General features: G+C 64.4%; 50 protein-coding genes, 1 tRNA gene and 1 other RNA gene (2 of these 52 cut by a window edge). 27 read left to right on the top strand and 25 right to left on the bottom strand.

The features are described from left to right. On the top strand, positions 1–166 hold the end of the coding sequence (locus AC6H0N_RS13020) for a hypothetical protein (protein ID WP_497574540.1). It extends 320 nt beyond the left edge of the window; the window shows 166 of its 486 coding nt (coding positions 321–486); the start codon falls outside the window, past its left edge; it ends in the stop codon at positions 164–166. A 13-nt stretch (positions 167–179) separates the two neighbouring features. On the opposite strand, the gene AC6H0N_RS13015 is transcribed toward AC6H0N_RS13020, so the two are convergent. The 4 genes from AC6H0N_RS13015 to AC6H0N_RS13000 form a co-directional block, all read right to left on the bottom strand. Further along, positions 180–1,118, bottom strand: a complete 939-nt coding sequence (locus AC6H0N_RS13015; RefSeq protein WP_497574539.1) for an aldo/keto reductase — start codon at positions 1,116–1,118, stop codon at positions 180–182. A gap of 115 nt (positions 1,119–1,233) precedes the next feature. Then, a complete protein-coding gene (locus AC6H0N_RS13010) occupies positions 1,234–2,988 on the bottom strand; it encodes an ABC transporter ATP-binding protein (RefSeq protein ID WP_497574538.1) in 1,755 nt (584 codons plus the stop codon). 13 nt (positions 2,989–3,001) lie between these two features. Then, the gene (locus AC6H0N_RS13005; RefSeq protein WP_497574537.1) at positions 3,002–4,018 is read right to left on the bottom strand and encodes an ABC transporter permease; all 1,017 of its coding nucleotides are present in this window, start codon (positions 4,016–4,018) and stop codon (positions 3,002–3,004) included. A 55-nt stretch (positions 4,019–4,073) separates the two neighbouring features. Then, positions 4,074–5,474 (bottom strand): CmpA/NrtA family ABC transporter substrate-binding protein, encoded by a 1,401-nt coding sequence (locus tag AC6H0N_RS13000; RefSeq protein ID WP_497574536.1) that lies wholly within the window; start codon positions 5,472–5,474, stop codon positions 4,074–4,076. 515 nt (positions 5,475–5,989) lie between these two features. On the opposite strand from AC6H0N_RS13000, the gene AC6H0N_RS12995 reads away from it, so the two are divergent. Next, complete coding sequence (locus AC6H0N_RS12995) at positions 5,990–6,484, top strand: hypothetical protein (RefSeq protein WP_497574535.1); 495 nt, start codon at positions 5,990–5,992, stop codon at positions 6,482–6,484. A gap of 10 nt (positions 6,485–6,494) precedes the next feature. Here the strand turns inward: AC6H0N_RS12995 and AC6H0N_RS12990 are convergent, their stop codons facing one another. From AC6H0N_RS12990 to AC6H0N_RS12955, 8 genes are all read right to left on the bottom strand, one after another. After that, complete coding sequence (locus AC6H0N_RS12990; protein ID WP_497574534.1) at positions 6,495–8,201, bottom strand: bifunctional protein-serine/threonine kinase/phosphatase; 1,707 nt, start codon at positions 8,199–8,201, stop codon at positions 6,495–6,497. Then, positions 8,201–9,415, bottom strand: coding sequence for a nitrate/nitrite transporter (locus AC6H0N_RS12985; protein WP_497574533.1), 1,215 nt, complete (start codon positions 9,413–9,415; stop codon positions 8,201–8,203). Before AC6H0N_RS12985 ends, AC6H0N_RS12990 begins: the two co-directional genes overlap by 1 nt. Positions 9,416–9,490: 75 nt before the next feature. Further along, a complete protein-coding gene (gene nirD, locus AC6H0N_RS12980; RefSeq protein WP_497574532.1) occupies positions 9,491–9,826 on the bottom strand; it encodes a nitrite reductase small subunit NirD in 336 nt (111 codons plus the stop codon). Positions 9,827–9,880: 54 nt separating this feature from the next. Continuing rightward, complete coding sequence (nirB, locus tag AC6H0N_RS12975; protein WP_497574531.1) at positions 9,881–12,337, bottom strand: nitrite reductase large subunit NirB; 2,457 nt, start codon at positions 12,335–12,337, stop codon at positions 9,881–9,883. A gap of 324 nt (positions 12,338–12,661) precedes the next feature. Further along, entirely contained in the window at positions 12,662–13,285 is a 624-nt protein-coding gene (locus AC6H0N_RS12970; protein ID WP_497574530.1) for an ABC-type transport auxiliary lipoprotein family protein, read from the bottom strand. Next, entirely contained in the window at positions 13,282–14,181 is a 900-nt protein-coding gene (locus AC6H0N_RS12965) for an MlaD family protein (protein WP_497574529.1), read from the bottom strand. Before AC6H0N_RS12965 ends, AC6H0N_RS12970 begins: the two co-directional genes overlap by 4 nt. Continuing rightward, positions 14,182–14,964, bottom strand: coding sequence for an ABC transporter ATP-binding protein (locus tag AC6H0N_RS12960; RefSeq protein WP_497574528.1), 783 nt, complete (start codon positions 14,962–14,964; stop codon positions 14,182–14,184). Further along, on the bottom strand, positions 14,961–16,103 hold the full coding sequence (locus AC6H0N_RS12955) for an ABC transporter permease (protein ID WP_497574527.1): 1,143 nt from the start codon (positions 16,101–16,103) through the stop codon (positions 14,961–14,963). Before AC6H0N_RS12955 ends, AC6H0N_RS12960 begins: the two co-directional genes overlap by 4 nt. Before the next feature lie 261 nt (positions 16,104–16,364). Here AC6H0N_RS12955 and AC6H0N_RS12950 point away from each other — a divergent pair, with 261 nt between their 5' ends. Then, the gene (locus tag AC6H0N_RS12950; RefSeq protein WP_497574526.1) at positions 16,365–17,930 is read left to right on the top strand and encodes a phospholipase D family protein; all 1,566 of its coding nucleotides are present in this window, start codon (positions 16,365–16,367) and stop codon (positions 17,928–17,930) included. 35 nt (positions 17,931–17,965) lie between these two features. After that, an RNA gene (gene ffs, locus AC6H0N_RS12945) (signal recognition particle sRNA small type) lies at positions 17,966–18,064 on the top strand. A gap of 52 nt (positions 18,065–18,116) precedes the next feature. On the opposite strand, the gene AC6H0N_RS12940 is transcribed toward ffs, so the two are convergent. From AC6H0N_RS12940 to katG, 3 genes are all read right to left on the bottom strand, one after another. Beyond that, complete coding sequence (locus tag AC6H0N_RS12940; protein ID WP_497574525.1) at positions 18,117–19,004, bottom strand: ZIP family metal transporter; 888 nt, start codon at positions 19,002–19,004, stop codon at positions 18,117–18,119. Positions 19,005–19,104: 100 nt separating this feature from the next. Continuing rightward, entirely contained in the window at positions 19,105–20,196 is a 1,092-nt protein-coding gene (gene cfa / locus AC6H0N_RS12935) for a cyclopropane fatty acyl phospholipid synthase (RefSeq protein ID WP_497574524.1), read from the bottom strand. A 391-nt stretch (positions 20,197–20,587) separates the two neighbouring features. Beyond that, positions 20,588–22,741: a catalase/peroxidase HPI gene (gene katG / locus AC6H0N_RS12930; RefSeq protein ID WP_497574523.1), complete on the bottom strand. Its 2,154-nt coding sequence runs from the start codon at positions 22,739–22,741 to the stop codon at positions 20,588–20,590. Positions 22,742–23,030: 289 nt separating this feature from the next. On the opposite strand from katG, the gene dnaX reads away from it, so the two are divergent. The 8 genes from dnaX (at position 23,031) to AC6H0N_RS12890 (ending at position 29,898) form a co-directional block, all read left to right on the top strand. Continuing rightward, a complete protein-coding gene (gene dnaX / locus AC6H0N_RS12925) occupies positions 23,031–24,842 on the top strand; it encodes a DNA polymerase III subunit gamma/tau (protein WP_497574522.1) in 1,812 nt (603 codons plus the stop codon). Positions 24,843–24,862: 20 nt separating this feature from the next. Beyond that, complete coding sequence (locus AC6H0N_RS12920; RefSeq protein WP_497574521.1) at positions 24,863–25,186, top strand: YbaB/EbfC family nucleoid-associated protein; 324 nt, start codon at positions 24,863–24,865, stop codon at positions 25,184–25,186. Between the two features lie 107 nt (positions 25,187–25,293). Further along, on the top strand, positions 25,294–25,887 hold the full coding sequence (recR, locus tag AC6H0N_RS12915; RefSeq protein WP_497574520.1) for a recombination mediator RecR: 594 nt from the start codon (positions 25,294–25,296) through the stop codon (positions 25,885–25,887). Between the two features lie 102 nt (positions 25,888–25,989). Further along, the gene (gene petA, locus AC6H0N_RS12910) at positions 25,990–26,580 is read left to right on the top strand and encodes a ubiquinol-cytochrome c reductase iron-sulfur subunit (RefSeq protein ID WP_497574519.1); all 591 of its coding nucleotides are present in this window, start codon (positions 25,990–25,992) and stop codon (positions 26,578–26,580) included. Between the two features lie 3 nt (positions 26,581–26,583). Then, positions 26,584–27,852 (top strand): cytochrome b, encoded by a 1,269-nt coding sequence (locus tag AC6H0N_RS12905; RefSeq protein WP_497574518.1) that lies wholly within the window; start codon positions 26,584–26,586, stop codon positions 27,850–27,852. Beyond that, positions 27,849–28,601, top strand: coding sequence for a cytochrome c1 (locus AC6H0N_RS12900; protein ID WP_497574517.1), 753 nt, complete (start codon positions 27,849–27,851; stop codon positions 28,599–28,601). The genes AC6H0N_RS12905 and AC6H0N_RS12900 overlap by 4 nt, the downstream gene beginning before the upstream one ends. Positions 28,602–28,786: 185 nt before the next feature. Beyond that, the gene (locus tag AC6H0N_RS12895; protein WP_497574516.1) at positions 28,787–29,383 is read left to right on the top strand and encodes a glutathione S-transferase N-terminal domain-containing protein; all 597 of its coding nucleotides are present in this window, start codon (positions 28,787–28,789) and stop codon (positions 29,381–29,383) included. A 50-nt stretch (positions 29,384–29,433) separates the two neighbouring features. Then, the gene (locus AC6H0N_RS12890; protein ID WP_497574515.1) at positions 29,434–29,898 is read left to right on the top strand and encodes a ClpXP protease specificity-enhancing factor; all 465 of its coding nucleotides are present in this window, start codon (positions 29,434–29,436) and stop codon (positions 29,896–29,898) included. 70 nt (positions 29,899–29,968) lie between these two features. Here the strand turns inward: AC6H0N_RS12890 and AC6H0N_RS12885 are convergent, their stop codons facing one another. Next, positions 29,969–30,544 carry a glycine zipper 2TM domain-containing protein gene (locus tag AC6H0N_RS12885; protein ID WP_497574514.1) on the bottom strand — a complete coding sequence of 192 codons (576 nt, stop codon included), beginning with the start codon at positions 30,542–30,544 and terminating at the stop codon, positions 29,969–29,971. A gap of 78 nt (positions 30,545–30,622) precedes the next feature. Then, on the bottom strand, positions 30,623–31,879 hold the full coding sequence (locus AC6H0N_RS12880) for a D-amino acid dehydrogenase (protein ID WP_497574513.1): 1,257 nt from the start codon (positions 31,877–31,879) through the stop codon (positions 30,623–30,625). Positions 31,880–32,013: 134 nt separating this feature from the next. On the opposite strand from AC6H0N_RS12880, the gene AC6H0N_RS12875 reads away from it, so the two are divergent. Both AC6H0N_RS12875 and AC6H0N_RS12870 read left to right on the top strand, forming a co-directional pair. Next, positions 32,014–33,015: a class 1 fructose-bisphosphatase gene (locus AC6H0N_RS12875; RefSeq protein WP_497574512.1), complete on the top strand. Its 1,002-nt coding sequence runs from the start codon at positions 32,014–32,016 to the stop codon at positions 33,013–33,015. Further along, positions 33,015–34,745 (top strand): autotransporter assembly complex protein TamA, encoded by a 1,731-nt coding sequence (locus tag AC6H0N_RS12870; protein WP_497574511.1) that lies wholly within the window; start codon positions 33,015–33,017, stop codon positions 34,743–34,745. The genes AC6H0N_RS12875 and AC6H0N_RS12870 overlap by 1 nt, the downstream gene beginning before the upstream one ends. A gap of 77 nt (positions 34,746–34,822) precedes the next feature. Here AC6H0N_RS12870 and garD read toward each other — a convergent pair whose 3' ends face one another. The 8 genes from garD to AC6H0N_RS12830 all read right to left on the bottom strand — a co-directional run bounded on the left by garD (position 34,823) and on the right by AC6H0N_RS12830 (position 44,041). Next, on the bottom strand, positions 34,823–36,418 hold the full coding sequence (garD, locus tag AC6H0N_RS12865; RefSeq protein WP_497574510.1) for a galactarate dehydratase: 1,596 nt from the start codon (positions 36,416–36,418) through the stop codon (positions 34,823–34,825). Positions 36,419–36,446: 28 nt separating this feature from the next. After that, a complete protein-coding gene (locus AC6H0N_RS12860) occupies positions 36,447–37,958 on the bottom strand; it encodes a tripartite tricarboxylate transporter permease (protein WP_497574509.1) in 1,512 nt (503 codons plus the stop codon). A gap of 17 nt (positions 37,959–37,975) precedes the next feature. Continuing rightward, positions 37,976–38,416 carry a tripartite tricarboxylate transporter TctB family protein gene (locus AC6H0N_RS12855; protein WP_497574508.1) on the bottom strand — a complete coding sequence of 147 codons (441 nt, stop codon included), beginning with the start codon at positions 38,414–38,416 and terminating at the stop codon, positions 37,976–37,978. Positions 38,417–38,483: 67 nt separating this feature from the next. Continuing rightward, a complete protein-coding gene (locus AC6H0N_RS12850) occupies positions 38,484–39,530 on the bottom strand; it encodes a type 2 periplasmic-binding domain-containing protein (RefSeq protein ID WP_497574507.1) in 1,047 nt (348 codons plus the stop codon). Positions 39,531–39,663: 133 nt separating this feature from the next. Further along, positions 39,664–40,458: an HpcH/HpaI aldolase family protein gene (locus AC6H0N_RS12845; protein WP_497574506.1), complete on the bottom strand. Its 795-nt coding sequence runs from the start codon at positions 40,456–40,458 to the stop codon at positions 39,664–39,666. Positions 40,459–40,496: 38 nt separating this feature from the next. Further along, positions 40,497–41,837, bottom strand: a complete 1,341-nt coding sequence (gene gudD / locus AC6H0N_RS12840; RefSeq protein ID WP_497574505.1) for a glucarate dehydratase — start codon at positions 41,835–41,837, stop codon at positions 40,497–40,499. Positions 41,838–42,140: 303 nt separating this feature from the next. Then, complete coding sequence (locus AC6H0N_RS12835; protein WP_497574504.1) at positions 42,141–43,034, bottom strand: LysR family transcriptional regulator; 894 nt, start codon at positions 43,032–43,034, stop codon at positions 42,141–42,143. 68 nt (positions 43,035–43,102) lie between these two features. Beyond that, on the bottom strand, positions 43,103–44,041 hold the full coding sequence (locus AC6H0N_RS12830; protein ID WP_497574503.1) for a 2-hydroxyacid dehydrogenase: 939 nt from the start codon (positions 44,039–44,041) through the stop codon (positions 43,103–43,105). Between the two features lie 276 nt (positions 44,042–44,317). On the opposite strand from AC6H0N_RS12830, the gene groES reads away from it, so the two are divergent. The 13 genes from groES to AC6H0N_RS12765 form a co-directional block, all read left to right on the top strand. Continuing rightward, positions 44,318–44,608, top strand: coding sequence for a co-chaperone GroES (groES, locus tag AC6H0N_RS12825; protein WP_497574502.1), 291 nt, complete (start codon positions 44,318–44,320; stop codon positions 44,606–44,608). A gap of 48 nt (positions 44,609–44,656) precedes the next feature. Next, entirely contained in the window at positions 44,657–46,300 is a 1,644-nt protein-coding gene (groL, locus tag AC6H0N_RS12820; protein ID WP_497574501.1) for a chaperonin GroEL, read from the top strand. Positions 46,301–46,446: 146 nt separating this feature from the next. Next, positions 46,447–47,133 (top strand): response regulator transcription factor, encoded by a 687-nt coding sequence (locus AC6H0N_RS12815; RefSeq protein WP_497574500.1) that lies wholly within the window; start codon positions 46,447–46,449, stop codon positions 47,131–47,133. Beyond that, a complete protein-coding gene (locus AC6H0N_RS12810; RefSeq protein WP_497574499.1) occupies positions 47,108–48,589 on the top strand; it encodes a sensor histidine kinase in 1,482 nt (493 codons plus the stop codon). The genes AC6H0N_RS12815 and AC6H0N_RS12810 overlap by 26 nt, the downstream gene beginning before the upstream one ends. A 46-nt stretch (positions 48,590–48,635) precedes the next feature. Further along, positions 48,636–48,711, top strand: a tRNA-Phe gene (locus AC6H0N_RS12805). A gap of 253 nt (positions 48,712–48,964) precedes the next feature. Continuing rightward, the gene (locus AC6H0N_RS12800) at positions 48,965–49,753 is read left to right on the top strand and encodes an ABC transporter permease (protein ID WP_497574498.1); all 789 of its coding nucleotides are present in this window, start codon (positions 48,965–48,967) and stop codon (positions 49,751–49,753) included. After that, positions 49,753–50,460, top strand: a complete 708-nt coding sequence (locus tag AC6H0N_RS12795; protein ID WP_497574497.1) for an ABC transporter ATP-binding protein — start codon at positions 49,753–49,755, stop codon at positions 50,458–50,460. Before AC6H0N_RS12800 ends, AC6H0N_RS12795 begins: the two co-directional genes overlap by 1 nt. Before the next feature lie 57 nt (positions 50,461–50,517). Next, positions 50,518–51,444 (top strand): glycosyltransferase family protein, encoded by a 927-nt coding sequence (locus tag AC6H0N_RS12790; RefSeq protein WP_497574496.1) that lies wholly within the window; start codon positions 50,518–50,520, stop codon positions 51,442–51,444. A gap of 13 nt (positions 51,445–51,457) precedes the next feature. Then, on the top strand, positions 51,458–52,666 hold the full coding sequence (locus AC6H0N_RS12785) for a hypothetical protein (protein ID WP_497574495.1): 1,209 nt from the start codon (positions 51,458–51,460) through the stop codon (positions 52,664–52,666). Between the two features lie 5 nt (positions 52,667–52,671). Then, positions 52,672–53,589 carry a hypothetical protein gene (locus tag AC6H0N_RS12780; protein ID WP_497574494.1) on the top strand — a complete coding sequence of 306 codons (918 nt, stop codon included), beginning with the start codon at positions 52,672–52,674 and terminating at the stop codon, positions 53,587–53,589. 577 nt (positions 53,590–54,166) lie between these two features. Beyond that, entirely contained in the window at positions 54,167–55,120 is a 954-nt protein-coding gene (locus AC6H0N_RS12775) for a glycosyltransferase family 2 protein (protein ID WP_497574493.1), read from the top strand. A gap of 4 nt (positions 55,121–55,124) precedes the next feature. Further along, positions 55,125–55,943, top strand: coding sequence for an ABC transporter permease (locus AC6H0N_RS12770; protein WP_497574492.1), 819 nt, complete (start codon positions 55,125–55,127; stop codon positions 55,941–55,943). After that, positions 55,933–56,603, top strand: partial view of an ABC transporter ATP-binding protein gene (locus tag AC6H0N_RS12765; RefSeq protein ID WP_497574491.1) — the 5' portion only. It continues 580 nt past the right edge of the window; 671 of the gene's 1,251 nt are visible here — the first part of the coding sequence; it begins with the start codon at positions 55,933–55,935; its stop codon lies off the right edge, out of view. The genes AC6H0N_RS12770 and AC6H0N_RS12765 overlap by 11 nt, the downstream gene beginning before the upstream one ends.

The raw sequence follows: 56,603 nt of genomic DNA, 5'->3' as shown, positions 1-56,603 counted from the left end.
AGCGGGAAAGCGTTACCGCATCAACGGCCAAGTGAGGGAGAACATGTTTCATGTGTGGGTCGAGAACGTCGAGAGTAAGGAGCGGGCGGGGCCGGAGGTGTTCGCTCAATATTCGGCTCGCCAGATGCCGACGACCTACATGCCAATCATCATACCCGCGCGCTGAAGCCTTTTCTGGGTCACCCCGCGAACCCCAGCTCCTGAACCATGCGTCGGCGCATTGCCGCGTCGGGTAGCGGCCCGGTCAGTGCGCCCATGTTCTCGCGCATGTGTTCGGGCTTGGATGTGGCGGGAATTGCGCAGGTTACGGCCGGGTGCGAGATGACGAATTTCAGGAAGACCTGAGCCCAGTTCTCGCAGCCGATCTCGCTCGCCCAGCCCGGCAGCACCTTGCCGCGCACGCGGCTGAACAGCCCGCCGCCGTCGAAGGGGCGGTTGATGATTACTGCGCAGCCGCGTTCGGCGGCAGCCGGTAACAGGCGCGATTCGGCTTCGCGGTGGGCGAGGTTGTAGGTGAATTGCACGAAATCCAGTCGCTCGCGCCGCATCAGGGTCTCGAACTCGTCGTGGCGTCGCCCGTGCGAGGTGGTGATGCCGATGTGGCGCACCGCGCCTTCCTCCTTCATGCGCTTGAGCGTGGGCAGGTGCGCTTCCCGGTCGAGCAGGTTGTGCACCTGCATCAGGTCGAAGCGTTTGAGCCCCCATAGCTCGAGTGAGCGCGCCATCTGGCGCTCGCCCATGCTTTGGCCGGGCGTCCATACCTTGGTGGCGGAGTAGAGCGCTTCCGCGCCGGGCGTCTGCGGCAGCAGTTCGCCCAGCACGGCCTCGGCGCGGCCATACATCGGTGATGAATCGATCAGCCGTCCGCCGGCGGCAAAGAATTCGCGCAGCACCTGCCAGCGCTCGGTGAGTGCGTTGCCGGCACGAAAGCTCGGTTCGACATCGAAGGTGATCCAGGTGCCCATGCCGATGGCTGGCAGGCGTTCGCCGGAGGACGGCACGGCGCGCAGGATCGGGTCGGCTGCGCGGGCTGGCGGTAGCGTCAGCCCCAGAGCGCCGAGCGCGGCGAGGCTCAGGAAACGGCGGCGGTCGAGGGGGCGTGCGCTGCGTTCGGTCATCGGCTGGCCTGTCGGGATGTGTCGTTGTGACCGGCTCCCGGCGTCTGCGTTCCGGTAAACGGATCAGGGCCGTGCGCATGGGCACGGCCCTGATCCTGGTCGCGATGCGGCCGACTCAGTGCGTGTGGTCGCACTCCTCCAGGAAGCCCAGCAGCTGCTCGCGCAGCCGGTAGTAGTCCGGGTGTTCGAGCAGTTGCTTGCGGGTGCGCGGGCGCGGCAGGTCGACTTCGAGGATCTTGCCGACCGTGGCGTTGGGGCCGTTGGTCATCATCACCACGCGGTCGGCGAGCAGGATGGCTTCGTCGACGTCGTGGGTCACGACGATGGCGGTGAGCTGGGTGCGGGCCCATACGTCCATCAGCACTTCCTGCAGATCCCAGCGGGTCAGCGAGTCGAGCATGCCGAAGGGCTCGTCGAGCAGCAGCAGCTTGGGGCTGAGCGCAAAGGCGCGGGCGATGCCGACGCGTTGCTTCATGCCGTTGGAGAGCTCGGCAGCCTTCTTGTGCATGGAGTCGGTGAGGCCGACACGGTCGAGGAAGTGCGCAATGATGTCGTTGCGCTCCTGCTTGCTGGCGTGCGGATAGACCTGCTCGACGCCCAGCGCCACGTTCTCGTAGGCGGAGAGCCAGGGCACCAGGCTGGGCGCCTGGAAGACGATGCCGCGGTCGGGGCCGGCGGCAGCCACTTCGCGGCCGTCGAGCACGATCACGCCTTCGCTGATGTCGTTCAGGCCCGCCACCATCGACAGCACGGTTGATTTGCCGCAGCCGGAATGGCCGATGATGGAGATGAACTCGCCACGGCGGATCTTCAGGTCGAAGTCCTCGACGACCTTCACCGGGCCCTTCTTGGTCGGATACACCTTCGAGATCTTGGAGAAATCGACGTAGCGGCTCAGGTCCGCCGCGGGGCGTTCCGGCGCGGCGGCCGCATAGGCCTTGAGGCCGGCTTCGTACTCGCGGCTGGTGTTGGGCAGCACCGAGGGCAGGGCGATGACCTGGGCGCTGCCGGCCGCGGCGCGGGCTTCTCCGGCACGCATCAGGTACTGCGTGACGTCCTTGCGGATGCGCTTGAAGCCTTCGTCGTGGTTCATCGCGCGGCGGTCGCGCGGGCGCGGCAGGTCGACGATGAATTCGGGGCCGAAGGTGGCGCCGGGGCCGGGGTTCAGCGGGATGATGCGGTCGGCCATGATGATGCCTTCGTCCACATCGTTGGTGATCAGCACGACGGTCTTCTTGTCCTTGTTCCAGATCTCGATGATCTCGTCCTGCAGGTTGGCGCGCGTCAGCGCGTCCAGCGCGGAGAGCGGCTCGTCGAGCAGCATCACCTCGGGGCTGCCGGCCAGCGCACGCGCTACCGACACGCGCTGGCGCATGCCGCCGGACAGTTCGGCCGGGCGTTTTTCCAGCGCACTGGTGAGGTTGACCATGTCGACGTACTTCTCGACGCGCGCCTTGCGCTCAGACGCGGGCTGACTGCTGAAAATCTGGTCGACGGCCAGCGCGACGTTCTGGCGCACGGTCATCCACGGCATCAGCGAGTAGCTCTGGAACACCACGCCGCGTTCGGGGCCGGGGCCTTTCACCGGCTGGCCGCGGAACAGCACCTCGCCGCCGTCCGGCGCGATGAGACCGGCGATGAGCGAAATGAGCGTGGTCTTGCCGCTGCCCGAGAAGCCCACGATAGCGACGAATTCGCCTTCCGTGATGTGGAGGTTGATGTCCTTGAGCACCGAGGTCGCGGACGCGCCGCTGCCGTAGGACTTGGACACGCCGCGCAGTTCGAGCAGGGCCTGGGCCGGCGTCGGAGCGGCGACCGGTGCTTCGTCGGCCGGCGTTTCGACAGCGGGTTTGAGGGCGGTTTGAGCCATGACGGTTTCCTCCTCAGGCGTTGTCGTTGCCGAAGCTGACGAGCTGCTGCAGCGTGGCCATGACGCGGTCGAGCAGGAAGCCGACGATGCCGATGGTGAACACCGCCACCATGATGCGGCTCAGCGAACTCGACGAACCGTTCTGGAACTCGTCCCATACGAACTTCCCGAGGCCGGGGTTCTGCGCCAGCATCTCGGCCGCGATCAGCACCATCCAGCCCACCCCGAGCGACAGGCGCAGGCCGGTGAAGATGAGCTTGAGCGACGACGGCAGCACGATCTTCACGACCTTGGTGTACCAGTGCAGGCGCAGCACCTTGGACACGTTGATCAGGTCCTTGTCGATCGAGGCCACGCCCACCGCGGTGTTGATCAGCGTCGGCCACAGCGAGCACAGCGTCACGGTGATGGCCGAGATGATGAAGCTGCGCTGGAACATCGGGTCGGACGACACATACACCGCGCTGACGACCAGCGTGACGATGGGCAGCCAGGCCAGCGGCGAGACCGGGCGGAAGATCTGGATCAGCGGGTTGATGGCGGTCTGGAAGGTGCGCGACAGGCCGCACAGGATGCCCAGCGGCACGGCGATGAAGGTCGCCAGCGCGAAACCGGTGAACACCGTGTACAGGCTGGTCATGATCTGGTCGAAGTAGGTCGGCTTGCCGGTCCACGGGCGCACCGAGACTTCGGCCTGGGGGTTCTCGGCCAGGATCGTCGCATTGCGTGCTTCCTGGCGGTCGATGAAGGCCGCTTCGCGGGCGCGCTCGTTGTTGTGTTCGACGACCAGGTTTTGCGCTTCGACAAAAACCTCGGCCGGGCCGGGAATGGCGCCCAGGCTGGTCTGCACGCCCGAGGCGAGCACGCCCCACAGCGCCAGGAACAGCGAGAAGGCGATGATCGGCACGCCGATCTGCATCAGGATTTCGCGCAGTTGCGTGCGCGGGTCCTCGCCGGCGGCGAGGCGGAAAAAGGGGACGAACCAGGTCAGGCCCAGCTTGCCGAAGATGTTTGCCGTTTGAGTCAGCATGTTGATGCTCCTGCGGATGCATTGACCGGGGCGCGGAGGCGCCCCGGCCTCACGATTACTTGGCTTTCTCTTTGCCTTTCAGGCCGATCTTGAACTGGTCGATATAGGCGTTCGGTTTCTGCCCGTCGAAGGCCGATCCGTCGATGAAGGTGGTGTGGGTCACCGGCCGGAATCCGGTTTCCTTGGCGAAGTCCGGGAAGTCCGTGGCGGCCATCTTGCCGTCGGTGATCAGGGCCTTGGCGGCGGCCTGATAGACGTCCGGACGGAACACCTTCTTGGCCATGTCGAGGTACCAGCTGTCCGGCTTCTGCTCGGAGATCTGGCCCCAGCGGCGCATCTGCGTCAGATACCAGACGGCATCCGAGTAGTAGGGGTAGGTGGCGTTGTAGCGGAAGAACACGTTGTAGTCCGGTGCCGGGCGCTTGTCGCCTTTCTCGAACTCGAAGATGCCGGTCATGCTGTTGGCGATGACTTCGTAGTCCGCACCGACGTAGTGCGAGGCCGAGATCATCTTGGCGGCCTCCTTGCGGTTCTTGTTGTTCTCGTCATCCAGCCACTTGCCGGCGCGGATCAGCGCCTTCACCACCGCGACGTGGGTCTTGGGGTTGTCTTCAGCCCACTTGCCCGTCACGCCGAAGACCTTCTCGACGATGTTGTTGCGGATCTCGTAGTCGGTGATCACCGGCACGCCGATGCCACGGAACACGGCCTGCTGGTTCCACGGTTCGCCGACCATGTAGCCGTTGATGGTGCCGGCATCGAGCGTGGCCGGCATCTGCGGCGGCGGAGTGACGGAGAGCAGCACCTCGGCACTGATCTGGCCGGTCGTGTCGCCGCGATCGGGTGCATAGAAGCCGGGGTGGATGCCGCCGGCGGCGAGCCAGTAGCGCAGCTCGTAGTTGTGCGTGGACACCGGGAAGACCATGCCCATCTTGAACGGCGTGCCCTTGTCGCGGAAAGCCTTGACCACCGGCTTGAGCGCGTCGGCCTTGATGGGGTGCACCGGCTTGCCGTCTTTCATCGGCACGTTCGGCTTCATCTGCTTCCAGACGTCGTTGGAGACCGTCATGGCGTTGCCGTTGAGGTCCATCGAAAAGGCCGTGACGATGTGCGCCTCGGTGCCGAAGCCGATGGTTGCGCCCAGCGGCTGGCCAGCCAGCATGTGCGCGCCGTCCAGCTCGCCCGAGATCACGCGGTCGAGCAGCACCTTCCAGTTGGCCTGGGCTTCGAGCGTGACGAACAGGCCTTCATCCTCGAAGTAGCCTTTCTCGTAGGCCACCGCCAGCGGCACCATGTCGGTGAGCTTGATGAAGCCGAACTTCAGGTCGGGCTTCTCGACGTCGGCAGCCACGGCGGTGCTGCCCAGCGTGTGCAGGGCCAGACCGACTGCCGCGACCGAGGCCAGCGCGAAACGCGTCAGCCGGGTGGGCAGGGACTTCGTTCTTGCGTGCTTCATCGTCGTACTCCTTATTGAAAGAATCCTGTGTCCGGAAACGGCAACGGCGCCCATGGCGAATCCACTGGATCCGTCATGGGCGCCGTTGCCCGGTTGCCGCCCGTCGTCGGGCTGCGTCAGATTTTCCGCGGGAGAGAGGGCTCTCCCGGGTCATCGTCCCGCGCCCTTCGTCGGGTCTGGGTGGTGATGGCCTCGATTCCTTTAGTGCAAGCTCCGTGCCAGTTGTAAAAATTCTTCTAACCGAAGGATTTCAAATAGAAAATTTCACTGCGTGGTGTGTTCTGGATGCGCATGGCAAGCGCCCTGCACCATGCCGGAACGCCGCGGGCACCAAAGGCACGCACTTGGTGCGCCGCAGCATCCAGCACCGGATCGCCGTCCGCGGCCGACGCCGTCACGCTCTGCAAAGTGGGTGTATGGCCGCCTGCCGGGTTACTGCGTATTGTTCGAGCACGCAGTCAGGCGCAACATATGCAAAAAACAAGAACACATGACGGCGCGGAGGGGGACATCTAATGGATTCGACAACCGTTTATGCCAAGACCGATCTCGGCCACGAAGAGATCGATACACGTGTGCGACGTATCCCGTCGCGCATGCGAACCATGCTGATCATGGTTGATGGGCGCAGGTCGGTGGGCGAGCTGCTGCTCAATCACCCGACCCCTGACGAAGCCGGCGGCTATCTGGAAAGCCTGCTCGAGGGTGGCTTCATCTCGGCGCGCGAGGTTGCCGTACCAGCCGCCGCACCTGCCACGACTCCCGCCGCTGCCGCTGCCGCTGCCACCCCGGGTGCCCCCAATCTGGGCGAAGCCAAACAAGTCATCACGCGCATGCTCATCGACTTCCTCGGCCCGGAGGCCGACTACATCGCCATGCGCATCGACAAGATCTCCAGCCGCGACGCACTGGTGGCCGAAGTCGACAAGCTGTCCACCATGCTGGTGCAGTCGGTTGGGAGCACGGCCGCCAGCCGCTTCCGCGAGAAGGTGTTGCCGCTGCTGGGCTGACCCGTCGAGCTCAGCGCGCGAACAGCAAATACAGCAGCAGTACGTTGGCCACAGCCGAGAGCACCGCAAACAGCCGGATGCCCAGCGTCGGGTCGCGCTTCATCAGCGGGCTGCTGCGCGGCACGGCGAGTGGCCGATGGGCGCCCATTTCCAGTGTGTGGAGAAATTCCTCAGCGGTTTCGAAGCGGTCGCTGCGATCGCGGGCGACCGCCTTGAGGATGACCGATTCGAGCCACTGCGGAATGTCCGGGCGATAGCGCGTCGGCGGCACGGGGTCGCCGAAGCGCGGTTTCTGGAAGGGCTCGATCTCGCCGTAGGGATAGTGGCGGGTAAGCAGTTCGTACAGCGAGACACCGGCGGCGTAGAGGTCGCTCTGCACACCGGCACTTTCTCCGGCATACAGCTCCGGCGCCATGTAGCTCGGCGTGCCGGGGTTGTTGATTTCTCCGAAGGCCTGGGTTTCGGTCTGGCCGTCGGACGCAGCCACCCCCAGATCGACGATGCGCAGCTTGCCGTCGCTGGCCAGATGCAGGTTGTCGGGCTTGATGTCGCGATGGACGATGGCCAGCCGGTGCAGCGTGGCCAACCCTTTGGCAATCTCGATGCCCAGATCGGCCACCTCGGCGGCGGTGAAATGTCGCCCGGCGCGCAGATGGGCTTTCAGGCTGGCGCCTTCGTGCCAGCTCATCAGGTAATACAGGTGGGCGGCCTCGGGGTGCGGCACGACCTGCGGGAAGCGGCCGTCGAGCACGCGACTGGCGAGCCATTCCTCGTGCGCCAACGCAGCAGTGAATTCAGCGGCATCGGCTTCCGGGCGCAGGGTTTTGAGCACGCGCTCCTGACCCAGTGCATCGCGCACGCGGTAGAGCAGCGTGGCTCGCGACTCGTGCATCACTTCCTCTACCGTCAGACCGTCGAGCGTCTGGCCGGGTTTGAGCACCGGCGGCAGCGGGCGCGCCTGCAATCGGGCGATGACGTCGAGCAGGCCGTCGGCCGGCAGTTGTGCGACGCGCAGCACCAGTGCGGTGGCGTTGTCGTGGCCGCCGTCGCCAATGGCGGCATCGGTGAGCAGACGGGCCATCTTCTCGGGTGACTCGCCGCGCGCCAGCATGTCGCGGATGCGCGCCTCGCCCAGCGGTTCCCACACGCCATCGCTGAGCAGCGCGAAGACATCACCTTCTTCCAGCTCGCCGTCGGACAGGTCGACCGCCACGTGCTGGTCGAGCCCGATGGCGCGCGACAGCACGTTGTTGAGTTCGGGGTGTTCCCACACGTGGTCACTGGTGAGGCGTTCGAGCTGGCCGGCGCGCAGGCGCAGGATGCGCGAGTCGCCGACGTGGGCGATGGTGTAGCGCCGCCCGCGCAGCACGATGGCCGACAGCGTGGTGGCCATGCCGGCGGTTTCGCGCGCTTTCTGGGTATGCGAATACAGCCAGCGGTTGAGCGCGCCGATGACCGTGTTCAGGCCTTTGGCGGCGCTCCAGGTATCCGGTGTGGCGTAGTAGTCGGTGAGCAGGCCGCGCACCGTGTATTCGGAGGCTTCGCGGCCGTTGGCGTGGCCGCCGACGCCGTCAGCCACCGCGGCCAGCACACCCTTGGCGTCGAGTTCGGCGCCTTCGGGCGTGGCCGCACCGCAGAAGTCCTCGTTGCGCTCGCGCGGACCACGCAGTGAGGCGTGACCGACTTCGACGACGAGGACCGCTGCGGAAGTCGGCATCAGATCTTGGCGGAAGTGAGCTTCGGCGAACCCCAGGTGGTGCGCCAGCGATTCTTCACGCCGGTCAGACCGATCAGGGCCAGCACCGCCAGCGCCGCGAAGATCATGAAGCCGGTCTGGTAGCTGCCGGTGATTTCGCGCGAGTAACCCAGGCTGGAGGCGAGGTAGAAGCCGCCGATGCCGCCGGCCATGCCGACGAGCCCCGTCATTACGCCGATTTCGCGGCGGAAGCGCTGCGGCACGAGCTGGAACACCGCGCCGTTGCCCATGCCGAGTGCCAGCATGGCGACGACGAAGGCAGCCAGTGCCAGCCACGCCGAGGGCAGGCCGATGCTGACCAGCGCGAGGAAGAGGGCGGCGATGACGTACATCATGGAGAGCGATTTTACGCCGCCGACGCGGTCGGCCACATTGCCGCCGATCGGCCGCACCAGCGAGCCGGCGAACACGCAGGCGGCGGTGAAGTAGCCGGCGGTGCGGGCGTCCAGCCCGTACTGGGTGTTGAAGTAGATCACCAGCGACGAGGCCAGCCCGACGAAGCCGCCGAAGGTCACCGAGTAGAAGAACATGAACCACCAGGCGTCGCGATCCTTGAGCACCTTGAGGTATTCGGCGATCGATTTGGGCGGCGGCGCGTCGGGCGCGTCCTTGGCCACGAAGACGAAGAACACCAGCACCAGCACCAGCGGAATCAGCGCCAGCCCGAACACGTTCTGCCAGCCATAGGCAATGGCCAGCCCCGGCGCGAGCAGTGCGGCAAAGGCGGTGCCGGAGTTGCCGGCGCCGGCAATGCCCATGGCCGTGCCCTGATGCTCCGGCGGGTACCAGCGCGAGGCCAGCGGCAGCGCCGAGGCGAAGGCCGCGCCGGCCACGCCGAGGAAAATGCCGAGGATCAGCGTCTGCTCGTAGCTGTGGATGCCGAAGAACCACGCGCAGGCCAGCGCAGCGATGACGATGACCTGGCCGATGATGGCGGCCTTCTTCGGCGACAGGCGGTCCACCAGCAGGCCCATGACGAAGCGCAGCAGCGCGCCGGCCAGCACCGGGGTGGCGACCATCAGGCCCTTCTGCGAGTGGGTCAGGCCCAGGTCGGTGGAGATGCTGACGGCCAGCGGGCCGAGCAGCACCCACACCATGAAGGCGAGGTCGAAGTACAGGAATGCGGCGATCAGGGTGGGCGTGTGGCCAGCCTGCAGGAATGATTTGCGGTCCATCGTGGTTTCCAGCGTGCGTACAGGGCCGGCCATGCCCGCGGGCGGGCCGGCTCTGTCAGGGTAAGCGGAGGGCGCTCAGAGGCGGATCATGACCTGGCCGTCTTCGACGCGCACGTCGAAGCGGGCGGTGCAGCCGACGTCGGGTTCAAGGGCCTGGCCGTTGTCGAAGCCGATCTTCCAGTTGTGCAAGGGGCAGGTGACGCTGCGCCCGTGCACGATGCCGGCCGACAGCGGGCCGCCCTTGTGCGGGCACTTGTCGTGCAGCGCGAAGACTTCGTCCTCGGCGTTGCGGAAAATCGCGATGGTGCCGTGCGCGGCGTTTTCCAGCGTGCGTGCGCCGAGCGCCGGGATGTCGGTGAGCGCACAGACGCGGCGCCAGGTGAGGTCGGTTTCCGGGAGAGGCATGTTCATCATCTTTCCAGTGGCGGTGTTTGCTGCGGGCGGGGCCAGGCCCCGCCCCGAGGGTCAGGCTTCGAGCGGCTCGAACTGTTCGCGCAGTTTCGGCTGCGACGATTGTTCGGCCCACGGGTCCGGCGCGTCGCGCAGGGTGTAGAGCAGCTGCGCATACAGCGCCTTGCGGTTCTCGGCGTCATCGAGCACGAACTTCTTGACGTGCTCCATGCCGACGCGCTCGACGTAGTGGCAGGTGCGCTCGAGGTAGTAGCCCTCTTCGCGATAGAGCTGCAGGAAGGCACCGCCGTACTCCATGACTTCCTCGTCGGTCGAGACCTTGCACAGGAACTGCGCGACCTCGGTCTTGATGCCGCCGTTGCCGGCCACGTACAGCTCGTAGCCCGAATCCACGCCGATCACGCCGACGTCCTTGATGCCCGATTCGGCGCAGTTGCGCGGGCAACCCGACACCGCCAGCTTGACCTTGTGCGGCGACCACATGCCGAACAGCATCTTCTCGAGCTTGATGCCCATGTCCATCGAACGCTGCGTGCCGAAGCGGCAGTGTTCGGCGCCGACGCAGGTCTTCACGGTGCGCAGGCTCTTGCCGTAGGCGTGGCCGGAGACCATGCCGGCTTCGCCCAGGTCGTGCCAGATCAGCGGCAGGTCGGCCTTCTTGGCACCGAGCAGGTCGATACGCGCACCGCCGGTGACCTTGACGGTGGGAATCTCGTATTTTTCGGCGACGTTGGCGATGGCGCGCAGCTCGTCCGGCGTGGTGACACCGCCCCACATGCGCGGCACCACCGAATAGGTGCCGTCCTTCTGGATGTTGGCGTGGGCGCGCTCGTTGACGAAGCGGCTCTGCGGATCGTCCTGCGCCTCGTGCGGCCAGCTCGAGATCAGGTAGTAGTTCAGCGCCGGGCGGCAGGTCGCGCAGCCGTTCGGCGTCTTCCATTCGAGGGCCTTCATGACCTCGGGAATGGACAGGAACTTGTGCTCGCGGATGGCCTGACGCACTTCGCCGTGGTTGTGGTCGGTGCAGGCACAGATCGGCTTGGAGTGCTTGTCGGTGGCCTGGAAGGCGCCGCCCACGGTCGAGGCCAGCAACTGCTCGACCAGACCCGTGCAGGAGCCGCAGGAGCTCGAAGCCTTGGTGTGCTTGCGCACCTCGTCGAGGGTGAACAAGCCCTTTTCCTTGATGGCCTTGACGATGGTGCCCTTGCACACGCCGTTGCAGCCGCAGACCTCGGCGGTGTCGGCCATGCTGGCGGCCAGGTTCTGGCCCTGGTGGCCGGCGTCGCCCAGGTGCGACTGCGAGAAACTCTGGCCGAACATCAGGTGATCGCGCATTTCGGCAATGTTCTTGCCCTCGCGCAGCAGCTGGAAATACCAGGCGCCGTCGGCGGTGTCGCCAACCATCACGGCGCCGGCGAGCTTGTCGTCCTTGAGCACGATCTTCTTGTACACGCCGCCTGCACGGTCGTGCAGCACGATCTCGTCGAAGCCCTCGCCGCCGGTGAAATCGCCGGCCGAGAACACATCGACGCCGGTGACCTTGAGCTTGGTGGAGGTCACCGAGCCTTCGTAGCGGCCGATGCCGAAGCCGGCGAGGTGGTTGGCACAGACCTTGGCCTGCTCGAACAGCGGTGCGACCAGGCCGTAGCTGGTGCCGCGGTGGCTCACGCACTCGCCAATGGCGTAGATGCGCGGGTCGGTCACGGTCTGCATGGTGTCGCCGACGACGATGCCGCGGTTGCAGTACAGGCGGGCCGCTTCGGCCAGCTCGGTGTTGGGGCGGATGCCGGCGGCCATCACCACCAGATCGGCGGGCAAGCTCTTGCCGCCTTTCAGCTTGAGGGCTTCGACGCGGCCGTCGGGGCCGGCTTCGAGCGCGGCGGTCTGCGCGCCGAGTTCGAACTTCAGGCCCTTGGCTTCGAGTGAGGCCTGCAGCAGGTCGGCGGCCGGCTTGTCGAGCTGGCGTTCCATGATCCACTCGGCCAGGTGCACCACGGTCACGTCCATGCCGCGCAGCGCGAGACCGTTGGCGGCTTCCAGCCCGAGCAGGCCGGCGCCGATGACAGCGGCGTGGCGATGCGTGCTGGCGGCGCTGATCATGGCTTCGGTGTCGGCGATGTCACGGTAGGCGATGACGCCCGGCAACTCGGCGCCCGGCACCGGCAGGATGAAGGGCTTGGAGCCGGTGGCCAGCAGCAGGCGGTCGTAGTGCGCCTCGGTGCCGTCGTCGGCGCGCACGATGCGGCGTACGCGGTCGACCTCGACGATCTTGCGACCGGTGTGCAGGGTGATGCCGTTGTCGGCATACCAGGCCAGGTCGTTGAGCATGATGTCGGGCAGGCCCATCTCGCCGGCGAGTACCGGCGAGAGCAGGATGCGGTTGTAATTGCCGTGCGGTTCGGCGCCGAAGACGGTGATTTCGTATTGGTCGGGCGCGTACTTGAGCAGCTCTTCCAGGGTCTTCACCCCGGCCATGCCGTTGCCGACCATTACCAGTTTCTGTTTGCGCATGATTCCCTCTCGCAACAATCCATCCGGCCAGTGCCGGAAAAATGGGTCGATGTCGTCAGGGATCGGCGCTGATCCGCGACCCGCCTCAGCGGATCGGCGGGTCGGCCGTCTTTGGTCGGCCCGCCTGGAGTGACTCGTGATTCGATGAAGTCCGCGGCGACTGTGCCGGGCGGACCTTCCTGTCACTGGTAAAAGCAAGCGCTGTGCCAAGGTGGCGGTGTGGCTGTGGCGCGGGAATCAACGCTGTGACGGCGGGCGGTGGAGAGGATATGCACCGCACTGGTGCGCAACCAGGAGGCTGCGCACCAGTGCGGGTCGGGTGGGTCAGCGGCGCCGCTCCGCGCGGGGGGATGCGGCGGCGGTTTCGGCCGCCCAGGCCGCCAGCGCCTTGGCCACTTCGTCGGAGGCCTTGCCCAGCGCGTTGACCACCGCGGGCAATTGTTCTCCGTCGGCGCGCACGCGTGATTCAAAGCTGCGGCTGGCCATCGCGCTGCGCGAGCCGGCGTGCACCAGATGGGCGTCGATGCGCACCACGGCGTCCGGTGCGCCGCTGCGGTATTCGCTGTGGAAGGCGCGCAGGTCGGTATCGACCTCGAATTCGGCACGCAGGCTGTGTTCGTCGGTGCTGACGGTGTCGAAGCGGCCGGCGGCGCGCAGCGCGTCGGCCAGACGTTCGCGCACCATCTCCGGCACGGTATCGGCCCACGCAGAGTCGGCATACACGCTGACGCGCAGATCGTCCGGCACAACAACGATGCGTCGGCCCGCGATCTGGTTGCCGCTGGTTGGACGCAGCACGCGCACGGCGCCGATATCGTGGCGCGGCTGCGCGGTGATGTTCAGCGCGCTGGGCAGGCGATAGATATCGACCGGACGGCTCTCGGGCAGGATCGAGCAGGCGGAGAGCAGGGCGGCGCTCAGCGCCGCAAGGGCAAGGTGTTTATTCATGGATTGAACTCCCGGGTGGGCTGGCGACCGAGCAGATAGTCGCGCGGGTTCTCTTCGAGTTCGCGCGTGATGGCGCGCAGCGAGGCCATCGTGCCGCGCAGTTCGGACATCGCGGGGCCGACATCGGCCAGGCCGCGCAAGCCGGTGTCGAGGTTGCCGCGGTTGTCGGTAACCACCGACTCGATCGAGCCCACGGTACGTTCCAGCGCGGCCATCGATTTGCGCGCGTCGGCCAACGCGCCGCGCAATTCCACGTCGACCAGTTCGTCGGTGGTCTGCAACAGGTTACTCGTGGCGTCGATGGCGGCGGACAAGTCGTCGCGCCGCTCGGCCAGCACGCCGGTGACCTCCTGCAGGTTGTGCAGCGTGGCGTCGAGCCGCGCGACGTTCTCCTCCGAGAACAGTTCGGTGACGCGAATCAGCACCTGGTTGACGTTGGTCATCACGTCTTCGCCATCCGCCATCAGCCGGCTCATCGGCGAGGGCTGGGCGACGATCACCGGAACCTCGTCGCCGTCGGGCAGCAGCAGCGGGCTGTCCGGGTCGTCGCCACTGCTCAGGCGGATGAACGACAGGCCCGTGATGCCGACCGGCACCAGCAGCGCGCGCGTGTCGCTGCGCACCGGCGCGTCGCGCTCGACGCTGACGCGTGCCAGCACGCGACGCGGGTCGGCGGGGTCGAGCCGCAGGCTGGCGACATCGCCCACGCGAATACCGTTGAATTCCACGGAGCTGCCGCGTGACAGGCCGGTGACGGCTTCCTGGAAGACGATGTCGTACTGCGCGTTCTGCCGGTCAGCACCGCTGTTGCCGAGCCACAGCACGAACAGCAGCGCGGCGCCAATGCCGAGCACGGTGAACAGACCGATCAGGATGTGATGGGCGCGGGTTTCCATTCAGGAGCCCTCCGTAAAGGATGCGGTGGCCGCGCGACCGCGCGGCCCAAGGAAGTAGTCGCGGATCCAGGCGTCGTCGGTGGCGGCGACAGTGGCCAGGTCCGCATTGATGAGTACGCGACGTTGCGACAGCACCGCAACGCGGTCGGTGATGGCGTACAGCGTGTCCAGATCGTGCGTGACGAGAAATACGGTCAGACCCAGCGCGTCGCGCAGCGTGCGGATCAGGCGGTCGAAGGCTGCGGCACCGACCGGGTCGAGGCCGGCGGTGGGCTCGTCGAGAAACAGGATATCGGGGTCGAGCGCCAGGGCACGCGCGAGCGCGGCGCGCTTGACCATGCCGCCAGAGAGATCCGACGGGTACTTTGCTCCGGCGTCCGCTGGCAGGCCGGTGAGGGCGATCTTGAGTTGGGCGAGCTGAGCCGCCTCGGCACGCGACAGGCCGGCATGTTCGACCAGCGGCAGGATCACGTTCTCGGCCACCGTCAGCGACGAAAACAGCGCGCCCTGCTGGAACAGCACGCCAAAGCGCTGTTCGACGCGGCTGCGCTGCGTCGGCGTCAGCATGGTGAGGTCTGCGCCGAGCACATGAATGTGGCCGGCCGCCGGCCGGTTGAGGCCGACGATGGTCCGCAGCAGCACCGATTTGCCGGTGCCCGAACCGCCGACCACGCCGAGGATTTCGCCGCGGCGCACGTCCAGATCCAGCCCTTCGTGCACCACCTGCGGGCCGAATCGGTTGTCGAGGCCGCGCACCTCGATGACGTTTTCGAGCGCGCTCACCAGCCCATCTCCATGCAGAACAGCGCAGCGATGGCGTCGACCACGATCACCGCGAACAACGATTGCACCACGGCAGAGGTGGTGTGTTCGCCCACCGACTGTGCGCTGCCGGCCGCCTTGAAACCTTCGTGGCAGCCGATCAGCGCGATCAGGAAGGCGAACACCGGCGCCTTCGCCAGCCCGATCAGGAAGTGACGCAGGCCGATGTTGTTCTCGACCGTGGTGAGGAACATGGCCGGACTCAGGTCGAGCTTGACCGCGCATACCAGCATGCCGCCGATCAGGCCCGAGGCCATGGCCACCATGGCGAGGATCGGCAGCGCCACCAGCAGCGCCAGCGCACGCGGCAGAACCAGCAGTTCCACGGGCGACAGGCCGATCACGCGGATGGCGTCGACTTCTTCGTTGGCACGCATCGAGCCGATTTGTGCTGCAAAGGCACTGGCGGTGCGACCGGCCACGAGAATGGCGGCGAGCAGCACGCCGAACTCGCGCAGGAAGGAATACGCCACAAGATCAATGGTGTACACGCTGGCGCCGAAGTTTGCGAGCACCGTCGCGCCCAGAAAGGCCACCACCGCGCCGACCAGGAAGGTGAGCAGTGCGACGATGGGTACGGCGTCCAACCCGGTGCGCTCGAGATGCACGAGGAAGGCCGTGACGCGCCAGCGGCCAGGCTTGAACAGCGTGCGGGCGAAGGTCTCCAGCGTCAGCCCGAGCAGACCGCAGATGCCGATCATGTGGTCGCGGAACGCGAGGGTCGTGCGGCCGATGTGGGCCAGCATATCGGCCGGCGTGTAGCGCGAGGGCTCCAGGGCCTCGGGTTCTGTGCGCTCGCGCGCATCGCGCACGGTGCGCAGCAAGGCCTGACGTTCCGCCGGCAACACAGCCAGTGCCGCTTCCAGTTGTGCGGGTTCGAGCAGCGCGCACAGCAGGCTGGCGCCAGCGGTGTCGAGGGCGGTGAGACCGGACGCGTCGACCGCCGGGATGCCGGCTGCGCGCTCGCGCACGGACGCGACGCGGGTGTTCAGCGCACGGTAGTGCGGCAGCGTCCACGCGCCGCTTACGCGCAGCGTGGTGCCGTCGCCCGACGACAGCACTTCGCACGCGCCGGGCGCGTCAGCTGCGACGTGGCTCATCGTGCGAGGCGACAAGGGGAGAGGGCATGGGGAGTCTCTGATCTATGCATTCATGTTCGGGTGTTTGTGCGATCACGCGATCCGCGCATTGCGTACATCCAATCATCAAGTTCCGACACGCGCAACCGCAGCGGCCGGCACAGCCGTAAGGTATTCCCCCCGCGATCGGGGATAATGCCAGAGTGTTTCTGACGCTTGCCCATCTGGGCGCGGGGTGACGGGCCACATGCGCAGTCGCGCCTGCGGCCGGTGGAGGACGATGTGACGCGATTGCAGCGAACTGGCGTATCCGGGCGTCTCGTCGTCTGGTTTGTCTGCGTGCTGTTGGCCGTGTCCGGTTGCGCGCTGCCTGCGCTGGAAGGGCGTAGTGTCAGCCACGCCCTCGACCCGGCGGAGACGCGCGTCACCACGCTCGGCCAGGCCGTCGAGCGCATCTTGCCCACGCGCGACGACAAGAGCGGCATTCATCCATTGGCCGACGCCCACCATGCCTTTGCTGCACGAGTATGGCTGGCGCGCAGCGCCGAACGCACCCTCGACGTGCAGTATTACATCTGGCGCAAGGACATCACCGGAACGCTGATGCTCAAGGCGCTGCACGACGCTGCAGACCGCGGTGTGCGGGTGCGCATGCTGCTCGACGACCATGGCACGGCCGCGGTGGATGAGGAAATGTCCGCATTCAACACGCACCCGAAGGTTGAGGTGCGTCTGTTCAACCCGTTTCTTGTACGCCAGCCAAAGTACTTCGGTTTCGTGACGGATTTTCGTCGGCTCAACCGGCGCATGCACAACAAATCCTTCACTGCCGACAACCAAGTCACCATCGTCGGCGGGCGCAACATCGGCGACGAATACTTCGGTGTGACCAGCGGCCTGATCTTCGCGGATCTGGATGTACTGGCGATCGGTCCGGTGGTTGACGAGACGTCGCGTGACTTCGATCGCTACTGGGCCAGCGCTTCGGCTTACCCGGCCGAAATGATCCTGCCTGAACCCGAGCCGGATGCGCTGCAGCAGCTGCAAGCCGCAGGGGCCGTTGCGGAAAGCGCCGATGCGGCAACCAAGTACCTGCGGTCGGTGCGCCGCTCGGGCTTCCTGCGGTCGCTGCTGGCGGGCGAGCTGGCGTTCGAGTGGGCGCTGACCCACATGGTCAGCGATGACCCGGCCAAGGCGCTTGCCAAGGCCGGGCGCGAAGGGCATCTGATGCCTCAGCTGATGGCCATCCTGGGTCGGCCGACGCGCTCGGTTGATCTGGTGTCGCCGTACTTCGTGCCGACTGCTGCGGGGGTCGAGGCCTTTGCCGCGCTGGTGCGCCAGGGCATTCGTGTGCGTGTGCTTACCAATGCGCTGGAGTCCACCGACGTTGTCGTGGTGCACGCCGGCTACGTCAAACGGCGCAAGGCCTTGCTGCAGGCCGGCGTGCTGCTGTACGAACTGCGCAACCCGGCGGCGGGGCCGCAACTCAACCTGCGCGTCGGGCCTTTCGGCAGCTCGGGGTCGAGCCTGCACGCCAAGACTTTCGCCATCGACGGGCAGCGGGTCTTCGTCGGCTCGTTCAACTTTGATCCGCGCTCGATGAATCTGAATACCGAGCTGGGCTTCGTGATCGAGAGCCCAGCGCTCGCAGCCGAAGTAGCGGACGCCTTCGAAAGCACCATTCCGCTCAACGCCTATGAGGTGAGGCTGTCCGAAGACGGGCGTGTGTACTGGCTCGAGCGCAACCCGGACAGCGTGCGCCGTTACGACTTCGAGCCCGGCACCGGACCGCTGCAGCGCTTCGGCATTCGCGTGTTGTCGATCCTGCCGATCGAATGGTTGCTCTGAGGCGAGCGGGTCGAACCTGATACAATGCGCCCCGTGGCGGGTCTCCCCGCATTGCAGAGCGGTGAACCTGGTCAGGGCCGGAAGGCAGCAGCCACAGCTGCAACCTGCAAGTGCCGGGGGTCAGGCTCGCCACCCTGATCATGAAACGGGCGTCGCGCAATGCGACGCCCGTTTGCTTTGAAGCGTTCAGATCATGGTGTCGAGCAACATCATGGTCACGAAGCCGAGCATCAGACCGGCTGTCGCCAGCGTCTCGTAGCCGCGGCGATGCGACTCCGGAATGATTTCGTGGCTGACCACGAACAACATCGCGCCGGCAGCGGCGGCCAAGCCCCAAGGCAATAGCGCCGCGGAAAGCGTAACGGCCGCCGAACCGACCAGCGCCGCCACCGGCTCCACCAGCCCCGACAGCGCCGCCACGCCAAAAGCCAGCTTGCGGGTGTAGCCGGCGGTCGCCAGCGCGATGGCCACGATCAGGCCTTCCGGCACGTTCTGCAACGAGATGCCGGTAGCTACGGCGTTGCCGGTGCCGGCCTCGCCTGCCGCCACCCCGATGGCCAGCCCCTCCGGCACGTTGTGTACGGCAATCGCAAACACGAACAGCCACACTGCGCCGATGCTGCGCTCGCGCCCCGGCTGGTGGGTGTGCGGCAGCGCGCGATCCATCAGCAACAGCAGCGCCGCGCCTACGGTCAGGCCGGCGGCCACCAGCAAGCCCGCGTCGGTGTCGCTGGCGCCTCGGGCGATGGCCGTGTCGAACGCTGGCAGCAGCAGCGAGAACACGCTGGCGGCCAGCATTACCCCCGCGCCAAAGCCGAGCATGGCGCCTTGCACGCTGCTGGAGATGCGGCGCATCACGAGGACGGGGACGGCCCCCAGCGCCGTTGCGGCTGCGGCCATGGTGCCGCCGGCGAGCGCGCCGCGCAGGCCGTCCGGCAGCGCGGGTGGGCTGTGCGCGATCTGCAACAGCAGCAGCGACAGGCCGGTCAGGGCGATGGCCCAACCGCCGAGCGCGCGCAGGAAGCCGGGCAGGCCGGCGTGCTGGAAGTGCAGGCGGGCGACTTTGGCGACCATGGCGAGCTCCTTGAAAACGTAGGGGACGTTTCAAGTATCGCCAGAGGTCGTCAATAGTTCCAATTGAACGTAAGAAAGAATCCGATAGGCAAATCGAATTTCAACGCGGGCAGCGATAGCTCCCGGGTACGCCCGACGGCGACAGCACGATCTGCCACAGTTGCGTAGTGCGCGCACGGAAGGTGCCGGCGCACGCCAGCAGGTAGTAGCGCCACATGCGGTAGAAGCGTTCGCCGTACTTGTCGGCGAACTGCGGCCAGGCGGCCTCGAAGTTGGCATGCCAGGCCATCAGCGTGCGGTCGTAGTCGGCGCCGAAGTTGTGCACGTCCTCGATCACGAAGAAGGGCTCGGCGGCGTCGGCGATCTCTCCGAGCGAGGGCAGCTCGCCATTCGGGAAGATGTAGCGGTCGATCCATGGGTCGGTCGGTACGCCGCGACGATTCTTGCCGATGGTGTGCAGCACGAACAGACCGTCGTCGGCGAGCACGCGGTGCGCCACCTCGAAATAGGTGCGTTGGTTCTTGCGGCCGACGTGTTCGAACATGCCGACCGAGGCGATGCGGTCGAACGTGCCATCGATTTCGCGGTAGTCCTTGAGTAGAAATTCGACGGGCAAGCCGTCACAGCGTGCGGCGCCGTACTCGGCCTGCTCCTTCGAGACCGTGACGCCGCTGCAGTGCGCGCCATACTCGCGTGCGGCATAGCGCATCAGGCTGCCCCAGCCGCAACCGATGTCGAGCATGGTCATGCCGGGTCGCAAGCCCAGCTTGCGGCAGATCAGGTCGAGCTTGGCGGTCTGTGCGTCGGGCAGGTTGTCGGCTTCGGCCCAGTAGCCGCAGGTGTAGGCCATGTGTTCGTCGAGCATGGTTTCGAACAGATCGTTGCCGATGTCGTAGTGCTCGTGGCCGACCTGCCAGGCGCGACGCATGGTCTGCAGGTTGAACAGCCGGGCGCGCAGCCCCTGCACCATCATGGTCATGTTGCCGACCTTCTCGTCGAGACGAGCGGTGAGTACGCGTGTGAAGAATTCGTCGAGCCGATCGCAATCCCACCAGCCTTCCATGTAGGCCTCGCCCAGCCCGAGGCTGCCGCGCGCGAGGATGCGTTCGGCGGTTTCGGAGTGATGGAAGCGCAGGTCCCAGGGGCGGTCGCCATTGACGCGCACGTCGGCTTCGGCCAACAGTTCGGCCACTGCCTCGAGTGCGGCTCGGCCCTTGCGCCTTGGGGCCGCCGGAAGATGCGGGGGTACGCGCGAGTGACCGCCGTGTTGGGCGGGGAGGCGCCGGGAGGTTTCGGTTGCGGAGCTTGCCTGTTCCATCGTCTTCCTCTTCCCTGAACAAGGATTGAGGCCACGGCGGGCCGGAGCATGCATGCCCGTCGCGTGGCGCGGCGGGCACCGGAAAATCCGGACGTACTCTAACTTAGCCTGTCTGATCGGGTAAACAACATGTCTTTCAATGTGTTGCGCATTTCCATAATGCCGCGAGCGGCGCTGTGAACGGCTTCAGGGCCTGCTCTTATTGGTTGCGCCGGACGGCACTCAATAAGAGCAGGCCCTGAAGCCTGTTCCAGAGCCCGAGGGCTCAGGCGAGGTCGAAGCGATCGGCGTTCATGACCTTCGTCCAGGCAGCAACGAAGTCATGCACGAACTTCTCCTTGTTGTCGTCCTGCGCGTACACCTCGGCGTAGGCACGCAGGATGGCGTTGGAGCCGAACACCAGATCGACGCGCGTGGCGGTCCACTTCACTGCGCCCGTCTTGCGGTCGCAGATCTCATAGTGGGTTTTGCTGGCCGGCTTCCACGTGTAGGCCATGTCGGTCAGATTGACGAAGAAATCGGTCGTCAATGCGCCCACCCGGTCGGTGAACACGCCGTGCTTGCCGCCGCCGTGGTTGGTGCCGAGTACGCGCATGCCGCCGATCAGTGCCGTCATCTCGTGGGCGGTGAGGCCCATCAACTGAGCGCGGTCGAGCAGCATTTCCTCCGGAGTGGGGATGTAGTCGTCCTGCTTCACCCAGTTGCGGAAGCCGTCGTGCAAGGGCTCCAGCGCCTCGAAGGATTCGGCGTCGGTCTGTTCCTGACTGGCGTCGCCCCGGCCCGGCGCAAACGGCACGGTGACGGCGAAGCCGGCCGCTCTCATGGCTTGCTCCAGACCAACATTGCCGGCCAGCACGATGACATCGGCCACGCTGGCGCCGGCGCCGGCCGCAATGCCTTCGAGTACCTTCAAGACCTTGGCCAGACGTTGCGGCTCGTTGCCTTCCCAGTCCTTCTGCGGGGCGAGACGGATGCGCGCACCGTTGGCGCCACCGCGCATGTCCGATCCGCGGAAGGTGCGGGCGCTGTCCCAGGCGGTGCTGACCAGTTCGCTGACCGACAGGCCGCTGGCAGAGATCTTGGCCTTGAGGGCATCAACGTCGTAATCCTTGCGGCCGACGGGCACCGGGTCTTGCCAGATCAGGTCTTCGGCCGGCACTTCGGGGCCGATGTAGCGCACTTTCGGGCCCATGTCGCGGTGGGTCAGCTTGAACCAGGCGCGGGCAAAGGTCTCGGACAGGTAGTCCGGGTCCTTGTAGAAGCGCTCGCAGATCTTGCGGTACGCCGGGTCCATCTTCATGGCCATGTCTGCGTCGGTCATGATCGGGTTGTGGCGGATGGACGGATCCTCGGAGTCGACCGGCTTGTCTTCTTCCTTGATGTTGATCGGCTCCCACTGCCAGGCGCCAGCAGGGCTCTTCTTGAGCTCCCACTCGTAGCCGAAGAGCAGGCGCAGATAGCCGTTGTCCCACTTCGTCGGATTGGTCGTCCAGGCGCCTTCCAGGCCGCTGGTCACCGCGTCGTGACCGATGCCGCGGCGGGTCTTGTTGTTCCAGCCCAGACCTTGTTCGTCGACGTCGGCGCCTTCCGGCTCAGGGCCGAGCAGCGTTGCGTCGCCGTTGCCGTGGCACTTGCCGACGGTGTGCCCACCGACCGTCAGCGCGGCGGTTTCCTCGTCGTCCATGGCCATGCGCTTGAAGGTTTCGCGCACGTCTTGCGCGGTCTTGAGCGGGTCGGGGTGGCCGTCTACACCCTGCGGGTTTACGTAGATCAGACCCATCATCACCGCGGCGAGCGGGTTTTGCAGGTCGCGCTGGCCGGAGTAGCGGCTGTTGGGGTTGTCGGTCGGCGCCAGCCATTCCTTTTCCGCGCCCCAGTACACATCTTTCTCGGGGTGCCAGATATCCGCACGGCCGAAGCCGAAGCCAAAGGTCTTCAGACCCATGGATTCATACGCGACGTTGCCGGCGAGGATGATCAGGTCAGCCCACGACAGTTTGTTGCCGTATTTCTTCTTGATCGGCCACAGCAGACGGCGGGCCTTGTCGAGGTTGGCGTTGTCGGGCCAGGAGTTGAGCGGGGCGAAGCGCTGGTTGCCGGTGCCGGCGCCACCGCGGCCGTCGGCCAGACGGTAGGAACCGGCGGCGTGCCAGGCCATGCGAATCATCAGGCCGCCGTAGTGACCCCAGTCGGCCGGCCACCACGGCTGGCTGTCGGTCATCAGTGCGGTGAGGTCTTTCTTGAGCGCTGCGTAGTCGAGTTTCTGGACTTCCTTGCGGTAGTCAAAGCCCTCGCCGAGCGGATTGGTCTTGCTGTCCTGCTGATGCAGGATGTCGAGGTTCAGGGTCTTCGGCCACCATTGCGTCACCGAACTCTCACTGGCGGTGTTGCCTCCGTGCATTACCGGGCACTTGCTCATGATTTGCTCCTCCTTGGTCTTGCTCTTGGAATGGCGGTGCTGATCAGGCCGCTTCGGCGCAATCAGCGAGTACGGCGCACAAAGTTTCCAGTGCCGAATCGAAGACTTGATGCATCCGCAACATACTCTCTTCCCCCTCATGGTCGCAGCGGATCGCTACGAGCAAATGAAGATTAGGCTTCGTGTATTAATAGCGCCAATGGATCGTCGGTATGAGTTCAATTGATTTTCGTTATCGATCCAGCGGTTTCCCCGACCTCGGATTCGCCCCCTGCTAGAATCCCCGGCCATGAGCTATCAGGTCCTCGCGCGCAAATGGCGCCCCCGTTCCTTCGCCACCCTGGTGGGGCAGGATCACGTCGTGCGTGCGCTCTCGCACGCGCTGGAGACCGGCCGCCTGCACCATGCCTGGCTGTTTACCGGCACGCGCGGGGTGGGCAAGACCACCATCAGCCGCATTCTCGCCAAGGCGCTCAACTGCGAAACCGGCATGACAGCCGAGCCCTGCGGCAAATGCGGCGCCTGTCTGGCCATTGATGCCGACCGCTTTCCGGACTACGTCGAGATGGACGCCGCCTCGAACCGCGGCGTCGATGACATGGCGGCGCTGCTCGATCGCGCCGTGTATGCGCCGGTGCAGGGGCGCTACAAGGTCTACATGATCGACGAAGTGCACATGCTCACCGGGCATGCCTTCAACGCCATGCTCAAGACGCTCGAAGAGCCGCCCGAGCACGTCAAGTTCATCCTGGCCACGACCGATCCGCAGAAGATTCCGGTCACGGTGCTGAGCCGCTGCCTGCAGTTCAACCTCAAGCAGATGTCGCAGGGCGCCATCGTCGACCACCTCTCGCAGATCCTCGGCGAGGAAACCGTAGAGTTCGAGCGCCCGGCGCTGTCGCACATCGCGCGGGCCGCCGGTGGTTCGATGCGCGACGCGCTGTCACTGCTGGATCAGGCCATCTCTCATGGCGCCGGCAAGGTCGAGGAAGAAGGCGTCTCGCGCATGCTCGGCACGGTCGGTGACGATCACCTCTATGGCGTGCTCGACGGGCTGATCGCTGCGGACGTACAGGCCATGCTGGCGGTGGCCGACGCAATGGAAATGCGCAGCCTGTCCTTTGATTCCGCGCTGCAGTCGCTGGCCTCGTTGCTGTCGCGCATCGCGCTGTCGCAATTCGCGCCGGGCGCGATTGCCGATGACACCGAACGCGCCCGCATTGCGCCGTATGCCATAGCGCTCGATGCCGAGTATCTGCAGCTGGCCTACCAGATCGCGATTCACGGGCGTGATGAACTCGCGCTGGCGCCGGATGAGTACACCGGTTTCACGATGACACTGTTGCGTCTGCATGCCTTCCGCCCCGAGCAACCCTCGGCGCTGGGCGGCCCGGCTCCGGCGGGCGGCGGGGCGGGGCGTGCGCAAGCGCTGCCGGCACGCGCCGCAGCGCCCGCGCCAGCCGCGAAGCCTGCGGCAGCTATGCCCGCTCCGGCTCCGGCACCGCAGGCGCGTCGTGTCGAATCGGCGCCCGCGCCGCAGACACGGCCCGCGCCGGCACCTCAGGTTGCCGAGCCGCCGCCCTGGGAGGACGTGCCGTCTGCCATGCCGGACGATTACCCCGTGTCGGCTCAGGAGATGTTTGATCAGGCGCCCGCGGCCGCGCTCGTGCAGCCCCCGGTGGCGGCCGATTCAGCCGGCGAGGTATCGGCCGCGCTGGCGGCGGCCGACTGGCATGCGCTGCAGCGTGCCCTCGGCCCCAGCGGCATGCTGCGCGAGCTGTGCCTGCATTGCGAGTGGGCCGGCTTTGTCGACGACACCTTGACGCTGCGTCTGGCCAACACGCACCACCATTTGCTGGAAATGAATGTCGGCGCTACGGCACGCCTGTCGGAGCTGCTGTCCGAGCGGGCCGGGCGGACGTTGCGCGCGCGCATCGAGATCGGCGCCATCGAGAACGAGACGCCCGCGCAGCGCCACGAGGCCGAGCGGCGCGCAAAGCATGCCGCTGCGGTGGAAGCGCTGGAGAGTGATCCTTTCGTGTGCGAGGTGATCGAGCGTTTCGACGCACGTTTTGTCGAAGAGTCGGTCAAGCCGCTGTAAACAACCTGGAGTGCGAAGAAATGATGAAGGGCGGAATCGCCGGGCTGATGAAGCAGGCCCAGCAGATGCAGGAAAACATGAAAAAGATGCAGGACCAGCTGGCCTCCATCGAGGTCGAGGGCCAGTCCGGTGCGGGAATGGTCAAGGTTCAGATGACCTGCAAGTACGACGTGCGCCGCGTGTCCATCGACGACTCGGTGATGGATGACCGCGAGATGCTCGAAGACCTGCTGGCTGCAGCGGTCAACGACGCCGTGCGCCGCGTCGAATCCACTACCCAGGAAAAGATGGCTGGCGTCACCGCCGGGATGAGTCTGCCGCCGGGCATGAAGCTGCCGTTCTGATACGTCGCCGCAGGTCGCGATGAGCGTAGCGAATTGCGACATCCGGCTATGAAACACGCGCCGCTGTCGCATTTCGCCTTCGGCTCAACGCGACCTACCTGTACCCCATGTCCCCATCCAGTCTCGATGCCCTGATCGAAGCCCTGCGCTGCCTGCCAGGCGTGGGGCCGAAATCCGCCCAGCGCATGGCGTACCACCTGTTGCAGCGCGACCAGCGTGGCGCGGCAAAGCTCGCCGGTGCCTTGCACAACGCGCTGGCGGTGCTGCGCCATTGCGAGATGTGCAACAGCTTTACCGAAGACACGATCTGTCGGCGCTGCGCGGATCCGCAGCACGACCACAGTCTGTTGTGCGTGGTCGAGATGCCGGCTGATCTGGCTGTGATCGATCAGACCCATGCCTACAAGGGGCTGTACTACGTGTTGATGGGGCGCTTGTCGCCGCTTGACGGGATCGGCCCGCGTGAGCTCGGTCTGGAGCGCCTGATCGCGCGTGCGACGGATGGAGCGGTGCAGGAGGTGATTCTTGCGACCAACTTCACCAACGAGGGCGAAGCCACGGCGCACATGGTTTCCGGTCTGCTCGCGGCGCGCGGGGTGCGCGTCTCGCGCTTGTCGCGCGGGGTTCCGGTCGGCGGCGAGCTCGAACATGTCGATGCAGGTACGGTGGCCCAGGCGCTGCTTGACCGACGTGCGCTGTAATTCGCATCCGTCTGTCGTTGCGGGGTTTTTCTGACCTGCCTTTATCCCCTATAATGCGCAAGTTTTTTGAACCGGAATTCTGTATTCCTTCAGGAAGAGGCCATGAGCGTGGAACAAGAGATGGACAGTAGTCGCCGCAACCTGCTGGTTGCGACGTCGGTGGTCGGCGGCGCCGGCGCGGTTGCTGTTGCCGTGCCATTCGTCGCGAGCCTGACGCCCTCGGATCGAGCCAAAGCAGCCGGTGCGCCGGTCGAAGCAGATATCAGTGCACTCTCTCCGGGTGAGATGATGACCGTTGAATGGCGCGGCAAGCCGGTGTGGATCCTGCGCCGTACGCCCGAGATGCTTGCTTCGATCGAGCAATCCGATGAAAAGGTGAGCGATCCCGCATCGGAGAAGCCGCAGCAGCCGCCGTACGCGCAGAACAAGTACCGCTCCATCAAGGAAGAGTTCCTGGTGACCGTCGGTATCTGTACTCACCTCGGCTGTTCGCCCTCCGGCAAGTTCAAGCCGGGCGCCGATGGCGGCATGAGCGCTGATTGGCCGGGCGGCTTCCTGTGCCCCTGCCATGGTTCGCTGTTCGATCTGGCCGGCCGCGTCTATAGCAGCATGCCGGCTCCGGACAACCTCGAAGTGCCCCCGCACATGTATCTCTCCGACACCACGATTCTCGTGGGTGAAGACAAGGCCTAAGCGATGACGACCAAATCCCAGGCTCTGCTGAACTGGATCGACGAGCGCTTCCCGCTCACGTCGAACTACAAGGCGCACCTCTCTGAGTACTACGCGCCGAAAAACTTCAACTTCTGGTACTTCTTCGGGTCGCTTGCGCTGCTCGTGCTGGTGATCCAGATCGTGACCGGCATTTTCCTGGTCATGCACTACAAGCCCGACGCCTCGCTCAACGCAGCAGGCATTCCCGTGGCCTTCGCCAGCGTGGAATACATCATGCGTGAAGTGCCGGGTGGCTGGCTGATCCGCTACATGCACTCGACCGGCGCTTCGGCGTTCTTCGTGGTCGTGTACCTGCACATGTTCCGCGCCATGCTCTACGGTTCGTACCGCAAGCCGCGCGAGCTGCTGTGGGTCTTCGGCGTGCTGATCTTCCTGTGCCTGATGGCGGAAGCCTTCATGGGCTACCTGCTGCCATGGGGCCAGATGTCGTTCTGGGGCGCGCAGGTCATCATCAACCTGTTCTCTGCCATTCCGGTCATCGGCCCGGATCTGTCGGAAGTGATCCGTGGTGACTTCGTCATCGGCGACGCCACGCTCAACCGCTTCTTCGCGCTGCACGTCATCGCCGTGCCGCTGGTGCTGATCGGTCTGGTTGCCGCGCACATCATCGCGCTGCACGAAGTCGGCTCGAACAACCCCGACGGTATCGAGATCAAGAAGAAGAAGGACGCCAACGGCATTCCGCTCGACGGCATTCCGTTCCACCCGTACTACTCCGTCAAGGATCTGGTGGGTGTGGGCGTGTTCCTGTTCTTCTTCTCGGCGGTGCTGTTCTTCTATCCCGAAGGCGGTGGTTACTTCCTCGAGTACAACAACTTCATCCCGTCCGATCCGCTGAAGACGCCGCCGCATATCGCGCCGGTGTGGTACTTCACGCCGTACTACTCGGTACTGCGCGCGGTCACCTTCCCGCTGTTCGGTCTCGACGCGAAGTTCTGGGGCGTGGTGGCAATGGGCGCTGCGGTGGTGATCCTGTTCTTCCTGCCGTGGCTCGACCGCAGCCCCGCCAAGTCGATCCGCTATCGTGGCCCGATCTTCAAGGCGGCGCTCTTCGTGTTCATCGTTTCGTTCTTCATCCTCGGCTATCTCGGCGTGCTCGCCCCGACGCCGGGCCGTACGCTGGCTGCGCAGATCTGCTCGGTGATCTACTTCGCGTTCTTCCTGCTGATGCCGTGGTACACCAAGATCGACAAGTGCAAACCGGAACCGGAAAGGGTGACCTTCAAATGACTATCCGCATGATCAAGACTCTCAAGCGGCTCGCAGCGGCGGCGCTCTTCGCTCCGGCGCTGGCATTCGGCGCCGCGGCGTCGGTCAATCTTGACCGTGCTCCGGTCAGCATGGATCCGGCTGCGCTGCAGAATGGTGCGAAGCTGTTCGTCAATTACTGTCTGAACTGTCACTCCGCCAGTTTCGTGCGCTACAACAAGCTCACCGAAATCGGCCTGTCCGAAGACGAGATTCGCGACAACCTGATGTTCACCGGCGAGCGCGTCGGTGACCTGATGACCGTCGCCATGCGTCCGAAGGAGTCCAAGGAGTGGTTTGGCGCCACGCCGCCCGACCTGTCGCTGATCGCGCGTCAGCGCAACTCGGGTGACGGTTCCGGTGCCGACTGGCTGTACACCTATCTGCGCCAGTTCTACCGCGACGAGAATCGTCCGACCGGCTGGAACAACGTGATCTTCGAAAACGTCGGCATGCCGCACGCGCTTTGGAGACTGCAGGGCGAGCAGGCTGCCGTCGTCAGCCAGGGTGAGCACGGCAAGGAAGTGAAACTGTCGATCACCAAGCCCGGCCTGATGAGCCCGGACGAATACGATAAGGCGGTTGCCGATCTCGTCTCGTTCCTGGTCTGGATGGGCGAGCCGGTGGCCGAGAAGCGCAAGAGCATCGGCGTTTATGTGCTGATCTTCCTGGTGGGCTTCACCGCGCTGGCTTATGTGCTGAAGAAGAACTACTGGAAAGACATCCACTGACGTCAGGGCGCACCGCGCAAGCGGGACGCGCCGTTTTGATGAGACGCACCACGCGATGATCGCGTGGTGCGCTTTGTTTTTTGCCGCAGGGCCGCCCCAAGGCAAGACCGCCCCCTTGGGGGGGTGCGAGTCCGCGATCGCGGGCGAGCGTGGGGGTATTTTTTTGAATCGGGAGTTTCAATCTCATGATGACCCTTTATTCCGGGACGACTGACCCTTTCAGTCACCGTTGCCGGATCGTGCTCTTCGAGAAGGGCATGGACTTCGAGGTGATCGACGTCGATCTGTACAACAAGCCCGAAGACATCGCCGTGATCAACCCGTACAACCGTGTGCCGGTGCTCGTTGACCGCGATCTGGTGCTGTACGAGGCCAACATCATCAACGAGTACATCGACGAGCGCTTTCCGCATCCGCAGCTGATGCCGCCTGATCCGATCCTGCGCGCCAGGGCGCGCCAGCTGCTGCACAGCTTCGAGCAGGAGCTGTTCGCCCATATCGATCAGCTCGAAAAGGGTCAGAAGGCCGCCGACAAGAGCCGCGCCGCCGTGCGCGACCAGCTCGTCCAGTTCGCTCCGCTGTTCACCAAGCAGAAGTTCATGCTGGGTGATGAGTTCTCGATGCTCGACGTGGCCATCGCGCCGCTGCTGTGGCGTCTTGAGCACTACGGTATCGAACTGCCGAAGACGGCTGCCGGCATCATGAAGTACGGTGAGCGCATCTTCAGCCGTCAGGGTTTCATCGACGCCCTGACGCCTTCCGAAAAGGTGATGCGCCGCTGAGCGCATCGGCAGCTAGCCCGGCTTCGGCCGGGCAGCCGCCGGGACATACCATGAATCCTGCAGCTTCCACGCACCCCTATCTTGTTCGCGCCATCCACGAGTGGTGCCTCGACAGCGGCTTCACGCCTTATGTCGTGGTCCGTGTCGACGGCGATGTGCTGGTGCCTCCCGGCTATGCGCGTGAGGGACAGATCGTGCTCAACCTCGATCCGAGCGCGACCAACCGGCTGAATTTCTCGCCCGAAGGTATCGGCTTTCAGGCGCGCTTTGGTGGTGCCGCGCACGACCTGTGGTTGCCGTACGGCAATCTGCTGGCGATCTATGCGCGCGAGAACGGCCGCGGGCTCGCTTTCACTCAGGGTGTGGCTTTCGAGCTGCATCCGGAGCAGGAAGAGGCGGATGCTGCCGAGGACGTGCACGCCGCTGCCGACGAGACCCAGGACGAAGTGCCTCCGCCCGACGACGAGCCGCCGCGGGCAGGTGGCCGCGGCGCCCATCTGAAAGTCATCAAGTAATTTCTGCGAATCGTGTTGTGCGTAGCGCCCGAAACGAGCGTTACGCACAACATTCGCTGCGTGTCCGGGCTTACAGCCCGCGCAGCGTCCAGCTGCCGTCGTTGCGACGGCAACCTACCCCACGCTTTGCGCTGCGCGCAGCGCCGCTCACATCCAGCGAGAACACCCGGCAATCCGGTTGATCCCGGTACGGGCCGAGCGGTGTGAGCGCGTATTGCAGCCCGTCGTCGCCGGCCCAGCGCACCGCCTGGCCGTCGCGTGCCAGTTCGAGGCTGTGCGCCATACAGGCTTCGTCCGCGCGATCAATGCGCGAGCCGATTTCGGCACCGATCATCGAGCCGATCACGGTGCCGGCCAGAATGGCGATGACACGTCCGCTGCCGTCGCCGATCTGGCTGCCCACCGCGCCGCCCACGACGCCACCGACCACCGCCGCCACGCTGCGCCGATCACAGCGGCCATCGATGACCCCATAGTCACGCTCCCACTTCTTGCCGGTGTAGCCGGGGTAGGACGGATCGTTCTTGGCGCGCCAGCCATGGGCCGGGGCATGCGCCGGGGGTGCCGCGGAAACAAGCAGCGGTGTGGCGCCGATGAGCGTGGCGCTGACGCACACGAGCAGACTTCTGAACGAAGGGGTGTGCATGGTGATCTCCGGTGTTAGGACAACACCTTTAATCTAGCAGTGGTGGCAGTGCAGGGATGCAATAAGTTGCAAGGCGTCTCAGGCACCGTGCAGCGGGAACCCGCTGACCGCAGGCGTGCCACCCTGCACGAGCGTGGTCAGGACGCTGGCGGAACCGCAGGCCAGTGTCCATCCCAGCGAACCATGACCGGTGTTCAACCATAGGCCGTCGAGCTTTGAACGACCGATGATCGGTACGTAGGACGGCGTGCACGGGCGCAGCCCTGCCCAGTGCTCGGCGCGCGCGGTGTCGCAGGCGCCGGGGAAGAGATCGTCGATCCAGCGCAGCAGCGGGCGAGTGCGGCTCGCATCCGGCGAAGCGTCGTAGCCGCTGATTTCGGCCGTGCCGGCGACGCGCAACGTGTCACCCAGGCGTGAGGCCACCAGGCGGCGTGATTCGTCGGTGAGACTCACGCTGGGCGCGCGGGCGGTGTCCACCACCGGCGCGGTCACTGAGTAGCCCTTGACCGGGTAGATCGGCAGGCGCTCGCCGTGCGGCGCCAGCAGGCGTGCGCCGTGGCTGCCCAGACACATCACGAAGGCGTCGGCCTCAAGTTGCGCGGGGGCCCCAGACGTGCGCACCTTGACGGCATGCATGCGTGAGGCGCGGCGCTCGAGCCCGGTGATTTCGGTGTCGAAGTGAAAGCGCGCGCCGTGTTTTGCCGCGCGTTCGGCCAGCGCCGTGGTGAACAGACGCGCATTGCCTGATTCGTCGTCCGGTGCATACAGACCGCCGGCCAGCCGCGGCGCGATATTCGCCAACGCACGGTCGACCTCGACGCATTCCGCGGGGCTTTGCAGCGTGCAGCGGATGCCGTGTTCGGTCAGCAGCGGCATGCGCGCCCGTGCGTGCTCAAGTTCGCGCGTGTCGTACAGCAGGTGCAGGATGCCGCGTGTGCGTTCGTCGTAGTGCAGGCCGGTGTCGGCGCGCAGGACGCGCAGGCACTCGGCGCTGTACACCGCCAGGCTGGCGATGGCGTGGGCGTTGCGGTGGTGGCGTGCCGGCAGGCACTCGTAAAGGAAGCGCAGCATCCACCGCCAGCGCGTGGGCTCTAGGCCGATGTTCAGGCGCAGCGGCGCGTCGGTGCGCCCGAGCGAGCGCAGCGCGATCATCGGCGCGGTCGGGCCGGACCATGGCTCCGGATGGCTGACGGAAATCTGCCCGCCATTGGCGAAGCTCGTCTCCAGCGCCGGGCCGGGCTGGCGGTCGACAACACTGACTTCAAAGCCGGCCTGCAGTAGATACCAGGCGGTGGTGACGCCGGTAACGCCAGCACCGAGAACCATTACGTGCATAGAGGATCAGGAGGGGGAATTGAGCGGTCCGACATCACGGTTTCTTCTTGATGCTGGTCGGAGCGGGCCGCAGGCGGGATAATTCTATCCTTTCATTCCGCTCCCGGCTTGACCGGACCACTCTGGAGCCTCGCATGGCACGCGTCACCCTTACCCAGCATCTGATCGAACAACAGCGTGCAGGCCGCATCAACGCTGACTTGCGCCTGCTGATCGAAGTCGTGGCCCGTGCGGTCAAGGCCATCAGCGTCACCATTTCAAAAGGCGCTCTGGCAGGCGTGCTCGGCAATGCCGGCAGCGACAACGTGCAGGGCGAGGCGCAGAAAAAGCTCGACGTGCTCGCCAACGACATCCTGCTGCAGGCCAACGAGTGGGGTGGCCACCTCGCCGCGATGGCCTCGGAGGAAGTCGAAGAGGTGCATCAGATCCCGTTCGACTACCCCAAGGGCGGTTACCTGCTGCTGTTCGATCCGCTCGACGGCTCGTCGAACATCGACGTGAATATTTCGGTCGGCACCATCTTCTCGGTGCTCAAGAATCCGCCGTCCGACGGCGAGCCGACGGAAGCCGCCTTCATGCAGCCGGGCACCGAACAGGTCGCCGCCGGCTATGGCCTGTATGGCCCGTCCACGATGTTCGTGCTGACCATCGGTGACGGCGTGCATGGCTTCACGCTCGACCGCGAGATGGGCAGCTTCATCTACACCCACCCGTTCATGACCATCCCGCACGAAACGTCGGAGTACGCCATCAACGCCTCGAACTACCGTCATTGGGAAGCGCCGATCAAGCGCTACATCGATGAACTGGAGCAGGGCAAGGCCGGCCCGCGCGGGCGTGATTTCAACATGCGTTGGGTGGCGGCAATGGTGGCCGACGTGCATCGCATCCTCACCCGCGGCGGGGTGTTCATGTACCCGCTGGACGAAAAATGCCGCGACAAGGGCGGCCGTCTGCGCCTGATGTACGAAGCCAACCCGATGGCCATGGTCATCGAGCAGGCCGGCGGCGCGGCCAGCACCGGTCGCGAACGCATCATGGAAGTGCAGCCGACCGAGCTGCACCAGCGCATTCCGGTAGTACTGGGCTCGACCGCTGAAGTCGAGCGCGTCGCCGACTACTACCGCGAGGGTTGATGTCAGTCCGCGTCGCGCTATTTCTCGTCTTCCTGCTGTTCTCTGCGCCTTTGTTGGCGCAGGAGGGGCGCTTTGTCGTAACGCTCGATGCGCCCGATGAGTTGCGTCCGCTGCTTGAGCAGCACGTGCGCCTGTTGCGTGCCGAGCAAGTCGTGCCCGAACGCATTGCCGATCGCATCGCGCTGATCCGTCGTTCGCGTCGGGACATCGCCGGTTTGCTCGCCACCGAGGGGTATTTCGCGCCGAGCATCGACTTCGAACGTGAGGCGCCCGAGCGCTGGCGTATCGAGGTCGACCCGGGGCAGCGCGCCAGCGTGACGGCTGCCGACATCACGTTTGAAGGGCATCTTGCCGGTGACGGAGCGGAAGCCGCGGCCCGGCGCGAGAGCCTGCGGGCAGCGTGGACGCTGCAGCCCGGTCAGGTCTTTCGCCAGTCGGCCTGGGACGCTGCCAAACAGTCGCTGCTCTACGGCGTGTCGACACGCGATTACGCCACTGCGCGCATCGCGGCCAGCCGCGCCGAGGTCGACGCCGAAGCCGCCACCGTGCGCCTGGCCGTCACCGTCGATTCCGGCCCGCCGTTCCGAATCGGTGCGCTCGAAGTGAAGGGCATCGAGCGTCTGCCGGACGATTTCGTCGAACGCTACTTCACGCTGCAGGAGGGCGAGGCCTTTGATCGCGAGCGCCTGCTGGCGCTGCAGAGCACCTTGCAGAACCTGCCGCAGTTCGCCTCGGTGTCCGTCGACATCCCGCGTGATCGCGCCTTGGCCGATGCCGTGCCGGTGCGCGTGCTGGTGTCCGAGGCCCAATCCAGGCGGTTGGCCCTGGGCGCAGGTTTGTCCACCAACACCGGTGCACGGGCCGAAGTCGGCTGGCGCGACGTGAATTTCATGGATCGCGGCTGGGAGCTGGACACCGGCCTGCGGCTGGAGCAGAAGCGCCAGAGTCTGTTCGCCGACATCTTTCTGCCGCCTACGCGCGAGAACGTGCGTGACAGCTTCGGCGCCATGGTCGAGGCGACTGACATCGAGGGCTTGCGTACCGACCGCTATGCCATCGGGGCGGTGCGCGCATGGACTTTTGGTGACGACGAAACCGCGTTGTCGCTGCGCTACCAGCGCGAGCGCCTGCGTCCGGATGGTGGCGACGCGGCCACCAACAAGGCGCTCACCGCCAGCGTGTCATGGACGCGGCTGCGCGTGAATGACCCCCTCGATCCGCGCAACGGCTATGTATTGCGCGGCGAGATCGGCGGCGGCGCCAAGTCGCTGATGTCGGATCAGGACTTCCTGCGCATCTATGGTCGCGCCGTGAAATACCTGCCGATTGGCGAGGACACGCTGATCCTGCGCGGTGAGCTTGGCGTCACGCTGGCTGATAGTCGGGAGGGCATTCCGCTCGACTACCTGTTCCGCACCGGCGGTTCGCAATCGGTGCGCGGCTATGACTACGAGAGCCTGGGCGTGCAGGAAGGCGACGCCACGCTGGGCGGGCGCTACCTGGCGACGGCCAGCGCCGAGTACATCCACTGGCTCAATTCGCAGTGGGGCGTAGCCACCTTCATCGACATCGGCGATGCCGCCGATTCCCGCAAGGCCTTCGATCCGAAGGTCGGTGTCGGCGCCGGTGCGCGCTGGCGCAGTCCGGCCGGCCCGATCGCCATCGATCTGGCGTGGGGCCACGACGACCAGCGCCTGCGTCTGCATTTTTCGGTGGCGATTGCTTTCTGAGCGTGACCCTGAGGCTGCGCGTCGATTCGATATCGTCGCGCTGAGTTACCTCAGTCGTCGGCGTTTTCGGCGCGGTTTCAGGTCACCGGCGCTGGGTTGAACAGGGTCAGCGCGTTGGCCAGTTTCCACTTTTCGGCCCAGGTCCGGCGGCCGCTGGCGACTTCCAGCATGAAGTGGAAAAGCTCCCAGCCAGCCTCTTCGATGCTGATCTCGCCGTCGGCGATGCGCCCGGCGTTGATGTCCATCAGGTCGTGCCAGCGCCGCGCCAGGTCCGTGCGCGTGGCGACCTTGATGACCGGGCATTCGGCCAGGCCATACGGCGTGCCGCGGCCGGTCGTGAAGATGTGCAGGTTCATGCCGGCGGCGAGCTGCAGCGTGCCGCAGATGAAGTCGCTGGCCGGTGTGGCGGCGTAGATCAGGCCGCGCTGTCGCAGTTTCTCGCCCGGCGCCAGCACACCGCTGATCGGCGCCGTGCCGGACTTGATGATCGAGCCCATGGCCTTTTCGACAATGTTCGACAGGCCACCCTTCTTGTTGCCGGGTGTGGTGTTGGCGCTGCGGTCCACGCGGCCCTTGTCGAGATAGGCGTCGTACCAGGCCATCTCGCGGATCATCGCCTCGGCCACCTCGGCATTGACCGCACGCGAAGTGAGCTGGTCGATGCCGTCGCGCACCTCGGTGGTCTCCGAGAACATCACGCTGGCCCCGGCGCGCACCAGCAGGTCGGTGGCAAAGCCTACGGCCGGGTTGGCGGTGACGCCGGAGAACGCATCGCTGCCGCCGCACTGCACGCCGACCACCAGCTCGGAGGCCGGACAGGTCTCGCGACGGCGCGCGTTGAGGCGGCCGAGATGGTTCTCGGCGGTCTTGAGGATGCTGTCGACCATCGACATGAAGCCGACGTGATGCTCGCTCTGCAGGCACACCACGTCGAGCTCGGGGTTGGCGGTCAGGCCCACGTCGGCGATGTTGCGTTCGTCGAGGATGGCGATGCTGCCGGGCGGTAGCAGCCGCTCGGGCTGGAGCTTTTCACAGCCCAGACTGACCACCATCACTTCACCGCCGAAGTTGGGGTTGAGGCTGATGTTGCGCAGCGTGCGGATCGGGATGATCGCGTCCGGCGCGTCGATGGCCACGCCGCAGCCGTAGGTGTGTTCGAGCCCGACCACGTCGTCCACGTTTGGGTACTTCGGCAGCAGTTCGGCCTTGATGCGCTGCACGGCGAAATCCACGACGCCGGCCACGCACTGCACGGTGGTGGTGATGGCGAGGATGTTGCGCGTGCCCACCGAACCGTCCGGGTTGCGGTAGCCCTCGAAGGTGTAGCCCTCCAGCGGCGGCTGCGGCTCGGGCTTGTGGGTCGCGATCGGCAGGCCGTCCAGTTCGCGCGCGGCCGGCATGCGCAGCAGGCGCTCGTGCACCCAGCTGCCGGCGGCGATGGGCTGCAGCGCGTAGCCGATGGTGACGTTGTAGCGCAGCACCGGCGCGTCGGCGGGCAGGTCGGCGAGCGCCACCTTGTGCCCCTGCGGCACGTGCTCGCGCAGGGTCAGGCCGCTGGCCAGCACGCTGCCGGCCGGCAGGCCGCCGTCGTTGGCGACGATGGCCACGTTGTCGTCCGGATGCATGCTGATGACCAGCGGCGCGCGGGCGGTGGAAGGGTTTGCTGCACTCACGGGGTTCTCCTGCGACGGGGACGGCCCGTCACTTGCCTGTCAGGCTGGCGGCGGCCAGGCGCCGCGCCTTGCAGTGACTGTAGATCGAATAGCCTACCGACAGCGCGATCAGGCCCCACAGGAAGAGGGCGATCGGGCTCTTGGTGAAGAAGATGCTCAAGGTGCCGAAGGACTCCAGGCTCTTGACGAAATACACCTCGGCCGACGGCCCGAGGATGAAGCCGATGATGAAGGGCGCGATCTCCAGCCCGAGCTTGACGCCGACGAAGCCAACCAGGCCGAAGATCAGCAGCGTCCACACGTCGAACATGATGCCGCTGTTGATCGCATACGCACCGACCACGCACATCATGATGATGCCGGGATAGAGCAGGTACTTCGGCACGGTGATGACCTTGGCGATGTGGCGGATGGCGAACCACATCACCAGGAACATGACGAGGTTGGCGGCCACCAGGCCGATCATCATGACGTCCCAGGTGACCGGGTTTTCGCTGATGAACAGCGGGCCGACCTGGATGCCCTGCAGCGTGAAGGCACCGATCAGCACCGCCGTGGTGCTGTCACCCGGAATGCCCAGCGACAGCAGCGGCACCAGCGCGCCGCCGGTCAGACCGTTGTTGGACGATTCCGAGGCCACCACGCCGGGCGGGTGGCCGGTGCCGAATTTCTCGGTGTCGCGGGAGAAGTTCTTGGCCTGCGAATAGGCCAGCACCGAGGCGGCGCTGCCGCCCACGCCGGGCAGCATGCCGATGAAGGTGCCGATGGATGCGGAACGGAACAGGTTGGTGCCCTGACCCTTGAATACGCGCCACTGGAAGCGCTTGCCTGCCGCGAGCTTGACGCGTTCGGCGTGTTCGTCGCGCACGCCCTTTTGCGCTTCCTCGAAGATCACCGAGAGGCCGAACAGGCCGATCAGCAGCGGCAGCAGCGAGAAGCCGTTCTCCAGCCACGGCGACAGGGCCTCGGGGATGATGCGCAACTCGCCGTTGCCGCCGGCGCTCATGTTGTACACGCCGAACAGGCTCACATAGATACCCAGCACGCCGGAGAAGATGCCGACCAGCAGCGACTTGCTCAGCGAGGCGATGACCGTGAGCGCGAACAGGATGATCAGGAATTTCTCGACGTAGGAGAACTTGATGGCCCAGTCGGCCAGCGTCGGGGCAAACCAGAACAGCACGGCGGCACTGAATAGACCGCCGAACAGCGATGCGGCGATGCCGATCTTGAGCGCCTTTTCGGGCTCGCCGTTGAGCGTCATCGGATAGCCGTCGAAGGTCGTGGTGATCGACGAGGGCGTGCCGGGAATGTTGATCAGGATGGCCGGCACCAGACCGCCGGAAATGCCGCCCACGTACAGCCCGAGCAGCAGCGCCAGGCCGTGGTTGAGGTCCAGCGCGTAGGTCATCGGCAGGCACACGGCCACGGCCATGGTGGCGGTCATGCCCGGAATCGCGCCGAACAGGATGCCGATGATCGTGCCCAGCCCCACCAGCAGGAAGTAGGTGACGTCGAGCGAAGAGAGAATTGCGTCCATGACGGGTGTCCTCGCGCTTAGGGCAGCGTGATGCGGAAAAGGTGGGCGAACACGAGCCACACCAGCGTTGGTGTGATCAGCGCATTGAGTGCCATCAGCAGGGTCTTGCGGCGCGTGTTGTCATGCACGAACAGCCACGACAGCGCGAAACCGTACACATAGGAAGTCAGCAGAAAGCCAACGCCGACGTTGGGGTAGATCGATCCAACGGGCTCCATCGCGGCGAAATACACGGGCGTCAGCGCCAGGCAGCCGAACAGCCGGCGCCTGTCGATCTGCCAGCCGCGCATGCGCTCCCCCAGCGGGCTTTCGCGCCATTGCGCCAGCCAGCGTCGGCTGTGGGTCGCCACAATGGCCAGAGCCAGGGCGGCGAGCGTCCATTCGATGATGTTCGGGAACAGCAGATGCGACCGGTCGAAGTCGATCTGAACCTTCAGCAGGTCTGCGATGTTTTCCATTGCTTCGTCCGTCTCGGGGCGTGCGCGGATTGCGGTGCCGACCGGGCTGGCCGGCACCGCATGGTGCTTACTTGATCTTGTCGATCAGCGTTTTGGTTTCGTCAGACTTCTTCTTCAGATAGGCCTGCGCCTCGTCGGCCGGCATGAAGTTGGGAATGAAGAAGGATTTCTTCAGCGTCGCCTGGATCTCCGGAGAGGCATAGATCTCGGCCAGCGCCTTGTCCAGCTCGGCGACGGCCTTCGGATCGATGTCCTTGTTGTAAATCAGGAAGAACTCCTTGTCGAAGGCCCAGTCCTGCTTGCCGTCGAGCGTCACCGAAGAGGCCGGCGTGGCGTACTTGAGCAGTTGCTCGCGCGAAGTCTGGCCCATGCCTTCGGGGTTGGCTTGCTGCAGGGTCTTGTCGCGCGCCGTGATCCACACAAAGCGCATGGCCTTCTGGTCGTCGGCCGGCAGGCGGGTGTACTGCTCGTTGCCCTGCACCGAACCGTTGATGACGTCGGCGTTGCCGTCGAACAGCAGCTGGTTCTTGTCCGACTGCGAGCCGGTGTTGACCGCCACGACGTTGCCTTCCTTGCCCGGGAAACGCACGCTCACGGCGTTCTTGATGGCCGTGAAGCCCAGCGCCGACACGCCGCCCGGCTGAATGGCGACGCGCACGCGCTGGTCCTTGCCCGCTGCCTGGATGACGTCGTCGATGGTCTGATACGGCGACTTGGCCGGCACCAGGAAGGCATCACCCGGGTTGATCGCAACGGTAGGCCCGATGCGGTACTTCTCGAAGATGTCGAAGAAGCCGCGTACGCCGTAGTGGAAACCGGCGTAGGACTGATCGTGGAACAGCATGATGGTGCTGGCGTCCGCACCACTCTTGTCGATGGCCTGGAAGGCGGCCGTGGGGCCGACCGCGTCGACCTTGGCGTTGATGCCAAGCTTCTTGGACAGGGCCTCGGCCACGATGGCCGAGACCTGATAGGTGTCGCCCCCGGTGGAGGTCGAGCCGATGACGACGCGTACGTTGTTGGGCAGGGCACTGTCGGCCGCAAAGGCCGGTGCCGTGACGCCTGCGGCGAAGGCGGATGCCGCAAGACTCATTGCGATGGTCAGCTTTTTCATTGTTTGAAGTCTCCTCGTGATGCGTTGCTGCGCAAGTTGGCGGTAGGGAAGACGCCGCCGCTTCTTCGGGCGGGAGAGGCGTGACTGCTTTGGTCGCGCTTGCTCCCGTTCCTGAAAATCGCTTGATGCGTGTTCAGTAGCCGCCGGCCGTGGCGACCGCGCCGGGCATGCCCTCGCGCATGGCGCCGAGCACCTGCTGCGAGCCGGCCGCCATCAGGCGCGCGTCCGAGCCGATGGTGACGAACTGGTAGCCCTTCTCGATGCGCTTGAGCGCGGCGGCTGGCGCGCCGTTGTGGATGCCGGCGATCTTGCCGTGGGCCTTGGCGCGCGACAGGATGTAGTCGAAGGCCTCGGCGGCTTTCGGGTCGACGTCGTCGAAGGTGGGCGTGCAGCCCAGCGCCAGCGACAGGTCGGCCGGGCCGATGTAGATGGCTTCGAGCCCCTCGACCGAGAGGATGTCGTCGAGGTTGTCCAGTGCTTGCGCCGTTTCGATCATGGCGAAGGCCACCACCGTGTCGTTGGCGTGCTGCAGGTAATCCGCGCCGCCGTAGAGCAAGCCACGCACCGGGCCGAAGCTGCGTCTGCCGCGCGGCGCGTAGTTGGTCCAGGCCACCAGGTTCTCGGCGTCCTGGCGGGTATTCACCATCGGGCAGATCAGGCCGTAGGCGCCGGCATCGAGCGCCTTCATCAGAATGCCCGGCTCCAGCCAGGGCACGCGCACCACCGGCACGGTCGAGGTGGTCGAAATGGCCTGCAGCATGCCGACCATCGACTGATAGTCGATCAGGCCGTGCTGCAGGTCGATGGTCAGCGAATCCCAGCCCTGGTGGGCCATGGTTTCGGCCGAGAAGCCGTTCGGGATGGCCAGCCAGCCATTCACGGCGGCGCCGCCGGCCTTCCAGATGCTTCGCAGTTTGTTCTCGCGCATGATTCGGTGTCTCCGGGTTGCAGCGTTCGGGGTGGGGGTCAGCGCACCAGGCAGGGGCGCTTGTTGTTGAAGGTCCAGCCGGGGATCAGGAACTGCATCGCGACCGCGTCGTCGCGGGCGCCCAGGCCCATGTTGCGGTAGGCCTGATGCGCCTTTTCCAGTTCATCCAGGTCGATCTCGATGCCCAGGCCGGGCTGCTCCGGCACGCGCACCAGACCGTTCTCGATCTTCAGCGGCGCCTTGGTCAGGCGCTGGCCGTCCTGCCAGATCCAGTGCGTGTCGATGGCGGTGACCTTGCCGGGCGCGGCGGCCGCGACGTGCGTGAACATCGCCAGCGAGATGTCGAAGTGGTTGTTCGAGTGCGAGCCCCAGGTCAGGCCGAACATCTGGCACAGCTGGGCCACCCGCACCGAGCCCTGCATGGTCCAGAAGTGCGGGTCGGCGAGCGGGATGTCGACCGACTGCAGCTGGATCGAGTGGGCCATCTGGCGCCAGTCGGTGGCGACCATGTTGGTAGCGGTGGGCAGGCCGGTGGCGCGGCGGAATTCGGCCATCACCTCGCGGCCCGAGAAGCCTTCCTCGGCGCCGCAGGGGTCTTCGGCGTAAGCCATCACGCCATGCAGGTCGCGGCACAGACGCACGGCGTCTTTCAGCAGCCAGCCGCCGTTGGGGTCGAGCGTGACGCGCGCCTCGGGGAAGCGTGCGTGCAGCGCGCGGATGGCCTCAACCTCCGCCTCACCGGCCAGCACGCCGCCCTTGAGCTTGAAATCGTTGAAGCCGTAGCGCTCGTGCGCGGCCTCGGCCAGGCGCACCACGCTCTCGGGAGTGAGCGCTTCTTCGTTGCGCAGGCGGAACCAGGCGTTGTCGGCGTTCGCTTCCGAGCGGTAGTCCAGCGTGGTCTTGTTGCGGTCGCCGATGAAGAACAGATAACCGAGCATCTCCACCGCGTCGCGCTGCTGGCCTTCGCCGAGCAGGGCCGCCACCGGCACGTTCATGAACTGGCCGAGCAGGTCGAGCAGGGCGGATTCGACCGCCGTCACGGCGTGAATGGTGGTGCGCAGGTCGAAGGTCTGCAGGCCGCGGCCACCGGCGTCGCGGTCGGCAAACGCCGTGCGCATGGCGTTGAGCACGGCGTTGTAGTCCCCCAGCGTCTTGCCGACGATGAGCGGACGCGCGTCTTCGATGGTCTTGCGGATGGCTTCGCCGCCGGGCACTTCGCCCAGGCCGGTGTTGCCGGCGCTGTCGGTGAGCAGCACGACGTTGCGCGTGAACCACGGGCCGTGCGCGCCGCTCAGGTTGAGCAGCATGCTGTCCTGCCCGGCGACCGGGATGACGCGCAGCTCGGTGATGCTCGGTGTGCCGGAGATTCGAGTGTTCATGGGCGATGTCTGAAAAGTGGGTACGACGCGGACAGGCAGCAGGGCGCCGTCACGCGCAGGCGGGAGACGGAGTGGCGACGCAGGCAGGGAATGCAGGCCGGCTGGCAGGGCGGGGCGCGTGCGACGCGGCCGCCCACGCATGGCGTGTGCAGAGGTGATGCATGGCTGTCTCCTGGTGTTCTGGCGTCGGGCCCGTTGCCGGGTATGACGCTCTCTTGTAAGGAGCAATCCTCGGATCAGATCAATTCAAGAGCAAATCAACTGATGACTGGAAGAATTCAAGTATTGAATTGATGGCCGGCTTCAGCGGCCGATGAACTGCGGCAGGACGAGCGTCTTGAAGATGCCGAGAATGGGGTTCTCGTTGTCCGTGCGCCAGGAACAGACCGTTTCCACCGGGCGGGCCGGCACGGTTTTCAGGCGGCGCAGCACGGTGCCCTCGAACTGCAGCCGCGTGGCGGCTTCCGGGATGACCGCGGCGCCGACGCCGGAGCGCACCAGGGCCAGCATGGTATGGATCTGGGCGACATATTCGATGATGTCGGGCACCACGCCCTGCCGGTCGAACAGACTCTTCAGCAGGTTGTAGAAGTATTGCGCCTCGTAGGGCGAGTACATCAGGAACGCCCGGCCGCTGAGGTCGGCCGGCACCGGCTGCTCCGGCCAGTTGGCCGCTTCCCGCTCGGGAATGGCGAGCACCAGCCCGTCGCGCGCCAGCGCCACCGTATCGAGTTCGCCGTGTTCCGCATGCGGGCGCAGCAGCCCGACATCGAGCTGGCCGGCGTCGAGCGCGTCGAGCTGGCTGCGGCTGACCAGTTCCTTGAGGGTCAGCGAGATACCCGGCGAGAGCTCACGCAGATGGCGCACCACCTGCGGCAGCAGGCTGTAGCCGGAGGCGGCCGTGAAGCCGATGGACAGCGTTCCCAGCTCGCCCTTGGCGACGCGGCGGGCTGTCGCGGCAGCCTCTTCGGCCATGCGCAGGATGCGTGCCGCGTCGGGCAGAAAGGCCCGGCCCGCGGCGGTGAGCCGCACGTTGCGGCTGGTACGTTCCAGCAACTGCGTGCCGACGTGATGTTCCAGCAGCCGGATCTGGCGACTCAGTGGCGGCTGCGTCATGTTCAGGCGCTCGGCCGCACGGCTGAAATGCAGCTCTTCGGCGACGGCGACGAAGCAGCGCAGCTGACTGATCTCGAACATGGGCGACCGCCTTGCGGTTTGGGCGCCCCATTGTTGGAGCGATTCGGCGTGCATGCAACCGCAGCGTCTCAGATAGCCGGCGTGAGGAGCTTGCCGGTCTCGAAGAAGGCCTTCAGGTTGGCCAGCACCAGGTCTTCCATGGCGGTGCGTGTCTCGACCGTGCCGCTGCCCACGTGCGGCAGCAGCACAACGTTGTCGAGCGTGAGCAGCGCCTCGGGTACTTGTGGCTCATCGGCAAAAACGTCCAGACCGGCGCCGGCGATGTTGCCTTCCGTCAGCGCGTCGACCAGAGCGGGCTGATCCACCACGCTGCCGCGCGCGACGTTGATCAGAAAGCCGTCCGGGCCGAGTGCCTGCAGCACCTCGCGTGAGATGAGGTGGTGCGTCGATGCGCCACCGGCCACCGTCACGATCAGAAAGTCCGCCCACTGCGCCAGTGCCGCAAGCGAGGGCTCGAAGGCATGCGGCGCATCCGCGACCGGCTTGCGGTTGTGATAGCGCACTTCCATGTCGAAGCCGGTCGAGCGCTTCGCAATCGCGCGGCCGATCTGTCCCAGACCGACGATGCCCAGCCGTTTGCCGCTGACACGGCGGGTCATCGGGTACTTCTCGTCGAGCCAGCGCCCATCCCGCACGAAGCGGTCGGCCGCCGACAGGCGGCGCGCCACATCCAGCACCAGCCCGAAGGCCAGGTCGGCAACGCAGTCGGTCAGCACGCCGAAGGTGCCGCTGACGGCGATGCCGCGCTGGCGGGCTGCCGCCAGGTCGATCCTGTCGAGCCCCACGCCGCGGCAGGAAATCACCTTGAGCGCCGGCAGCGCCGCGATCAGCTCGGTCGAAGCGCCGACCGGCGCGGAGGTTGCCACGCCGGCGAAGCGTGCGCCGTGCTCGCGCAGGTAGCCGGCGGGGTCGGTTTCCTGCCACAGCGGGTGGATGTGGAAGTGGGTATTCAGGTCCGCATCAAGCTTTGGCGAGAGCGGACCGGTCTGCAGTACGTGTGGGGTCATCGGGTTCAGTCGCTAGTGGTCTGTGAGGCCGGAGTCTCGATGAAGGCGGGCTGCGAAATGCAATCCGTGACAGGCCAGACGCGCAGAAGCATACGGCCACATGCGCGGGCTGAAAATTTCATTTGGTCCGCGACTTGAATTCGCAACACCTCGTCCCTATTATTAGCACTCGCTGGTGATGAGTGCTAACAGTCGCCAGCCGCCGGATTTCCGGTGTTTCGATTTCTGAGCGGGCCATGTGGCCCGCGTTGCTTGAACCCGTACAGGAGTAGAACGATGAAAATCCGTCCCTTGCATGACCGTGTGATCGTCAAGCGCCTCGAAGCCGAGCGCAAGACCGCCAGCGGCATCGTGATTCCCGATTCCGCCGGTGAGAAGCCGGACCAGGGCGAGGTCGTTGCCGTCGGTAACGGCAAGATCCTGGAAGACGGCAGCGTGCGTGCCATGGCCGTGAAGGCTGGCGACAAGGTGCTGTTCGGCAAGTACGCCGGCCAGACCGTGAAGGTCGATGGCGACGAGCTGCTCGTCATGCGCGAGGAAGACATCATGGGCGTGGTCGAGGGCTAAGCCTCTCTCGCGTCCTGTTACTCAAACGAATTCAAGGAGTTAGTTCACATGGCAGCTAAAGAAGTCAAATTTGGTGATTCCGCGCGCGATCGTATGGTCGCCGGCGTCAACATCCTCGCCAACGCCGTCAAGGTCACCCTCGGCCCGAAAGGCCGCAACGTCGTGCTCGAGCGCAGCTACGGCGCGCCGACCGTCACCAAGGACGGTGTTTCGGTCGCCAAGGAAATCGAACTGAAGGACAAGTTCGAGAACATGGGCGCGCAGATGGTCAAGGAAGTTGCTTCCAAGACCTCCGACATCGCCGGTGACGGCACCACCACCGCCACCGTGCTGGCCCAGTCGATCGTGCGCGAAGGCATGAAGTACGTTGCCGCCGGCATGAACCCGATGGACCTCAAGCGCGGCATCGACAAGGCCGTGATCGCCACCTGCGAAGCGCTGGCCAAGCTGTCCAAGCCGTGCTCCACGGCCAAGGAAATCGCCCAGGTCGGTTCCATTTCCGCCAACTCCGACAGCGACATCGGCCAGATCATTGCCGATGCCATGGAAAAGGTCGGCAAGGAAGGCGTCATCACCGTTGAAGACGGCAAGTCGCTGAACAACGAACTCGACGTCGTTGAAGGCATGCAGTTCGACCGTGGCTACCTGAGCCCGTACTTCATCAACAATCCGGACCGCCAGATGGTTGTTCTGGAAAACCCGTTCGTGCTGCTGTTCGACAAGAAGATCTCGAACATCCGTGATCTGCTGCCGGTACTCGAGCAGGTTGCCAAGGCCGGCCGTCCGCTGCTGATCATCGCCGAAGACGTCGAAGGCGAAGCGCTGGCCACCCTGGTGGTGAACAACATTCGCGGCATCCTCAAGACCTGCGCCGTCAAGGCTCCGGGCTTCGGCGACCGTCGCAAGGCCATGCTGGAAGACATCGCCATCCTGACCGGTGGCCAGGTCATCGCCGAAGAAGTCGGCCTGACGCTGGAAAACGCCACGCTGGAGCAACTCGGCCAGGCTGCGCGTATCGAAGTCGCCAAGGACAACACCACCATCATCGACGGCGCTGGTTCGGGTGACGGCATTGAAGGCCGCGTCAAGCAGATCCGTGCCCAGATCGAGGAAGCCACCTCGGACTACGACCGCGAGAAGCTGCAGGAACGCGTCGCCAAGCTGGCTGGCGGTGTGGCCGTGATCAAGGTGGGTGCGGCTACCGAAATGGAAATGAAAGAGAAGAAGGCTCGCGTCGAAGACGCCCTGCACGCTACCCGCGCTGCAGTGGAAGAAGGCATTGTCCCGGGCGGCGGCGTTTCGCTGCTGCGCGCACGCTCCATGCTGGGCGAGCTCAAGGGTGCCAACCACGATCAGGACGCTGGCATCAAGATCGTGCTGCGCGCACTCGAGCAGCCGCTGCGCGAGATCGTTGCCAACGCCGGTGACGAGCCCTCCGTGGTCGTCAATGCCGTCGTCAATGGCACGGGCAACTTCGGCTACAACGCTGCTACCGGCGAGTACGGCGACATGGTCGAGATGGGCGTGCTGGACCCGACCAAGGTCGAGCGCACCGCGCTGCAGAACGCGGCTTCCGTCGCGGCTCTGATGCTCACCACCGATTGCATGATCGGTGAGATCGCCGAAGACAAGCCCGCCATGCCGGATATGGGTGGCATGGGTGGCATGGGTGGTATGGGCGGCATGATGTAATTTGCCCTGCATTCGCAGTGCCCGAAAAGCCCCGCGCAAGCGGGGCTTTTCTTTTGTGTCGCGCATGTGCAATGGGCGTGCCGGCATGCTCGACTGTTGCCGTGCAATCGGTGAAGATGCTCGCCTGACTGCACCGAGAGGGTTCCATGCGCATCCTGCTTGCCGAAGACGACCACGTCATTGCCGACGGCCTGTCCCGCACCCTGGGGCGCGGCGGTTACGCCGTCGATCACGTTGCGAACGGACTGGACGCCGACACCGCGCTGGCCTCGCAATCGTATGACCTGCTGATCCTCGATCTGGGGCTGCCCAAACTGCCCGGCCTCGATGTGCTCAAACGCCTGCGGGCGCGCAAGTCGGCCACGCCGGTGCTGATCCTCACCGCGCAGGATGGCGTGGATGACCGCGTTGCCGGGCTCGATGCCGGTGCCGACGACTACCTCACCAAACCCTTTGCCCTGCCCGAGCTCGAAGCGCGCGTGCGCGCGCTGACGCGGCGCGGCACCGGCCAGCCGCGGCGCATCGGCTTCGGCCAGCTCGAATACGATCAGGCCGACCGCGTGGTGCGTATCCACGGTGAAGTGGTGGAGTTCTCCGCGCGCGAAGTCGGTCTGCTCGAAGTCTTCATCCTCAAGGCCGGGCGCCTGGTCAGCAAGGATCAACTCGTCGACCACCTGTGCGGCTGGGGCGATGAAGTCTCCAACAACGCCATCGAGGTCTACGTGCACCGCCTGCGCAAGAAGCTCGAAGACACCGATCTGCGCATCGTGACCGTTCGCGGCCTTGGCTACTGTCTGGAGCACAAGGATGAGGCTGCGGCGCAGAAGGCCTAAGCAGGCCTCGGCTACGGCCAAGCAGCAACCGCCCAATTCGCTGTTCGGCGAGATACTCGATTGGCTGCTCGCACCGCTGCTGGTGCTGTGGCCGATCTCGATCATCTTCACGCACAACGTTGCCGACAACATTGCCAACCAGCCCTACGACCTGGTGCTGGCCGACAACGTGCGTGCGCTCACCAGGCTGGTGCAGGTCATCGACGGCGTGGTGTGGGTGGATTTTCCCGCTTCGCCGCGCGTGCTGTTCCGCTCCGATCGGGACGACGTCTTCTACTACCAGGTGGCCGTTTCCGGCGGTGAGTTGGCCAACGGCGACCGCGAGCTGCCGCAGGCCGCGCCGCCGCTGGAAATCATTCCCGAAACCGTGCTGTTCCGTGACGAATACGTGCACGGCGAGCAGGTGCGCGTGGCCTATCAGTTCCTTCAGCCCACGCGGCCGGAAGAGCCGCTGGTGCTGGTGCAGGTGGCTGAGACGCTCAACAAGCGCAGCAATCTCGCTTCGCGCGTGGTCACCGAAGTGCTGTTTCCGCAGTTCGCCATCATTCCGCTGGCGGTGGTGCTGGTGTGGGTCGGCCTGTCGCGCGGCATTGCGCCGCTCAACCGTCTGCAGGAACGCATTGCGCGGCGCAGGCCAACCGACCTGTCACCGATCGAGCCGTCCAGCGTGCCGGAAGAGGCTCGGCCGCTGATCATTGCCTTCAACGACATGATGGCGCGGCTCGATGCCAACATGCAGGCCCAGCAGCGCTTCATTGCCGATGCTGCGCATCAGATGCGCACGCCACTCACCGGCCTCAAGACGCAGACCGAGTTCGCCCAGGACGAAACCGACCCCGAGCAGTTGCGCCGCTCCCTCGACCACATCGCCGCCAGCGCTGAGCGCGCCACCCACCTCATCAACCAGCTGCTGCTGCTGGCGCGCGCCGAGGCCGGCTCGGAGCGCGTCTATTCCATGCAACCGGTGGATCTCGATGCTGTCGTGCGCGACGTGGCCGGCGAACTCTTCCCGCGCGCACTGGCCAAGCACATCGACTTCGGCGTGGAGGGCGAAGCCGGCACCGCGCTGGTCGAAGGCAACATCGTGCTGTTGCGCGAGATGTTCAAGAACCTCATCGACAACGCCATCAAATACACCCCGCGCGGCGGCAGCGTCACCGCGCGCATATTGAGCGAGGGCGGTGTGCCGGTGGTCGAGGTGGAAGACTCCGGCATCGGCATCCCCGAAGACGACCGCGGCCGCGTCTTCGAGCGCTTCTACCGCGTGCTCGACAGCGGCGAAGACGGCTCCGGCCTCGGCCTGCCCATCGTGCGTGAAATCGCTGACCTGCACGGCGCCACCGTGCGCCTCGAAGACGTCCCCGAAGGGCAGGGCACACTGGCCCGCGTCAGCTTCGTACACCCCGGCCTGCGCCATGCTCCGACCCACCCGAATTCTCGTGGTGGATGGTTCTGAGGCAATTGACGAATGGCTCGATTGGGCTATAATGCGGCCTCTCTTTGGCCAGGTAGCTCAGTTGGTAGAGCAGCGGATTGAAAATCCGCGTGTCGACGGTTCGATTCCGCCCCTGGCCACCAAAGATTCAAAAGCACTTGGCCCGCGAAATGCGGGCCAAGTGCTTTTTGTTTTGTGCTGTAGGTGCTGCGGTCGGAAGCGCGCGCTTGCACTCATGCAAATCAATTTTTCATTGAGTTGTTTAGGGCGGGAGTGCGGCATGGAGGCAGTGCTATGCTTCGGCCATCAGAAGAGCGCCCGACGACTGGCGTGGCGCGGTTTCTTCGACCCGACATCAGCCCATCCCATTGTTGAACCCGCAGGAATAGCCCGTTGATGCTGACCGTGCTGCGCAATGCCTGTAGTGACATTCGTGAGGGGCTGCGCCTACGACATCTCTGGCTGGAGCTGGCCAAGGAAGACATTGGCGACCAGCATCGACGTACCACGCTTGGCCCCCTGTGGTTGCTCATCAACTATCTGGCGTTTGCGGGCACCTTCATTTTTCTGTTTCATCGCGGAGAGGGCATTCCGCATTATTCCGCCTATGTCGCAACCGGGCTGCTGGTGTGGTTCTACCTCATGGAAACCACGTCGCACGGCGTCACCTTGTTCGTTCGCGAAGAGGCTCTGATCAAGGGCACGCCGCTTCCGCTCTCCGTTTATGTGATGCGCTTGCTTATGCAGTCCCTGATCCGTTCGGCCTACGCCGTGCTGGGCTGCTGCGCGATCCTGCTGGCCAGCGACGTCGCCTTCTCGGCCGGTACGCTATGGGCCTTGCCCGGCTTGCTGCTGGTCGTTCTGAGCACACCTGCGGCAATCATTGTTTTTGCCTTTCTTGGTGCGTATGTCCCGGACAGCCAGTTCATCGTTTCCAACTTCATGCGGCTGGGCATGTTCCTGACCCCGATTTTCTGGACCTACGGCGGTGAGGGCGGCCTGCGGGCGTCCTTCTATCACCTGAATCCATTCACCTATCTGATTGAAGTGGTGCGCACACCGGTGGTCAGTGGCGTGCCAGCGTTTCAGGCCATGCTGCTGGTGCTGCTCATGGTCTTGGGCCTCTGGGTACTGGCGTTGGTCCTGCTCGGGCTGTTCCGAAAGAAAGTGGCGTTCATCCTGTAATGGTCTCCATTCGCGCTGAGAACCTCACGCTTGCCTACCCCGTCCCGCGCAAACTTTCGCTGCAGGCGCCGGATCGGCGTACCGCCACGGGCGGCACGATCGCCATGCGCAACGGTGCGCAGTGCGTGGTCGCGCTCGACGGGGTCAGCTTTGAGCTGGCCGCTGGCGACCGCCTTGGCTTGATCGGCTCAAACGGTGCCGGCAAGACCACCCTGCTGAAGACTCTCTATGGCATCCACGAGCCGACAGACGGCCGGCTGGCCGTTCATGGTCGCGTCGACGCGCTGTTCAACATCAATCTGGGCTTTCGCAAGGAGGCCACCGGGCGTCGCAACATCGTGCTGCGGGGCTTGATCAACGGGTGGACGCCGGCTTGGATCGAAGAGCGCATGGAGAACATCATTGCTTTCAGCGAGCTTGGCGACTTCATCGACCTGCCATTGAAGACCTACAGTCAGGGCATGGCCGCACGTCTGGCATTTTCGATTGCCACCGAAATGGAACCCGAGATCCTGCTGATGGACGAGTGGATCGGTGCGGGGGATCCGGCGTTCCAGGAAAAGGCCAAAGTCCGTATGGCCGGGTTTGCCGAAAAGGCCGGCATCGTCGTACTGGCCAGTCACAAGCATGACTTATTGCGCAGCTTCTGCAACAAGCTCATGGAGCTTGAGCACGGGCGTATAAAGTCCTTTCAGCAATTGAAATGAGGGGGGGCGCTGTCACGCCGCTCTCTCCACCCCCTGAAGCTGGCCGGGAGAGTGATTGTGAGCAAGAAGATCAGCGTTCTTTCCGTCTTCGACGTGGTACGCGGTGATTTGCAGTTCGACGCAACCATCGAACACTATTTCAAACAGACCGCTGATCCGGACGAGTTTGAGCTGTTCCTGCTATCTACAGCGCGGGATTGCCATGATCGCCTGTGCGGGGCGCTTGAGCGTCTCGCCCCCCGCAAGCCCGCCGGGCTGGCCGTGCAGGCTGTGTTCTGCGGCGAATCCGGCAGTCGCGCAAAGGCCGTCAACGCCGGCCTGAAGCTGTGCCAGACAGACCTTATCTACGTGGTTGCGGATGACTTTCTGCTGCGAAACGATGCAATCAGCGCCACCCTGAACTTCCATCGAGCGCATCCCGATGAGCGAATGGTCGGTGTCGGTGGGGCCATCGTGCCGCCGGATCTGCGTTCCGATTTCGTCGATTGGCTCGAGTGCAGCGGTGCGCTGTTCGGTGTGCCATTTCATCCGGACATGACGGCCGTTCCGGACGATTTCTTTTATCTTGGCAACGTGTCTTTCAAGAAGTCCCTGCTCGACAAGGCCGGGCCGTTCAACGAGTCCTTCCCGTACCATGCCTGGGACGATTGGGAGATGGGCTTGAGGCTGGTGAAGCTCGGAATGAAATCCACGCTATTGCCGGAGACGGTTGCGGAGCATCGGCATCGACTGACTGTGCGGGATCGTTGCCAGACCATGCGTATCGCCGGGTTGTCTGCCCGCATTTTCGAGAATGAAAACCCGGCCTTCGACGGGCCGTGGCGTTCATGTTCGCGGCGGTCAATGCTTGCCGAAGGGGTTCGGGTCTTCGGCTATGGGGCTTTGTGCCGACTCCTTCCGAGCCGAGAGCGGCAGGTCGCGTATTTCCGGTCGATCACCCATTTCGCATTTCTGCGCGGCTATCTTGGCGGGCGTGGGCGGTGATGGAGTCGGGAGGATGAGTAAGCGAAAACGCATCATTTTTCACATCGGTGCGCCCAAGACGGGCACGACCTACCTCCAGACGCTGTTCAGCCGGCATCGCGACGATCTGCATGCGGTGGGCGTGGATTACCCCTATGCAGAAGATCCCGTCGTGATCGACAGTGGCGGCTGTGTCGGAAATATCGTGAAGATGATGTTTGTCGAGGGGCTGGTTACACGGCAGTCCCAGCAAGCTGGCTTCCCGGTCATGTCGAGAATGTGGACCACGCGGGCCGTCGATTTGATTGGTGAGGCTGTGGACAAGTCCGACTTCGACTGTGTCCTGTTCTCTTGCGAGGCAATGTCCAATCTAGACGACGATGTATTGCAGTACATCAAGTCACGGCTGGTAAGGCGATACGAATGCGATTTCGTGCTCTTCGTGCGAGATCATTACGACCATTTCGCCTCCGCCTGGAATCAGCTTTTGAAGAGCCGGTTCCTCCGGTCAGGTTTTGAAGACTACGTTACCGACGTTATTGAAGGGAGGGTCCGGAGCCGGGGAATTTTTGCGCCGCTCATCCGATATTCGAAGGCCGAAATACCGCTGAAGGTGGTCAACTACGACACATTCAAAGGTTGTCTGGCGTCCGAGTTCATGCGCGTGACTGACATTCCGTTGGGCGAGGGCGTGTGTTTCAAAGGTGAAGCGCAAGACGTCTTCAATCGATCGCTGTCTCCGTCCGAGGCACGCATACAGTTGATCGTCAATCAGCGTTTCGACGGCACGCACTTCCCCGCTTTCGTCTGCGCGCGCCTGCTTTCTCGGGAGCCGTCTTCAAGTACTTTCGCGAAAAGCTACGACCCGCATATAGACGCACTACTGATTGATCGATTCGGGGAGTGGATCGCGAAAGCCAACGAAAACATCCACGGTCAAGTGCTCCGAACTTCTGTCCGCGATGAAGTGGAGAGCGCCGCGCCGGCCTGTATTGATGTGGCTGATCTGGAGTGTTTCATGGATGCGCTCAGTTTTGCGAAGGAACGGCGTTTCCGCAGGCGCTCATTTTTGGGCGGTCTGATGCATCGATGGAAGTGCTTCAAACATGCAAACGTACCGTACGACTTTGACCCGGAAGCTTATGTCGAGCTGAATAAGGATATTGCGCTAGCAAGCGTGAATCCCTATTTGCACTACTCCCGGAATGGTCATCTCGAAGGCCGTCACTACAGGTATTTTTGAAAATCATGAGAATATTCTGCGCTGCCCTGTTTGAGCTCTGGGACATTGTCCGTGGGGAACTGTTCAGACTGTTCGGGCGGGATGCAATCAAATCTGTCCGGGAGCTCAGGAGCAGTGACCGGCGCAGGCTCGTGATTTTCTGTTTGTTTGATTCCAAGCCAAGGCCTGATTTGCAGGCGCTGTTCAGCCGTCTTTCCGAGGCGGGCTTCCGTGTCATCGGCGTGGCTTCGAACGGGGCGTGCAATCAGTACGAGGGGCAGCTTGATGTCATGGTCAGCGTGCCATCGGCTGGGCGCGATTTCTTCGCCTACCAGCAAGGTTGGCGTGCGCTGGATACATTGGGCCTCAAGAATGGCGCTGAGTCGGTGTGCTTCTTCAACGACTCGGTGTGGTACTTCACTCCGCATCAACAAACCATGATCGCCGACTTGCAGGCAAATCTCGCGGAAGGGCGTCTCGTTGCCGGCACCATGATCTTTGATGAAGTACCGCATTGTTCGGGCTGGTTGTTCGGTGCGGCCTGTACTGACGCATCCATTGCCGAGTTTGACCAATTGTTCGCGCGGAATTTCGCGCGCAAGTCCCGCGCTTACAACATTCGCAAGGGCGAGCATCAGGTGCTCACGATGCTGCGGTCGGTGGGCGGATTTCACAGCCTTGATCGTGCGGATGTTGCGCTGCCCTATGCTTATTGCTATCAGGCGTTGAACAAGGGCGAGAAGTGCTTTTACATGAAGGCAGATTCGACCATTCGAACGAGGCCTTCGTCCGCGAAGATGCTTGAGTTCCTGAAGACCAACTGCGCAGACCAAGAGGTATTGCCTGCGTTGCGTTGGGTTTCAATGACTGCAGACGGAATTTACCGGAACCGTCTTCGCGTAGCGGAGCTGCAGCGTTATCGCGATCACTACTTCAAGAGCTGATGGCCAGGTCGTTTTCAATTGTGGGTGTAGTGATATACGGTTGAGAGGCGGCCCATTCAGATACCCCTGTCGATGGGGGTGTGTCGATCAGGTTCAGCTTGTTTTCGCTCGCTCAAGTCCTACTGGTCAATGCGGTTTGAGCTCAAGGGCACAGTTGCAAACTAGCTGTTCCGCGGGGGAGCAAGGCATGCCAGGGCGGGGGCGGGAGCTGCGACGTTTGTCTCTCGGAGAGCGCAGCCCCTTGATGAGTTGCGGCATAGGGCCATTGGTAAGCATACCCATCTGCTTATGATCCCCGCCTGCTTGGCTACTGTCAGTGCTCGTTCGGGGGTGACGTTACCGGCATGTTGCAATCGGTTACAGTTGCTCTATGCGATCTGCGTTTAATCGACATTTCATATGCGAGTTTTCTGCGTGCGTGAAGTACCATCCAGCCCGCCAACAAACGAAAAGATGCCCGTAATAGTCGGTCCCCGACATGCGTGCATTTCCGGATTCCGTGTCTCCCAGCCCTGCTACCGTTGCTCCGTCTCGAGTTTCATCTCCGCCCGCACCCTCCGTTCAGGAGGCGCCGCGCATGGCCTGCGATGATTCGGCTGTTCTGGCGGCTTCGCCCAAAGTCGCCATCCTGCTGTGTACATACAACGGCGAGGAGTTCCTCAAGGAGCAGATTGATTCCATTGAGGCGCAGACGCATGCCCACTGGGAAGTCTGGGCGTCCGACGACGGTTCGACGGACGCTTCCATCGAGTTGTTGGCAGGCCGTCAGGCAGCGTGGCCGGCTGGACGAATGCAAATCGTGTCCGGCCCGCAACGTGGATTTGCCGCAAACTTCCTGTCGCTGGCCTGCCACCCCGAGATCGAAGCCGATTACTTCGCCTTCTGCGACCAAGACGACATCTGGGAGGCCGACAAGCTGCAGCGCGCCCTCGATTGGATCGCCACCATTCCGCAAGACATACCCGCCCTGTACTGCGCCCGCACTCGCCTGATCGACGCCGAAGGGCGCGAGATCGGCCTGTCACCCCTGTTCGTTCGCGAGCCCGCCTTCGGCAACGCGCTGGTGCAGAACATCGGCGGCGGCAACACCATGATGTTCAACAACGCAGCACGTAAGCTGCTGTGCATGGCGAGCCCCGAGGTACAGGCCGTTGCGCATGACTGGTGGGCTTATATCCTGGTCAGTGGTTGCGGCGGCAGCGTCCACTACGACCCCTATCCTGCCATCCGCTATCGCCAGCACGGCGGTAACCTCATCGGTCGAAATTCTGGGTGGCGTGCTCGCCTTGCGCGGGTGTTGATGCTGTTCAAGGGGCGCTTCCGTGGTTGGAATGAGCGCAATCTCGATGCGCTGCGGTCGGTTGATTGCCCCCTCACACCGGAGAGCCGCGCGCTGCTTGAGCGCTTTGCCGCGTTGCGCAGTCAGTCTCCGCTGTCTGCGCTAATCGGACTGCAGCGGTGCGGTGTCTATCGTCAGACACTTCTCGGCAACCTCGGCCTTGTGGCGGCCGCGGCGATGCGCAAGCTCTGATCCAATGAAGAGTCACCCGATCCATCCGCTGGAAATGTTTCGCAGCCAGTGGCGCAACCGCGAACTGATCGTGGCTTCGGTCAAGCGGGAAGTGTTGGGGCGTTATCGCGGCTCGTTCATGGGCTTGCTGTGGTCCTTCTTTACGCCGGTATTCATGCTGGCCGTCTTCACGTTTGTGTTCAGCGAGGTCTTCAAGGCGCGCTGGGATACGGCAAGCAGTTCCAAAGTCGAGTTCGCCCTGGTGCTGTTCGCCGGGCTTATCGTCTTCAACCTGTTTTCGGAGTGCATCAATCGCGCGCCGAGCCTGATCATTTCCAACACCAATTACGTCAAGAAGGTCGTTTTCCCGCTCGAAATACTGCCCTTCGTTGCAATGCTGTCGGCGCTCTTTCACGGTGCGGTGAGCCTGGCAGTGTGGCTGCTTGCCTATGTCGTGCTGTTCGGGCTGCCGCACCCTACAGTGCTGTATCTCCCTCTCGTTCTGCTGCCCTTTCTACTGTTGGTAATGGGCCTGTCCTGGGCGCTGGCATCGTTGGGCGTCTACTTGCGTGACGTGTCTCAGCTCACTGGCATCATCACCACTGCCATGCTGTTTCTCAGCCCGATTTTCTACCCGGCCAGTGCCTTGCCTGAGGCCTATCGGAACCTCATCTACCTCAATCCGCTAACGCCGGTCATCGAGCAGGCCAGAGCCGTGCTGTATTTCGGCGTCCATCCTGACTTCGGTATGCTCGCGCTGTATGCACTGGTCTCCTGCGCGTTCGCGTGGCTGGGCTTCGCGTGGTTCCAGAAAACCCGCAAGGGGTTTGCCGATGTCCTCTGAAATAGCCATCAAGGTCGAAGGGCTGAGCAAGTGCTACCAGATCTACGATCATCCGCGGGACAGGCTGAAGCAGTTCATTCTCCCGCGCCTGCGCAACATGGTCGGCCTGCCGCAGAAGCAGTATTTCCGCGAGTTCTGGGCGCTGAAGGATGTTTCCTTCGAGATTAGTAAGGGAGAGAGCGTCGGTATCATTGGTCGCAATGGCAGCGGCAAATCGACTTTGCTGCAAATGATTTGCGGCACGCTCAATCCATCCGCTGGTTCGATTCGGGCGGACGGAAGAATCGCTGCGCTGCTGGAGCTTGGATCGGGTTTCAATCCGGACTTCTCCGGGCGAGAGAACGTCTTCATGAACGCCGCCGTTCTTGGTCTTGCGCGCGACGAAGTGATTGCGCGCTTTGACGAAATTGCTGCATTCGCCGACATCGGTGATTTCATCGAACAACCGGTCAAGACCTACTCCAGCGGAATGGTTGTGCGTCTTGCATTCGCCATCTCGGCATGCGTTGAGCCGGATATTTTGGTAGTTGATGAAGCCCTGGCGGTCGGAGATGCAGCGTTCCAGCATAAATGTCTCCAGAGAATGGAGCAGCTCACCAGTTCCGGGACCACGCTGATACTTGTGTCTCACGATATGGGAATGCTTCAGTCGTTCTGCGA

The organism is Pseudazoarcus sp. NS34 (assembly GCF_059703725.1).
This window is presented reverse-complemented; position numbering and strand designations above follow the sequence as displayed.

What these genes read in the sequence shown, in the direction of transcription:
- AC6H0N_RS13015 (WP_497574539.1), bottom strand. Translation starts at nt 1,118, where the DNA reads ATGACCGAACGCAGCGCACGCCCCCTCGACCGCCGCCGTTTCCTGAGC.
- AC6H0N_RS13010 (WP_497574538.1), bottom strand. Translation starts at nt 2,988, where the DNA reads ATGGCTCAAACCGCCCTCAAACCCGCTGTCGAAACGCCGGCCGACGAA.
- AC6H0N_RS13005 (WP_497574537.1), bottom strand. Translation starts at nt 4,018, where the DNA reads ATGCTGACTCAAACGGCAAACATCTTCGGCAAGCTGGGCCTGACCTGG.
- AC6H0N_RS13000 (WP_497574536.1), bottom strand. Translation starts at nt 5,474, where the DNA reads ATGAAGCACGCAAGAACGAAGTCCCTGCCCACCCGGCTGACGCGTTTC.
- AC6H0N_RS12995 (WP_497574535.1), top strand. Translation starts at nt 5,990, where the DNA reads ATGGATTCGACAACCGTTTATGCCAAGACCGATCTCGGCCACGAAGAG.
- AC6H0N_RS12990 (WP_497574534.1), bottom strand. Translation starts at nt 8,201, where the DNA reads ATGCCGACTTCCGCAGCGGTCCTCGTCGTCGAAGTCGGTCACGCCTCA.
- AC6H0N_RS12985 (WP_497574533.1), bottom strand. Translation starts at nt 9,415, where the DNA reads ATGGACCGCAAATCATTCCTGCAGGCTGGCCACACGCCCACCCTGATC.
- nirD (WP_497574532.1), bottom strand. Translation starts at nt 9,826, where the DNA reads ATGAACATGCCTCTCCCGGAAACCGACCTCACCTGGCGCCGCGTCTGT.
- nirB (WP_497574531.1), bottom strand. Translation starts at nt 12,337, where the DNA reads ATGCGCAAACAGAAACTGGTAATGGTCGGCAACGGCATGGCCGGGGTG.
- AC6H0N_RS12970 (WP_497574530.1), bottom strand. Translation starts at nt 13,285, where the DNA reads ATGAATAAACACCTTGCCCTTGCGGCGCTGAGCGCCGCCCTGCTCTCC.
- AC6H0N_RS12965 (WP_497574529.1), bottom strand. Translation starts at nt 14,181, where the DNA reads ATGGAAACCCGCGCCCATCACATCCTGATCGGTCTGTTCACCGTGCTC.
- AC6H0N_RS12955 (WP_497574527.1), bottom strand. Translation starts at nt 16,103, where the DNA reads ATGAGCCACGTCGCAGCTGACGCGCCCGGCGCGTGCGAAGTGCTGTCG.
- AC6H0N_RS12940 (WP_497574525.1), bottom strand. Translation starts at nt 19,004, where the DNA reads ATGGTCGCCAAAGTCGCCCGCCTGCACTTCCAGCACGCCGGCCTGCCC.
- katG (WP_497574523.1), bottom strand. Translation starts at nt 22,741, where the DNA reads ATGAGCAAGTGCCCGGTAATGCACGGAGGCAACACCGCCAGTGAGAGT.
- dnaX (WP_497574522.1), top strand. Translation starts at nt 23,031, where the DNA reads ATGAGCTATCAGGTCCTCGCGCGCAAATGGCGCCCCCGTTCCTTCGCC.
- AC6H0N_RS12920 (WP_497574521.1), top strand. Translation starts at nt 24,863, where the DNA reads ATGATGAAGGGCGGAATCGCCGGGCTGATGAAGCAGGCCCAGCAGATG.
- recR (WP_497574520.1), top strand. Translation starts at nt 25,294, where the DNA reads ATGTCCCCATCCAGTCTCGATGCCCTGATCGAAGCCCTGCGCTGCCTG.
- petA (WP_497574519.1), top strand. Translation starts at nt 25,990, where the DNA reads ATGAGCGTGGAACAAGAGATGGACAGTAGTCGCCGCAACCTGCTGGTT.
- AC6H0N_RS12905 (WP_497574518.1), top strand. Translation starts at nt 26,584, where the DNA reads ATGACGACCAAATCCCAGGCTCTGCTGAACTGGATCGACGAGCGCTTC.
- AC6H0N_RS12900 (WP_497574517.1), top strand. Translation starts at nt 27,849, where the DNA reads ATGACTATCCGCATGATCAAGACTCTCAAGCGGCTCGCAGCGGCGGCG.
- AC6H0N_RS12895 (WP_497574516.1), top strand. Translation starts at nt 28,787, where the DNA reads ATGATGACCCTTTATTCCGGGACGACTGACCCTTTCAGTCACCGTTGC.
- AC6H0N_RS12890 (WP_497574515.1), top strand. Translation starts at nt 29,434, where the DNA reads ATGAATCCTGCAGCTTCCACGCACCCCTATCTTGTTCGCGCCATCCAC.
- AC6H0N_RS12885 (WP_497574514.1), bottom strand. Translation starts at nt 30,544, where the DNA reads ATGCACACCCCTTCGTTCAGAAGTCTGCTCGTGTGCGTCAGCGCCACG.
- AC6H0N_RS12880 (WP_497574513.1), bottom strand. Translation starts at nt 31,879, where the DNA reads ATGCACGTAATGGTTCTCGGTGCTGGCGTTACCGGCGTCACCACCGCC.
- AC6H0N_RS12875 (WP_497574512.1), top strand. Translation starts at nt 32,014, where the DNA reads ATGGCACGCGTCACCCTTACCCAGCATCTGATCGAACAACAGCGTGCA.
- AC6H0N_RS12870 (WP_497574511.1), top strand. Translation starts at nt 33,015, where the DNA reads ATGTCAGTCCGCGTCGCGCTATTTCTCGTCTTCCTGCTGTTCTCTGCG.
- AC6H0N_RS12860 (WP_497574509.1), bottom strand. Translation starts at nt 37,958, where the DNA reads ATGGACGCAATTCTCTCTTCGCTCGACGTCACCTACTTCCTGCTGGTG.
- AC6H0N_RS12855 (WP_497574508.1), bottom strand. Translation starts at nt 38,416, where the DNA reads ATGGAAAACATCGCAGACCTGCTGAAGGTTCAGATCGACTTCGACCGG.
- AC6H0N_RS12850 (WP_497574507.1), bottom strand. Translation starts at nt 39,530, where the DNA reads ATGAAAAAGCTGACCATCGCAATGAGTCTTGCGGCATCCGCCTTCGCC.
- AC6H0N_RS12845 (WP_497574506.1), bottom strand. Translation starts at nt 40,458, where the DNA reads ATGCGCGAGAACAAACTGCGAAGCATCTGGAAGGCCGGCGGCGCCGCC.
- gudD (WP_497574505.1), bottom strand. Translation starts at nt 41,837, where the DNA reads ATGAACACTCGAATCTCCGGCACACCGAGCATCACCGAGCTGCGCGTC.
- AC6H0N_RS12835 (WP_497574504.1), bottom strand. Translation starts at nt 43,034, where the DNA reads ATGTTCGAGATCAGTCAGCTGCGCTGCTTCGTCGCCGTCGCCGAAGAG.
- AC6H0N_RS12830 (WP_497574503.1), bottom strand. Translation starts at nt 44,041, where the DNA reads ATGACCCCACACGTACTGCAGACCGGTCCGCTCTCGCCAAAGCTTGAT.
- groES (WP_497574502.1), top strand. Translation starts at nt 44,318, where the DNA reads ATGAAAATCCGTCCCTTGCATGACCGTGTGATCGTCAAGCGCCTCGAA.
- groL (WP_497574501.1), top strand. Translation starts at nt 44,657, where the DNA reads ATGGCAGCTAAAGAAGTCAAATTTGGTGATTCCGCGCGCGATCGTATG.
- AC6H0N_RS12815 (WP_497574500.1), top strand. Translation starts at nt 46,447, where the DNA reads ATGCGCATCCTGCTTGCCGAAGACGACCACGTCATTGCCGACGGCCTG.
- AC6H0N_RS12810 (WP_497574499.1), top strand. Translation starts at nt 47,108, where the DNA reads ATGAGGCTGCGGCGCAGAAGGCCTAAGCAGGCCTCGGCTACGGCCAAG.
- AC6H0N_RS12800 (WP_497574498.1), top strand. Translation starts at nt 48,965, where the DNA reads ATGCTGACCGTGCTGCGCAATGCCTGTAGTGACATTCGTGAGGGGCTG.
- AC6H0N_RS12795 (WP_497574497.1), top strand. Translation starts at nt 49,753, where the DNA reads ATGGTCTCCATTCGCGCTGAGAACCTCACGCTTGCCTACCCCGTCCCG.
- AC6H0N_RS12785 (WP_497574495.1), top strand. Translation starts at nt 51,458, where the DNA reads ATGAGTAAGCGAAAACGCATCATTTTTCACATCGGTGCGCCCAAGACG.
- AC6H0N_RS12780 (WP_497574494.1), top strand. Translation starts at nt 52,672, where the DNA reads ATGAGAATATTCTGCGCTGCCCTGTTTGAGCTCTGGGACATTGTCCGT.
- AC6H0N_RS12775 (WP_497574493.1), top strand. Translation starts at nt 54,167, where the DNA reads ATGGCCTGCGATGATTCGGCTGTTCTGGCGGCTTCGCCCAAAGTCGCC.
- AC6H0N_RS12770 (WP_497574492.1), top strand. Translation starts at nt 55,125, where the DNA reads ATGAAGAGTCACCCGATCCATCCGCTGGAAATGTTTCGCAGCCAGTGG.